Origin of the sequence: Haloterrigena gelatinilytica (genome assembly GCF_013342145.1) — an archaeon.
Lineage (GTDB): Archaea > Halobacteriota > Halobacteria > Halobacteriales > Natrialbaceae > Haloterrigena > Haloterrigena gelatinilytica.
Genome location: NZ_JABUQZ010000001.1, coordinates 1,668,040 through 1,723,697, shown reverse-complemented (window position 1 = coordinate 1,723,697; position 55,658 = coordinate 1,668,040). Strand labels below are relative to the sequence as shown.

Here is a 55,658-nt window from a genome sequence, read left to right as displayed (position 1 = left end):
TCGCTCGAACTGAATTCAACCATAGTTTCGGTAGTAAATATGTAATTGTATATCGGTTTTGGGTGTGGGATCGCGGCGAGCGTAGCGGGCCGGTCGCTTTCCTCCCGCCGCATCGAGTGACAGAGGGCTTAACTGGACGACCGGGCTCTCTTCGAGCATGCAGATCGAGGGAACCGCACTCGTCACCGGCGGATCCGGCGCGGTGGGACGCGCGATCGCGGCGGAACTGGCTCGAGCGGGCGCCGACGTCGCGGTCGGTTACCACAGCGACGAGGCCGGCGCGGAGCGGACCGCCGACGTCGTCGAGTCTCGCGGGCGAACGGCGACGGTCGTCGGCGGAGACGTCGCCGCTATCGACGACGCGAAGGCGCTGGTCGACGGCGCCGCCGAACTCGGTCCGCTGTCGACGGTCGTCAACGCCGCCGGCGTCGTCGCCCCGGGTCCGGCCGAGTCCGCGCCGTCGCGAGTCGGCGACGTCCTCTCGACCAACCTCGAGGGGGCGATCAACGTCGCGGCGGCCGCGGTCGATCCGCTTCGCGAGACCGAGGGAGCGATCGTCAACGTCGGCAGCGTCGCGGCCGAACTCGGGACGGTCGACGTCACGTACGCGGCCTCGAAGGGCGGTCTCGTCGGTGCCACGCGAGCGCTGGCGCGCGAACTCGGACCAGACGGGATCCGCGTGTCGGCGGTCGCGCCCGGCCCCGTCGACACGCCGATGAACGACGAGATCACCGAGTCGCTCGAGGAGCGGCGCTTCCGGGGTCATCACACCGTCGACACGCTCCTCGATCGCTACGAGGCGACGCCGTCCGAGGTTGCGACGGCGGTCCGGTTCCTCGCGGCCCACGAGTTCGTGACGGGCGAGGTGCTCCGCGTCGACGGCGGCATGGCGATCGACTGAGCGGAGCCGGCGGCGCTACGCCGGATCGTAGGTCGTCGTCTCGTAGAGGAACGACGCGAGGTACGTCTCGTGGGTCTCCCGGAGATCGACGTTCGCGGGATAGCCGCCGCCGTAGACCTTTCTGAACGCGGGCGAGCGAACCAGCCGCCGCTCGAGGTCGTCGTCGCCGATCGCGACCGCGAGGTAGGCGCCCTCGAGGCAGCCCGGCAGCGCCGACCGCTCGCGTTCGGCCACGCCGACGAACGGGAACGGGAACTCGGGCACGAGTTCGTCGGTTCGGAGGACGGTCGGCAACAGACCGGCGGCGCCGTCTCGCTCGACGAGGCGCGTCTCGCGGTCGGCCGCGGCGACGTCCGTCCCGTCGATGGCCGCGATCGCGTCGTCGATTCGGACGGCCGCCTCGCGATCGACGAACCCGGGAACGTCGGTGCGGTCGTCGTGAAGCGGGCCCGCGTCGGCACCGGCCAGCCGATCCGCCACTCCCTCGGCGAGGGCGTCGGGATCGCAGTCCCCGGTCGCGACGATCCGGGTGAGGTTGAAGCAGGCCCGTCCGCCGGCACGGCGGACGCCGCGGGCCAGCGCGTCCAGTTCCCGGTCCGTCGGATCGCGGCCGAGGATCGCGACGCTCTCCCCTGGCCCGTACGTCTCGACGGTCGGATCGTCTCGAAACGGCGCGACCGCCTCCGAACCGCCGAACGCGAGGGCGTGGTCGGCCTCCCGGCAGATCGTCTCGCCGACGGACCGATCCCCCGGCAGGACGTGAACCGCCGACGGCGGGATCCCGGCGGCGAGCAGCGCTCGAGCCAATCGGATCGCGGTGAACGGCTCCCGGTCCGAGGGACGGAGGACGATCGGAATCCGCATCCCGAGCGCCAGTGCCGGCCACGCGTAGACAGTGGGGTCGTTGGCCGGCATCGACGCCCCGAGGACCCGCACTCGAGGGGTGAACGCGAGTCTCACGGTCGTCTCCCGCGTGTAGGTCGGGTCGTCGTAGACGTCGAGTCCGCCGGTCGGCGACTGCGCCCGGAGCGACTCGGCGGCGTGTCGGAGCCCGACGGCGAGCCAGTGGGCGCTGGTTCGGACCCAGCCGGCCGGCAGCCCCGTCGCCTCGGTGACGCGTCGGCGGTACGTCTCGAACGGCGCGAGCGGATCGCCGGCGGCCGGCGCGCCCTCGCCGAGGAACAGCGCGCCAGCGGTCGCGAGGCGGTCGAGCAGTTCCGCGATCGGAACGTCCGCGAGGGCGTCGAACCCCGCCGCTCGAGCGGTCGAGATCGCATCGCGGACGCGGACGGTCGGCGCTCGCGCCAGCTCGGCGACGGGGCCGTCGATCCCCGCGACCGTCGTCGATCGGACCGTCTCCCGCTCGCCGTCGGAGACGACCGGGAGCACGTCAGTACACCCCTTCGACGGCGTCCTCGCTGGCCCGCTCGCTCGTGCCCGGTGTGCGGACCCAGTCCCACGGCAGGTCGCCCGCCCCTTCGATCCGGATCGCCGCGTCGCGCTCCGGCAACAGCGGGAGGAAGAACTCCTCCGTCAGGACGGTGAGTCGCACCGTTCCCCGCTCGCCGTAGGGGACGACCTCGCCGTCGTCGTCGACGATCTCCGGGACGAAGTACGGGTAGCAGGGGACGTAGTCGAGGTGGTACGCTCGCTCGGACGGCGCGCGGAGCGACGGCGGCGCCTCCGGGGCGACGCCCATCAGCGTGTTGCCGTACTCGCCGGCGAGGGCGACGTCCGCGTACCACTCCTCGCGGAAGACGCGGTGGGTGTCTCGGTCGAGCGCGGTGCCGCCGTGGACGATCCCCTCGATCGAGGAGTCGGCGACGAGGTCCCGAACGCGCGGGCGCTCGAGCAGGCGCGCCGTCGTGAACAGCACCGCGACCGGCTGGCTCTCGAGGACGCGCTCGGCCTGCTCGAGGAGGTGGTCGACGTACTCGTCGAACTCGCGGTCGGGTCGCTCGGAGAGGCGCTTGGCCCATCGGGGGTCCATCGTCACGTGGTACGGCAGCGCGTCCCACTCGTGGGCGAGGTGCTGGACGAACGTGCCGGCGTTGTTGGCGCCGCCCGGCGGGGCCAGTCCGAGGACGTTCCCGGTCGGGAACTCCCACTCCGCCAGCAGTCGGGCCGTCCAGCGGGCCTGCTCGCGCCAGTAGTCGCGCATGACGACCCGCTTCGGCGCGCCGGTCGTCCCGCCGGTCTCGTAGACGCGCCGGTCGCCCTCGAGCGACTGCGGCGCGAACTCCGCGGCGGGGAGCGTTCGGAGGACGTCTTCGTCGAACGGGTCGAAGACGTCCCGGAGGTCCGCGAACGAGTCGACTCGCTCGCGAACGTCGATCCCGCGGTCGGCCTGCCACTCGAGCCAGTAGGGCGTGCCGTCCTCGGGATCGAAGTGGGTCGCGATGACGTCTCGGACCCACTCGTCGAGCGTTGCATCGGTCGGGGCGTACGGGTTCGTGTAAGTCGTTTCCATCGTGATCGTGATCGTACTCGTACTCGTCTTCGGAATCGTAATTTCGTGACGTGAGGGGGAGTCAGGACCTGTTCGCCGCTACGAGCGCGGTCGTCTTCGACTGCCCCGAAAGCAGCGATCCGACGGCGAGGGCGCCGCAGGCGACGGCCAGCGCGGGGACGAACGGGAGGAACGCGAACGACGGCGCGGGGCCGAACTCCGCCGCGACGAAGTACGCCTGACCGCAACACACCGACGCCAGGGCGCCCCACGCGGAGGCCCGCCGCCAGTACAGCGCGCCGAGGAACGCCGGGAGCAACAGCGCGTTCCCCTGGATGAAGTAGACCGCGAGGTCGATGATCGTCCCCTGCTGGACGAGCGCGATCGCCAGCCCGAAGCCCAACAGGACGACCGCGGTCAGTCGGCCGACCCACGTCTCCCTGCCGCTGCTCGCGTCCGGGTTCAGGTGGGCGCGATACAGGTCCCGGGAGACGATCGACGACAGCGTGAGCACGAGGCTGTCGGCCGTGCTCATCATCGCCGCGAGGGCGCCGCCCATGACGACGCCGAAGATCCACGGCGGCGCGTGCGCCGACAGCAGCGCCGGCAGGATCGCGTCCGGATCCTCGAGGCCGGGCATCGTCGCGGCGCCCCAGACCCCCAGGAAGACGGGGACCAGCGCCGCGACGACGACCATCACGGGCCACCAGACGAGCAGGGACCTGAACGCCCGCTCGTCCTCGGCGGCGAGGAATCGCTGGAACATCTGCGGGTAGGCGACGATCGCCATCGCGTTCATCAACAGGAACGACAGCCACACGCCGGGGGTGAAGAAGCCGAGTTCGCCGGCGGGCGTCAACAGATCGGTCTCGCTCGCTAACTTCGCCGTCGCGGCGGCGGGCTCGAGCGCGGGGAACAGGTAGCCGATCGCACCCCCGAGGAGGACGACGACCGCGACGCCCTGCAGGACGTCGGACCAGGCGACGCTCCGAAGGCCGCCGAGCGTGAGGTAGATCCCGGTGACGACGGTGAGCAGGACCGCGCCCTGCGTGAACGTGATCGCGCCGCCGGTGATGGACTCGAACAGCAGGCCGCCGCCCATCGCCTGGATCGCGAGGTACGGAACCGCCCAGACGAACTGCGCGACGAGGACCGCCAGCTTCACCGCGTCGCTGTCGTAGGCCGCGCCGATCAGTTCCGTCGGCGTGAGAACGCCTCGATCGCGGCCGACCCGCCACACGCGGAGGCCGATCAGCGCGAGCGGGATCCCGGCGACCGCCTCGACGCCGAGGAGCGCGAACCACCCCATCCCGTGCTGGTATCCCCAGCCGGCGCTCCCGAGGAAGATGAAGGCGCTCATCAGCGTCGCGAACATCGTCAGCGGAAAGACGACTCGTCCGAGAGTCCCTCCCGCGAGGAAGTACTCGGCCGGCGTCGCCCCCGTTCGGACGTATCCGTACCAGCCGATCGCCAGCGTCGCGACCAGGTAGAGGCCGACGATGGCGAGGACCGTTCCGTTCATCGTCCCTCACTCGGCCAGCCGTAGCCGATCCCCGCGATCGCGGCGACGACGACGGTCGCGACCATCGCGAGCAACGCCACCGTCGACCAGAGCGGAACCACGCCGACGATCGGTTCGACGGGCGCGTACACCGACGCGGCCATCACCGCAAACAGTCCGCCGAAGACGATCCAGAGACCGCGCTCGAGGCGGCCGTCGGTCGAATTTTTCATAAGTAGGTTGTATAACCGCGTTTGCACGGTTTGAATCTGTTGGACGGGCGTCGATCGATCGTTCCCGCGGAACGGACGTACGGTGGTCGCGGCCGCGAGACCGGCGAATACGCACTGCGCTCTGACCGCGTCACGGTGATACCCCCCGGCGGTAGACATCGGCTCGCGCCGCCGCGCCGCCGGCCCTTCGAAACGGGCAATCCCCGCTCCCTCCGCGGTCGTTTTCCCGTCGCCGTGATTACTACCGCGCCGATGTCAGAGCTGTTCTCTCCGCTTTCGCTGCGCGACCTCGAGATACCTAACCGACTCGCCGTCTCGCCGATGTGCCAGTACTCCTGTGACACCGACGGCCTCCCGACCGAGTGGCACCGCGTCCACCTCGGGAGCCGGGCCGTCGGCGGGGCCGGCATCGTGATGACCGAAGCGACCGCCGTCGAGCCCCGCGGGCGGATCACGCCTCACGACCTCGGCATCTGGAGCGACGAGCACGCCGAGGCGCTCGAGCCGATCACCCGGTTCGTCCGCGAGCAGGGAGGGGTGCCCGGCATCCAGCTCGCCCACGCGGGCCACAAGGCCAGTAAACGGCGCCCGTGGGACGGCAACGTCCCGATCGCGCCGGACGAGACCGACCCCGACGGCGCGGACGGCTGGGAAGTGCTCTCGCCGTCGCCCGACGCCTATCCGCCGTTCGACGGCGATCGGCCGGCGATGCGGAAGGCCGATTACGACGACATTCAGACCGTGATCGACGCCTACCGCGAGGCGGCCGAACGCTCGCTCGCGGCCGGCTTCGAGATCGCCGAAGTCCACGCGGCCCACGGCTACCTGCTCCACGAGTTCCTCTCGCCGGCGACGAACCGCCGCGAGGACGAGTACGGCGGCAGCTTCGAGAACCGTACCCGACTCGTCCGCGAAGTCGTCGAGGCGGTCCGCGAGGTCTGGCCCGACGACAAGCCCGTCTTCGTCCGAATCTCGGGCACCGACTGGCTCGACGACCGCGAGTCGTGGGACATCGACCAGTCCGTCCGGCTGGCCCGGGAGTTCGCCGACCTCGGCGTCGATCTGGTCGACGTCAGTTCCGGCGGGCTCCACCCCGATCAGCGGGTTCCCGGCGGGCCGAACTTCCAGGTTCCCCTGGCGGAAGCCGTCCGCGAGGGAAGCGACGTCGCCGCCGGCGCCGTCGGCGGCGTCACCGAACCCGCACAGGCCGACGCCGTCGTGCGAAACGGGCGCGCGGACCTCGTCCTCGTCGGCCGGCAGTTCCTCCGGGACCCGTACTTCGGCCTGCGCGCGGCCGGCGAACTCGAGGACGACGCCGCCCCGCACTGGCCCGTCCAGTACCGGCGTGCGGTCCGGTAGTCGACCGGTCTGAGAGCCGTCGCGTTCGATCCCCGTCGTACCGCGCCCGAACATAGTCGGCCGTACTCCCGCCCCTCGGGAATATACGTCTCGCTCAATGTCTCTTGGCCGGTACTGTTCGGTGAAGTGACCATGACCGAACACACTCGACGGACCGTGCTGAAGGCCGCCGGCGCATCGACGCTCGCCGTCGCCGTTGCCGGCTGTACGGGCGGTGACGACGACGAGGGGAACGGCGACGAAAACGGCGACGACGCCGACGAGTTCGAGATCGACCCCGATACGAAGATCGTCCTCGAGGGCTACGCGAGCGGCTGGAACGGACTCGAGCCGGAAGCGATCGACGGCGAGACGAACCCGACGCTCGTCCTCGAGGAGGGCGGCGAGTACACGATGGAGTGGGTCAACGGCCAGAGCATGGCTCACGACCTCCAGATCTGGGACGACGCCGACGAGGTCGTCGACGAGCTCTCCACCGAGGAGGTCGGTTCCGAGGGCGAAGGTGCAACCCTCGAGTTCACGGCCAGCTCCGAGATGGTAACGTACGTCTGTAGCCTCCACGCGGGGAACCAGATCGGCGATCTCGTCGTCGAGTGACTGCGACGGCTCGCCGCGGCCGTCCACCACCGAATCAACCGCCTACCGAACCGACGCGCCTTCGAAACCACCGTTTTCCTGCTCCGCGGTCCTCCTTCGACTCGGGTCGGACGTCCGTCAGTCCTCGAGCGGCGAGACCGCGCTCCCGCGATCGATGCCGCCCTCGACCGGGAAACTCTCCTCGCGCGGCGCGTGGACGCGGTGCGGGTAGGGGATGTCGATCCCCTCGCGGTCGAACGCCGTCGTTATCGCCTCGATGACGTCCGTCCGCGCCTGGAGGGTCCGCCGCATCGTCGGATCGGCGATCCAGACGCGACACTCGAGCAGGATCGCCGACTCGCCGAACTCCCTCGCGATCACCTGCGGATTCGGCGCGTTCTTGACCGGCTCGAGGCCCTCGGTCGCGTCGACGACGACCGATCGGGCGCGGTCGATATCGGTGTCGTAGTCGACGCCGACCTCGACGTCGACGCGGAGTTGGTCGTTCTGCGAGTAGTTGACCAGCTGGCTGTCGGTCACCTCGTCGTTCGGAACGAGGACGTGTTTATCGTCGAAGGTCTGGATCTTGGTGGTGAAGATGGTGACGTCGGTGACGATCCCCGAGGTCTCGTTGACCTCGATCCAGTCGCCGACGTAGAACGGCCGCGAGAACAGCAGGATGAAGCCGGCGAGCATCGCCGTCAGCGTCTCCCGGGCCGTCAGCGCGACGACCGCCGTGATCGCCCCCGCGCCGATGAAGATGTTCGTCAGGTCGATCCCCCACAGCGTCAGGATCATCGTGGCGGCGAAGGCGACGATCGCGACGTCAGAGACGTGGTAGGCCACCTCGCTCTGGTGTTTCGTGAGCGCCCGCGTCTGCGCGAGTTTGTCGATCGACCGGTTGACGAACCGGATCGCGAGGTAGGCGCTCAGGGCGATCGCCAGCGTGACCAGTTGCTGGGCGGCCAGCCACCGATCGATCATCATCGTCGAGAGGGTGTACTCGAGAATGTACGTGACCCGCCAGACGACGGTGAAGGCGTAGACGCCGGCGGTGACGAGGCCACCGAGGACGAACACGTAACTCGCCTCGGCGATCTGGCGGCCGTGTCGTCGGCGAGCGACGTCCTGCACCCGGGAAGCAACGCTGATACCGGCGACGAGAAGCACCGCGAGGAGCGCGGTCGCGAGCAGTTGGACCGTCGGCGAGTCGAGATACGCTCGCTGCAGATCGGGGATCGGCTCGGGTCGAAGGGTAAATCCGACGATGAGGAGGACCGAAGCGAACCAGACCATTCGTCGTCGATGATAGGAATGCGAGCGCCCTTAACGAACGCCCGGCAGGCGCAACCCGTCGTCACGGCCGCGTTCGCAACCGTCTAAAGCGGTCGTCCGGTCGAGACGGACGGCCATCAGTCGACACCCCGAGCGGTTATCGGTCGGGATGGGCAATCGATCGAGACGATCAGTCGTCGGTCCACTTGATCGAACAGCCCTGCGACGGCTTCCACTCGATGTCGACCGACTCGTCCGCCACCGCGTCGATGGCTTCCCGGATCTGGAACCGCGTCGGTTCGTCGTCGGGGTTCAGCGCGTCGTCGAGGCGTCCCTGATAGACCAGCTGGAACTCCTCGTCGGCGTCGGACCACGCGAAGAGGAACGGATCCGGCGTACAGACCGCGCCGTACGCTCGAGCGACGGCCTGACTCTCGTCGCGCAGATAGGCGTCGTATCGGATCGTACCATCCTCGACGTACTCCCGCATCTTCTCGAGGGAATCGTCGGGGTACTCCTCGGCGTCGTTGGGGTTGATGCCGACGACGGCGACGTCGTCGTACTCGTCGGCCAGCTCGTTCAGCAGGTCGAACTTCGCCTTCGCGTAGGGACAGTGATTGCAGGTGAAGACGACTAGCAGCGCCTCGTTGTCGGCGAACTCATCGAGCGCGTGCGTCTCGCCGTCGGCGCCCTCGAGTTCGAAGTCGGGGGCCGGATCGCCGGCCTCGAGTTCGGTGTCGGACTCCTTCAGTACCATATCTGATAGCTCGGTTTCCCGGCCCTTAACGGTCCCGTTCGTCGCAATCCGCGGGAGTGGAAGCCCGACGGTGGTCGACAGCCAGTGATCGGCCTCGTCTCGAGGAGCGACCGGGTCGGCGGCCCCTCCGTTCGGCGCGCTCGAGGCGCGAACCGATCACGACGACTTACATATATGTATCCCCGGCCGCATCGACTGCATATGCAAACGCTCGAGGTCACCGACGAACAGTACGCGGTCATCCAGCAGCTTCGCGAGGAAATCTCCGAACAGGTCGTCGGCAAGTACGGCTTCGTCCGCGAACGCGACGCGGTCCAGTTTCTGATCGATAATCTCGAGGGGAACCCGGACCTCGACGTCGATATCGACACGGAACTGGACTCCTCGGCGACCGACGACGTCGCCGCCTCGGTCGGTGCCGCCATCGACGGCGAGTCGGCTTCGGACGACCTCGAGGCGGTCTCCTACATCGAAGACGACTCCGTCGACGACGACGAGTCGGGGTCCGGCACTGCGGCGGACGCGGACGTCGTCGACCCCGATTCTTCGCCCGAAGCGGAGCCCGACGCCGGAGACGAGGACGAGGCGGAGCCCGAACCGACGGACTCGGGCGCCGACGAGGACGCCTCGAGTGAGAGCGACGGCGGCGATGCCGCGGACGCTGGCGATATCGAGGACGACTCGAGTGAGAGCGACGGCGACGGCTCGGCCGACGACGACGACATGTTAGACGAGATGATGAGCCTGCTCGAGACTCACGACGACAAGTGGGCGGAGTCGACCGCCGCGGACTACCGCTACGAGGTCGAACTGCCGGACGGCACGACCGAGCAGGTCCAGACGAAAGACGACGTCCGGGCGCTCCTGTTCAAGAATTACCGCTAGAACTGATACTTCCGGGAGTCTGTCGTCGGCCGTGGCCCTCCGCGATCCGCGTCCCGCCGACGATTGAACTGCGGATCCGCTGTCCCTACTCAGTTCTCGTGACTAACCCGCCGTGCGGATAGTCTCCGTCGCTTACGACGTAACTTATGGTAGTAGTCGGTGTTCGTTCGAACGGATCTCTATGGATCGAGCATACCAGTTTCAGTTGGAGGAGGATATCACCTGTCCCGCTTGCAACCGACGCGTCCCGATGCACTCGCGAATCTGCCCCGAGTGCGAAACCGCGCTCCACTAGTCGCCGATCGAATCGCCGCTCCGGTGAGCGAACAACGTTAGAACTTTACTCGCGGTCGCGCTTCGCGTTGGTATGAGCGAACGCGAGGTGCTCGAGTTGCTTCGTGAGAACGCGCGGTACTCGACGGCCGATATCGCGCGAATGACCGACCTCGAGGAGGACGAGGTCGAAGCAGCCATCGAGGAACTCGAGGCAACGGGCGTCGTCCGCGGCTATCAGGCGGTCGTCGACTGGGACAAACTCGAGGACGAGCGCGTCCGCGCCGAGGTCGAGTTGAACGTGCGCCTCGACCGCGAGACGGGCTACGACGACATCTCCCAGCGCCTCGCACGGTTCCCGCAGGTCAAAGCGCTGCGCTTGGTCAGCGGCGACTACGACTTCGACATGGAGGTCGAAGGTGACTCCATCCGCGAGGTCTCGCAGTTCATCAGCGAGAAGGTCGCGCCCGTCCCCGAGATCACCCAGACGGTCACCCACTACGTGATGACCTCCTACAAGGAGAACGGGATCGAGTTCGGCGACGGCGAAGACGACGAGCGACTCTCGTTCTCACCCTGACCATGACGTTCGAACTGTCCGATCGCGTCCAGACGGTGCCGCCCTCGGGGATTCGGCGGTTCTTCGAGATCGCCGAGGAGCGCGACGACGTCATCTCGCTTGGCGTCGGCGAACCCGACTTCGCGACGCCGTGGGCGGCCCGCGACGCCGCGATCACCTCCTTGGAGCAGGGGAAGACCTCCTACACGGCCAACCGCGGCCGGCGCGACCTCCGGGAGGCGATCGCCGACTACGTCGCCGACCGGTTCGATCTGGGCTACGATCCCGACGAGGAGATCATCGTCACCGCCGGGGCCAGCGAGGCCGTCGATCTGGCCTTCCGATCGTTCGTCGACCCCGGCGACACGGTCGCCATCGCCCAGCCGTCGTACATCTCCTACGAACCCGGCGTGATCTTCGCCGGCGGCGAGGTGCTTCCCGTGCCGACCGACGAGGAGGACGATTTCCGGCTCACCGTCGAGGGGCTCGAGGAAGCGGGCGCCGACGAGGCCGATATGCTCGTCCTCTGTTATCCGAACAACCCGACGGGCGCGATCATGCCCGCGGAAGACCTCGAGCCGATCGCCGAGTTCGCCCGCGAGCACGATCTGACGGTCCTCTCCGACGAGATCTACGCCGAACTGACCTACGACGGCGAACACACGTCGATCGCGAGCTTCGAGGGGATGCGCGAGCGAACCATCGTCTTCAACGGCTTCTCGAAGGCCCACGCGATGACCGGCCTCCGACTCGGCTACGCGCTCGGCCCGGCCGACGCCATCGCCGCGATGAACAAGATCCACCAGTACACGATGCTCTCGGCGCCGACGACGGCCCAGTACGCCGCCCTCGAGGCCTTGGATTCCTGCGAGAACGACGTCCGAGAGATGGTCGCCCAGTACGACCGGCGCCGGCAGTTCGTCCTCTCGCGGTTCCGCGAGATCGGGATGGACGTCTTCGAGGCCAAGGGCGCCTTCTACTGCTTCCCCGAAGTGCCCGAGGGCTTCACCGCCGAGGAGTTCGCCGAAGAGGTCCTCCGCGAACAGGGCGTCGCCGTCGTCCCCGGCGACGTCTTCGGCGCCGGCGGCGACGGCCACCTGCGGATCTCCTACGCGACCGGCCTCGAGGACCTCCGCGAGGCGCTGGCCCGGATCGAGGCGTTCGTCGACGACCACGCCTGAGACGGGCGTCGCCGTTCGATCGCCCGCTGTCGGTCCCGCTCGACGCTCGAGGCCGACACGGTAACCGGCTACCCCGAACTACGCACTCGGTAGATTCTTGCACGCAGACTGGTTAGATACTTACCATGATTCCCTCCTCACGCCACGAAGCGTACCTCTACCACCTTTCGATGGCCATCTGCGGTTGTTCGCTCGGCCTCATCGGCCTCTCCGGACTACGCTCGAGCGGCCTCGGCGTCATCCCCGTCCTCCTGACGATCAGCGGCTTCGGAACGGTCGCCGGGTCGGTCTTCGAGGCGTTCCGGAGGACGCCGGCCGAATCGGTTCCGGATCGACGGGTGCTCTGGCTCACCGTCGGCGGTGCCGCCCTCGCGATCGTCGGTGGCGCGTTGATACTGCTGGGCTGACGGCCGTCGGGTGGAGCGTTCTCGGGTCGGCCTCGCCGGGAATTCGCAATCATGAACAGTTTTCTCGGTCGCCCTCGCTCACGTTCGCATGGTCGACTACCGTCCCATCCCGGACGAACGGGACGTCTTCCACGAGTACCGCAGCTACGCGTTTCAACCGGAGGAGGGCCTCCCGGCGTACGATTCGGACGAACACGAGACGCTGCGGGACACGCTCGGCTCCCGGCGCGGCCTCTACGCGAGCGAGGCGGCCGACGACGCCGATCCCCGCTGCGTCTGTCGGCACTACTGGCTCGAGTCACACGTCCGCGGCGACCGCCACCGGACCGCCGGGCTGGCGTCGGTCTCGACGCCCCCCGAGTACCGCCGGCGCGGTCACGTCCGGCAGTTGCTCGCCCGCTCGTTGGCGGAGTACCGCGACCGCGACGTCCGCTTTTCGGTGCTGTGGCCGTTCCGCTACCGCTTTTATCGGCAGTACGGCTGGGACACCGCCAACCGGGTCCGCACCCACGAGTTCGAGCCGTCGCTACTGTCGGTCGCGACCGGAGAGACGGCCGATGGCGGACGGTTCCGTCGTCTCGAGGCCGACGAGTACGACCGCCTCGAGTCGGTCTACGCGACCCACGCCGAGCGCTACGGGCTGGCCCTCGAGCGCGACCCGGACTGGTGGCGCGCTCGCGTCTTCGGCGGCAGCGACCGCGATCCGTTCGTCTACGCGTACGAACGTGACGGCGACGTCGCGGGGTATCTCGTCTACACGATGGCGGGCGAGCAGGGCGACCGGCGGATGGACGTCTCCGAACTCGTCTTCGCCGACCGCGAGGCCCTGCTCTCGCTGCTGGCGTTTTGCTACAGACACGAGTCGCAGGTCCAGCGCGCCCGCTTCGAACTCCCCGCGGACGTCCCGATTCGCGATCTCGTCCGCGATCCCGACGAGATCGAGACGACGATCTCGGACGGCCCGATGGTCCGCATCGTCGACGTCGCGGAGACGCTGTCCGCGCTGTCCTACCCCGACCGCGACGCCGGCCTGACGATCGCCGTCGAGGACCCGCTGGTCGACTGGAACGACGGGACGTTCGCCCTCAAGGTCGCGGACGGAACGGCCACCTGCGAGCGGACCGACGACGGAACCGACGCGGCCGACGTCCGCCTCGAGATCGGCGCGCTCTCCCAACTCGTCGTCGGCACCCGGTCGGTACGGGATCTCGAGCGAACGGGCCGACTCGAGGCCGGCGATTCGGCGGCCCCCGACGCGTTCGAAACGCTCGAGGCGCTGTTCCCCGAGACCGACGTCTACCTCGGCGAATTCTTCTGAACGGGGACTGCCGCCAGCCGCCGTCGCGTCCACACTGAAGTACTCGAGCGCCGATGCTCGACTATGGTTCGCGTGCTGTCGGACGGCGACGTCGCGTCGGTCCTCGACCTCGAGGAACTGCTGCCGGTCGTGGCCGACGCCTTCGAGAAGCAACGCGCGGGCGACGTCGAGCGGCCCGAGCGACCCCACTACCCGATCGGAACGGGGCTCGACCCGGACGCCCCGGACGACCCCGCCGGAACCGGCCTCTGCATGCCGGCGTACGTCCACGGCGCCGACTACGCCGCGACGAAGCTCGCGACCGTCGTCGAGGACAACCCCGAGCGCGGGCTCCCGACGGTCACCGCGCAGATCGAGGTGATCGACGCCGAGACCGGCCAGTCGGTCGGCTATCTCGCCGGAACGCGGGTCACCAGCGCCCGGACGGGCTGTATCGGTGGACTGGCCGCCCGCGAACTCGCCGTCGACGGCCCGCTCGAGGTGGCCGTCGTCGGCGCCGGCACGCAGGCCCGCTGGCAGATCCGAGCCATCGCCGCCGCGGTCGGCGTCGACCGGATCGAGTCGATCCGGGTCACCTCGCCGAGCGACTCCCGGGTCGACTGCGCACGGGACCTCGAGGCGGAACTGGGCGTCCCGGCGACGCCGGTCGAGAGCCCGCGGGAGGCCGTGACGGACGCCGACGTCGTCGTCACGGCGACGACGAGTACCGCGCCGGTCTTCCCGGGCGAAGCCCTCGCCGACGGAGCGCTCGTGATCGCCGTGGGCGCCTATACGCCCGAGATGCGCGAACTGGACGACGAGACGATCGCCCGCGCGGCTCGCGTCTTCGCCGACGTTCCCGACGAAGCCCGCGAAACGGGCGACCTGCGCGGACGCGAGGGCCTCGAGGTCCGCCCGTTCGGGGACGTGCTGGCCGGCGCCGATGACGGTCGCGAGTCGACGGCGGAGATCGTCGTCCTCGAGAGCGTCGGGACGGCGGTCCTCGACGCCGCTACCGCCGAATTCGTCTTCGACCGAGCCGTCGAGCGCGGCCTCGGAACGACCGTTTCGCTGTACGAGCGGGAGTGACGTGCCGTTGGTCGGCCACGACACTGAAATACGCGGTCCGCAAAGGAAGGGAACAACTGGCTGTCGATGATCGCAACGAGGGTGCGGGCCGATCGGCTCGCTGAGGGGGGTATCGTCGCGCCGTCACCGACCGGGAACGGGGGTGAACAGTCGTGACGCTGCCATCCGTGCCGATCGTCGATCGGGTCACCGACGCCTTCTTCGCGCTCGATACGGACTTTCGCTTCACGTACGTAAACGAGCGCGCCGAGACGCTGCTGAAACGCTCCCGCGAGGAGCTGATCGGGCGGGTCATGTGGGACGAGTTCCCCCAGACCGTCGAGACGCAGTTCCCCGACGGCTTCCACCGCGCGATGGACGAACAGGTCCCCGTCTCCTTCGAGATCTACCACGCGCAACTCGAGACCTGGTTCGAGGCGCGGGCCTACCCCTCCGAGAGCGGCCTCTCGGTCTACATGCGCGACGTCACCGACCGGAAAGTCCAGGAGACCACGCTGGCCCAACACGCCGCCGTCGTCGAGGCCGTCAACGACGCCGTCGTCACCCTCGATCGGACTCGAGAGATCGTCACCGTCAACGACGCCACCGAGACGGCCTTCGGCATCGACCGGTCGGAACTCGTCGGCGAACACGTCGAACGACTCATCGACCGCGCGGGGATCGCCGCCGAGGACGCCGTCGAGATCGGTCGGGCGATCACCGATATCGACATCGGCAGCGCGGTCGAGCGGACCGTCGAGGTGCCGTTTACCGACGCCGACGGCGTCGATCGGATCGGCGAGTTCCGCTTCGTCCCGATCGAAGACGACGTCGCGACCGTCGCCGCCGTGATCCGCGACGTCACCGACCGCCGCGAGTACGAGCGCGTCGTCACGTCGCTTCACGAGGTGACCCGCTGGCTGCTCGAGTCCGACGATCCCGAAGAGATCTGCGCGATCGCGGTTCACTCCGGGAGCGACCTGCTCGAACTGCCGATCAGCGGCGTCTGGCTGTTAGAGGAGGAGAAGGGCTATCTCGAACCCGTCGCCGGGACCGCAGGGGCCCACGACGAGTTCGGCGGTCTCCCCCGATTCAACCCGGGCGAGGGGCTCGTCTGGGACGTCTTCGAGTCCGGCGACGTCGAGCGGTTCGACGACCTCCGGGAGGTCGAGGACATTTACAACCCCGACACGCCGATCCGGTCGGAGATCATCGCGCCGATCGGCACCCACGGCGTCCTCATGACCGGGTCGCTCGAGTCCCACCGGTTCGACGAGACCGACGTCGACCTCATCTCGACGCTCGTCGAGAACACTCGGGCGGCCCTCGACCGGGCCGACCGGGAGCAGGTCCTCCGGGAGCGGACCGCCGAACTCGAGCGCCAGACCGAACGCCTCGAGTCGGTCGCGAACGTCCTCTCGAGCGATCTGAAAGCCCAGCTATCGGCCGTCGCCGACGCCCTCGAGAGCGACGGCGCCGGCGCGGGCGGCGACGGCGGTGAGACTCACGAGGAGTGGGAGTTCCCGCTCGCGGAGAACTCCGTCGAAGCGACGCTCGACCGGGCCGAGGGGCTCGTCGACGACATTCGCGAGTTCGCCCGCAACGCCTCGACCGTCGGCACCCGCAGCCGGATTTCCCTCGAGTCGGCGATCGACGAGGCGCTGGAGCGCTCCCGACTCGATTACGATTCCGTCGTCATCGAGGAGCCGGCGACGCTGCGGGCCGACGCCGACCGGTTCGTCCACCTCCTCGAGACGGCGTTCGACGACGCCGCGGCCCGCGCCGACAGCGAGGTGACGATCCAGGTGGGGCTCGTCGGCTTCGAGAACGGGGAGCGCTCCCGCGGTTTCTTCCTGCTCGACGACGCCGCCGAGATCCCGCCGGCCGCTCACGAGCGGGTCCTCGATCCGACGACCGATCCCGACGACGAGGTCGCGACCGACGGGCTGGGGCTGGCCCTCGTCCGGGCGATCGCCGAAGCTCACGACTGGGAGCTGTCGGTCGACAACGGCGAGAACGGCGGCACGCGACTCGAGGTGCGGGACGTAACGACCCTCGAGCGCGACGGCTGATCGGTCCGACTCCCGAAGACGGGTACTCAGCCCGATTCTTGGAGGATCGAATCCCGCGTGATGTCCTGACAGAGCTGCCGATACCCGTTCTGCTCGAGCAGTTCCTCCATCGTGTCGTTGACCTGGACGCGAAGCACCGCGAGTCGATCCCGGAGCCGCGCGTACTCCTGGCTGGATTTGAGCTCGGCGTCGGTCTTCTGGGCGTCCAACAGCGCCTTCTTCGAGGCGAGCGCGAAGAACTCCTGTAGTTGTTCGTCGTAGCTCGCGCGGAGGGTGAGCTGATCGACGATCCGCCGGAGTTCGTCCTTCGAGACGGGTTTGACCAGGTAATCGTCGAAGCCCATCTCGATGATGTCGAAGTCCGGTTCGACGGCCGTGACCATCGCGACCCGACAGTCGAGCCCGCGGTCGCGGATCGTCGTGAGGATCGTATCGCCGGACAGCCCCGGCATCCGCCGGTCGAGGAGGACGATGTCGACCGTCTCGTCGATGGCGTCGAGCGCGGTCTCGCCGTCGTAGGCCGTCTCGAGGTCGCAGGTGTCGCCGAGCCACGCGGCGTAGAGGTTCGCGAGATCGGGCTCGTCTTCGACGATCAGGACGGACGGGGTATCAGTGGCCATTGACGGGTCCTCCAGTAGCGATTCGTGGAAGCAATTGTACCGGGAGTATATCAAGATACCGGCAGACCGCAGGAACGGAGCGACTTCCGATCGGACCCGACGGGTTCGCTCGAGACGACCCGCTTACTCGAGTTCGCGCTCGATCGTCTCGCGTCGCTCGCGGATCGCGGCCGCGTCGGTCGCGATCGTTCGGTCGCCGACCGTCACCTCGAGGCGGCCGTCGTCGGTCGCCGAGCCGAGTTCGACGACCGGCGCGACGCCGTCGAACGCCTCGCGGACCGCGTCGGGCGAGGTGGTCTGGATCAGGGCGCGCCCGGGCTGTTCGTGGAACAGCGCCGCCGCGGCCGTCTCGTCGGCCGATTCGGGGACGGGGAGCGAGACCTCGAGGCCGGCGCCGTCGCTGACCATCTCCGCGAGGGCGACCGCCAGCCCGCCGTGGCTGACGTCGTGGACCGCGCGAGTGGCGTCGTCGTCGGCCACGTCGGCGAGCGTCTCGATCAGGGCCGCGGGGTCGTCCGGGAGCGCGGGGAACCGATCGCTGCCGTCGAACTGCGCGAGGTACTCGGAGCCGCCCAGTCGGGCCTCGCCCTCGAGGCCGAGGTCGCCGACGAGCAGGAGAGTCGCACCGTCGTCAGCGTCGGCCGTGACCGACAGCGGCGGCGCGTCGTAGCCGTCCTTGGTGCCGACCATCGCGAGCGTCGGCGTCGGCGGGATCGGCCCCGCCACGGAGTCGTTGTACAGCGAGACGTTCCCGCCGACGACCGGCGCCGACAGCGTCCCGCACATCTCCGCGAGGCCGTCGACGATACCCGTGAAGCCGCCGTAGACGTCGGGCTTCTCGGGGTTGCCGCCGTTCAGGCAGTCGACGGCGGCCAGCGGCGTCGCGCCCTTGGCCGCGACGTTCGTCGCGTTCTCGAGGGCCACCGCGCGGGCGCCCTCGTAGGGGGCGGCGTCGGTCCAGTTCGGCGCGGCGCCCGACGAGATCGCGAGCCCTTGCTCGGCCTCTCGAATCGCGATAACGGCCGCGTCGTCGCCCGGTCCGACGCTCGTGCGGACGCCGACCTCGTGGTCGTACTGCCGGTAAACCCACCGCTTCGAGGCCGTGTTCGGACTCGAGACGACGGCGTCGAAGGCCTCCTCGAGGTCGACCTCGGGGAGGTCGGTCTCGGGCCGTTCGGGCTCCTCGCTGGGGAGGTCGTTCATCGGCGCGCCCTCGCCGAGGAAGTGGGCGTCGACGTCGACGACGGTCTCGCCCTCGAACGTGCAGGTGTAGTTGCCGTCGGTGACCTCGCCGATCACGGAGCAGCCGAGATCGAACCGCTCGGCGATTTCGCGCACGCGGTCGACGTTCTCCGGCTCGACCTCGTAGCACATCCGCTCCTGGGACTCGGCGAGCAGGATCTCGAGGGCGTTCATGTTCGGTTCGCGCTGGTGGACCCGCTCGAGTTCGATCTCCGCGCCGAGGCCGCCCTTGGCGACGAGTTCGCTCGAGGCCCCGCCGAGGCCGGCGGCGCCGAGGTCGCGGGCCGATTCGATCAGCCCCTCGTCGACGAGTTGCTCGTTGGCCTCGATGAGCAGCTTCTCGGTGTAGGGGTCGCCGACCTGCACGGCGGGTCGGTCCTCGGTCTCGGCGTCCTCCGCGAGGTCCTCGCTGGCGAAGGAGGCGCCGCCGAGGCCGTCGCGGCCGGTGCCGTTGCCGACGAGGACGAGTTTGTTGCCCGGCTCCTGCGCTTCGGCGGTGACGAGTCGCTCCTCGTTCGTGAGGCCGACGCAGGCGACGTTCACGAGGGGGTTGCCCTCGTAGTCGGGGTGGAAGTCGACGCTGCCCGCGACCGTGGGGACGCCGATGCAGTTCCCGTAGTGGCTGATCCCCTCGACGACACCCTCGAGGAGGTACTTCGAGTGCTCGTCGTCGAACTCGCCGAAGTACAGCGAGTCCGCCAGCGCGATCGGGTAGGCGCCCATCGAGAGCGTGTCCCGGACGATCCCGCCGACGCCGGTCGCGGCGCCGTCGAACGGGTCGACGTAGGAGGGGTGGTTGTGGCTCTCGATACCCATCGTGATGTACGTGCTATCGTCCCCGTCCTCGCTTCCCGGCAGCGCGACGACCGCCGCGTCGTCGCCCGGTCCGATGACGACCTGCTCGCCCTCGCTATCGAAGGCCGAGAGCAGCGGTCTCGAGGAGCGGTACGCGCAGTGTTCGCTCCAGAGGTTCTCGAACAGCGCCGCCTCGGCCGGGGTGGGGTCCCGGTCCAGTTCCTCGACGACGAGTTCGCGGTCCGAATCGGCAAGACTCATTCACGTCAGTGGTGGAAGTCGGGGAGTAAAGGGGTTTCTATATACACGTTTGTGCATCAATTCGACCGCGACGGTGACTGAGGCCGAGCGACCGACGAGCGTCGAATCGCCGCGAGCCGACGAATCGCGCCGCTCGCGGATGGAGAAACCAATTTATGGCTCCCTCGCTACGATTGACGACATGAGCGATTCGGACGGGCAGGTCGAGCCCCGGGACACGCGGGACGTGATCATGGAGGCCACCTTTCGGGCGCTGAGCGAGCACGGCTACTCGGACCTGCGAGTCCGCGATATCGGCGAGGAGATGGACCTCTCCCGGCAGGTGATCCACTACCACTACGACGGGAAGTACGACCTCCTGTCGTCGTTTCTCGAGTACGTCATCGACCAGTACGAGGGGAGCGTCGAGGTCGACGCCGACACGGACCCGCGGTCGGAACTCGAGACGCGGATCGACCGCTGTCTGTTCGGGCCGGAGTTCGACGACTTCACCCACTGGGACCGAATGAAGGTGTACCACGAACTGTACGCCCACGCGCAGAACGACGAGGAACACCGAGAACTGTTCAACGAGCACTACGCCCGGCTCCGCGGGAGTATCGTAACGGTCATCGAAGACGGCATCGAACAGGGCGTGTTCCGGGAGGTGGACGCGGAACTGATGGGACAGCACATCACCGACAGCATTCACGCGGCGCGAGAACGGCGGCTCTCGCTCGGGCACGAGGACGCGCCCGAAGAAGCGCGTCGGGCCATTCGCGAGTTCATCCTCGACTCGCTGTACCTCGAGTCATAGCGGTCGTTGGTGGCGCGATTTTTATTCAGAGAGACGGTTGAAACGGGATTGGACTATCCGGTCCGTAGACGTGCATATTGACCGCCAACGATTCTGCCAACTTCGATAGCCGTTCTTCGCGGCGTGCTGAATACGGGGCGCGTTTCGGTCACGGCACTCACCCGAGGGCGCTGACGAAGACACATCGTGCCCTCAGGGAGATATCGTCGCCACCGCACCGAGCAGCCGTTGATCAACCTGGCTGTTCACTGTCATCCACCAGGGAAGAAACGATGAGTCGTTTGGTCCCACGCCGAAGGAGACCACTGGCTGCGGGTTGGGAGATATCCAGATTAGCGGCGACGTCACTGAGAGTTGCGTTCCGTGGGTCTTCGAAATACCCTATGTCGAGTGCGACGAGGAGTGCCTCTCGTTGGCTATCGGTCAATCCTGCGTCCGTATTGCCTAAACTAGCGTATTCGTTCACGCGCAGTAAATCGATATCAATGTCGTTCTCTTCTGCATAGTCCCATAGAGGGGTCAGATTCGTCCGCTCGGGCATCCATACGGTTAGAATCCAACCGTTTCCGTCGTTCTTCATATCGAGTATGATACCATTCGCGGTCGAAATAATCGGTGAGATGATCTTCGCTTCGTCTGTATACTCGAAGCTATAGATCGCCCTCTCGTCACTGGTTTCAATAACTCGTTCAAAATTGCCAATGGTGTGATCATTCCGTAATCCGTCTTCGAACTGGCGGAAATCAGACGACTGTATGCGATAGAAGAATTTCCCAGATGTGGGGTCAGTTCCTGCCTCTAACACCGATTCGACTTTCGAACTCTGATCGTGAGTGACTGTCTTTGTGAGCACTATACCAGGGTGCTCGACTCGGACGACTGCTTTAATATCGGTCACTACTCTCTAGGGTAGGTATCTTTAATATATGAATATGCATGTCTGGAGGAGCCTTTAGCAGCTATCAGAACCGATTTACTGTATACAGAGGATATAAAAAGTATTGACAGTCCGTTCCGAATCGGCGTCAACGAAACGCTACAGACAGCGCCTGCGTTCAGCAGTCGGGCGCTGTTCTATGGGTCAGTGAAACGGAGACTACCGGGGACAAGATAAGAGAGCGGTCCGGCGGAGTCGGTGGTACACTACTCAGAACGAAGGTGAACGCGCATCGAAGATCTCTCGTGGAGGTCTCTGGGCGATACTCATCCTTTCGCTTGCCCTCGTCGCCCTCACTGCATCCACCGAGCGACCTGCGAAAGCGGTCAGGAACGGCCGGAATCTCCTGGACCCGATATAAATGGATTATTCGATTAAGAGAGAGACCAATGCGGGCACGGTCGGTATGCAGTATGTATGGCACAGCGATACCATGCCGATGACCGAGGCAGCGACGCTGAACCAAAATTCTCTCTCCCCGCCGGGGTCACCCCACCGTTCGATACCAGTCGCTTCGAGCGTCTCTGGGCGTCGCTATTCGACCATTACGTCGAATCACGATAATGGGTTTCCCTGAAATAGATTCGGCTGTGTTCTTTGGTTCGATTACGATGGTCGCGTGGGGAATTTGGGTAGTCTTGGGCAACGCTGCGTCGGAGTCGATCGACCCGAGGACGGCCGCTGCAATCACCTATCTCGTTGCGGGACCCCTTGCACTCGGATACATCCTCGTTTCAGACGCATCGCTCGCCATTACTGCGAGAGGAGGACTGCTCGCTGGCACGGCCGGATTGTTCACCGGAATAGGCCTGATTTCGATGTACATCGGTCTTTCCGGAGGGTCGACAACCATCATCTCTACTCTCGGTGCGATGTACTTCGTCGTCGCGGCTCTCATCGGTATGGTCATCCTCGGAGACGAAGTTACGATAACGAGATGTGCCGGGATAGCGTTCGCAGTTATCGGAATCATCTTGGTTACCCGATAGAGAAGCCCACGCGATTATTGAGCATGGAATCCCTCTCGTCGCTGGATCATCTGTATCTCTCGGCTCTGGTGAATCGCCAGACAGCGTCGAGTTGATCCGTCAGAACTAGGGAGTTGAAGCGGGAAACGGCGGATGATTCATGTCCAAAATCTGCCGCTTCACCGGGAAAGTCGTGACGTTGGCTAAAAGTGCTGTTGGTGGCCGAGGCGAATCCGCCGCCACCCTGCGGGGCGGCGGATTCGTCGACTACGCCGTCGTTTCGCTGCATTGTCTGCGGATTTACTTGGAGAAATCCCACCGCGAAGCGCTCGATCTCTTGAGCGAGATGCCACAAATACTGGCGGAGATCGGCCTTCTGAAGGCCGATCTTCCTGATCACTCGACGCTAGTGAAGGCGTTTGACAGGATCAAGATGGCAGTCTGGCGAGTGCTGCCGCGCCTGTCGGCGCAGCTGCACGAGCCATCTGGTCACGCTGCGATGGACGCGACGTTTTTCGACCGCGAAAACGCTAGTAAACACTACTGCCGACGGACGAATTACCGCGGACTGAGTTAGGATAGAGTCATTATTCCAAACTAAATTCTTAATAAATTCGCCGGGAACGAAGCCCGTGATCCGACGAGTCGGCGGATCGATCAGTAGGCGTCGTCGTGTCCGTGGTCGTCGTCTTCCTCGTGATCATGGTCGTGATCGTGGTCCTCGTCGTCATGATCGTGATCCTCGTCACCGTGCTCGTCGTCATAGTCCGAAGACGCGCCCTCGACCGGGCGCCCATCGATCACGACAATCTCGTTGGGGTCGAAGTCGAACTCGCCGGTGGTGATCACATCGCCCTCGTTCAGATCCACCAGGTGGATCTCCTGGCTGTCCGGGTCAGTGACGTAAAGGAGATCACCATTGGCGCGGATAGCCGGGCGGGGCTCCTGCCACTTCTCGGGCTCAGTCCACTCATCGATCACATCGATGTGCTCGAGGTCCTCGCCCGTCTCCGGGTCGATGATGTGGAGCTGACCGTCTTCGGTGAGCACGAGGGCCTCCCCGTCAGGTCCGCGCTGGAGGTTGCGGAAGTTGTAGGGAGAGCCCACGTCGGTTGTGGTGATCTCGCCGGTCTCAGCGTTGACCAGGGCCACCTCGGTCATCGGCTCCTCGCCCTCCTCGTCCGTGCGGTAGTCGCCCAGGAAGATGGGAGAGCCCTCGGAGGAGAAGAGGTTGCCGATGCGGGAGAACTCCTCACCGGTATCGTGCTTCTCGAAGCCGTCGCCGTCCCAAACCAGGACCCCGTCCTCACAGCCGAATGCAATGATGCCGTCCGGCCCTGCAGCTTCGCCGTGGACGCCGGGGCAGTCCTCGTTGCGGTCCACTTCCTCGCCGTCAGCGTCCAGGAAGCGAGCGCCGGAACGGTCCTCGAGCGTTTCCAATCGCGAACCGTCCTCGAGCACCACAGCGACGCCATGGTGGGCGCCCTCGCTTTCGAAGCGTTCGGTCTCGATGCTGTCGGCCTCGACGTCGAGGTCGGCAAGATCCAGGGAGTGGTACTCACCCGTACCGTCGAAGAACAGGGTGCCGATGCCGTCATGAGAGACCACGTGACCCGGAGTGTCCCCGTCAACCGTCACATCTGAGAGGTATGGGTCGGTGGTGTAGTAGTGGTTGTGGTCACCGTGGGGCTCTCCCCACGTGCCGACGTCCAGGAGGCGGAAGCTGTTGCCCTCCGTGAGGAAGGCGTGCCGGCCATCCCCGGCCTCATTGATGCGGACGAACCCTTCGGCGTCGAACTCATCGAGCACCTCCAGGCTGACGCCGTCAAGCACGGCGACACCGCCGTCATAGGTGACGGCTACGCGCGGCTCGGCTCCTCCGACTTCGTTCTGCTCCCGCTCAGAGGGGTCAATGTCGTCCTCACCCTCGTCCTCGGGTTCGCCCTCGTCGGCCTCCACCTCCTCGCCGCCGTCGGTACAGCCGGCGACCGCCGCGGCGACCATCACTCCCCCACTCAGATTCAACAGTTCTCGGCGTGTGCGTGCCATACCTCCCACAAACGGGAACGGGGACAAAAGCGTTATCATCTGTGCCATAATAATTAATAAAATGTCCTATCGGACTCGTCGGTGTTAATAATCTACGAGGGGCGGTGGCGACCGGGTGCTCCTCGGCGTCCGCGAGGCGTTTCAGCCGCTCGGGATCGATCGGGAACAACGCCTCCGGCGTTCCCGCGGCCGCCCAGACCGTGTCGAACTGCCCTAGAGTGCGGTCGAACAGCACGGGTACGTCGGAATCGTGGCAGATCGGCGGGACGCCGCCGATCGACCAGCCGAGCAGCTCTCTGATCCGGTCAGCGTCGGCCATCCGACCGAGTCGGCACCCATCGCCTCGGCGACCCGGTCCTCGTCGACGCTAATCCAACGCCGTATGGCGATTCACCACGGCCTCTCTCTCAGTCCACGTTGTCTCGTCTGCACTCGTTGCCGTGCTGGATTTTCGCTCTGTCTTCAGCGCGCCGTTCTTGATAGATATGGGAAAGGCCCCGATCCGCAGCGTTCCATCGTTTGTCTCCACTGAACACGTGTTTCGCGACAAACTTTGAATAACGAAACCGTATTCCAACTACAGATAGCGCTGCTGGAGCCGGCCGTCGAAAAGTCGGTGTCCCAGAATCGGTCGCGGCGCCGCCCTACAGTTCCGGCACGTCGGACGGCATGTCGAAGTCGTGGTAGTACTCGCCCTTCTCCGTCGAGAGGATGTCGAGGACGGCGGCGGCGCCGTCGCCGGCCGCGATGACCGCCTGCCACTTCTCCGGACGACTCATCGCGCCGGTCGCGTACGCGTTCTCGACGGAGGTCTCCATGTCGAGATTCACGTCGACGACCTCCTCGTCGGTGAACTCGCAGCCGAGGTCCTCGGCGAGACTCCGGTCGCCGCCGGTCGCGAGGACGACGTACGCCGCGGTGTACTCGTCTTCTTCGGTCCGCACGACGAACCCGTCGTCGGTCTCCTCGACGGCAGTCACTTCGTCCTCGAGAAGCGTCGCGCCGCGGTCGCGGGCCTGGCCGCGGGAGAGCTCGAGATACTCGTCGCCGCTGATGCTGCGAACCGCGGGGTAGTTGAAGAGGTGCGCCTTGTGCATCCACGACTCGTCCGTGTCGAAGACGATCGTCTCGAGGTCGTTCTTCGCTGCGTACAGTGCGGCGCTCAGGCCGGCGGGACCGCCGCCGACGATAGCTACGTCTGCCATATTCGATGACATTCACCGCTCGAAGAAGTATTTTACCATTTAGTAAAATCGAGTCGGAGCCGGCGACTCAGAGGACGAACGGGCCGCGCTGCCGAATCGATTCGCCGTGGGGCTGTCCCGAGACGGCGACGACGCGCAGCGTCTCGTCGCTCCGCAGTTCGACGTCTCGAGCGTCGGTGACCGGGAGCACGTCGCCCTCGGCGAACGCCGCGCCGTCGACCGTTCCCTCGCCGGCGACGCCGTAGAGGAATCCGGACCAGCCGTCGGGGACGGTCCACGTCCACGCGTCGGCGACGGAGACGTCCAGATACTCCATCGGCGTGTGGAGGTCGATCGGCGAACCGTCGCCGACGACCGCCGTGATCGACGTTCCGTCCTCGACTCTCGTCGGGAGTTCGTCTGCCGTCGCGTCGACGTAGTCCGGATCGACGTCCTTCTCGGCTCGGGGCAGATTCACCCAGAGCTGGAGCCCGCTACAGCCCTGCCCGTCCGCGGGGAACTCGGAGTGGCGGACGCCGCCGCCGGCCGTGATGCGCATCGCGTCGTTCTCGGAGGCGGTGTTCGCGACGCCGAGCGAGTCCTCGTGTTCCATCCCGCCGTCGATCATGTACGAGACGATCTCGAACCCGCGGTGGGGGTGCATCGGAAACCCCTCGTCGGGGTCGATGTAGAACCGTTCGAACAACACGAACGGGTCCAGGTTGGACGGGTAGCTGTTCGTCGGGAACGCGCGGTTCGAATTCACGCCCGTCCCGTGGCGGACGGCTTCCCCGGAAATCGGGCCGTCTGGCGTTCCGTGGGACTCGGGTGAGGCCATACCCGCCATTCGTTTACCGACCGGTAAAACCTGTCGGAGGTGGGGGTTCGCTGCGAGCGCACTCGAGTCGCGTCCACTGAGACGGAATCGCTACCAAATCGGTACGGACTCCACTCGCGTACGGAACGGTCTGCACTGTTCAGGGACACGACTCGCGCGATCGGTAGGCTAGTCGGCCGTCGACCGGTCGGCAGAAGTGACGTTCTCGCTCGAGACGCTATCTCAGTCCTCGCACTCCTCGAGCCACGAGCCGGCCCAGCACTCGATCTCGTCGAAGACCGGTTCCAGGGACTCGCCCTTCGGGGTCAGGCTGTAGTAGGTCGCGATCGGGGCGTCCTCTTCGAGGCGGCGTTCGACGAACCCCATCTCGCCTAAGTCGTCGAGCACGCGCGAGAGGGTGCGCGCGTTCGCGCCGGTCGAGCGCTTGAGTTCGTTGAACCGCTGTTCGCCGGAGAGCAGTTCGTGGAGGACCGCCAGCCGCCACTGGGAGCCGATCTGCTCGAGCGATTCGATGACCGGGCAGGCGTTGGGACCGTCGGTCTCGGGCGTCTCGTCGCGGGGTTGGGTCTGGGGCGAAGACATTCGCGTCGCCCTTCGGCGCGGACCGCTTTAGCAGTTCGGGTTCGAACCAGCTAACACAGCGTTAGTGGATTCGGCGAGGACACCGTGACGATCCAGCTGGCGCGATGGACGCGCGCCACCGACCGGATTCGTCTCGTGATCAAACGTAGCGTATTGTAACGGCTTTTTCAGTAGATGTGCGATCGTATCGCTACCGGGAGTCGACCAATGGGTTAACCGTCTGAAGGCCCGTCGTATTGTATGCCCAGCGAAGACGCCGCTTCCAGCTCGTTAGAGGAATTGGGACTGACCGAGTACGAGTCGAAGTGCTTCGTTGCACTCACCCGCATTTCCCAAGGAACTGCGAAAGAGATCAGCCGGATCTCCGATATCCCTCGGTCGCGGGTCTATGATACGGTTGACCGACTCCATCGACAGGGATTGGTAGACATCCAGCAATCCGATCCGCGAGTGTATCGAGCCGTTTCAAAGGATGAGGCGTTCGCCAAATTACTCCAAGACTACAACGCCGCCATCGAAGCAGCAGATACGGCATTAGACCAAATTGAGCCGGCGGAGACACAGGAGGACAAGGGCGTGTGGGCGATTGCGAACGCCGACCACGTGAGCGACCGAGTCGAGACGCTACTTGACGATGCAGAAGACCGCATACATTTCGTCATCGCCGACGAGACGACGCTGAAGCGGCCCTGTCTCGACCGACTGGCGGCAGCCAGCGACCGTGGCGTACAAGTCATCGTAGAAGTGCCGTCAGAATCGGTGCAAGACCGCGTTCACCGGGCCGTTCCAGACGCCCGTGTGAAAGTGGTAACAGAACTACAGGATGCGGAGAAGGTGGTACAAAAGTGGCCGGGTCAACTGATACTGGTTGATCAACAGGCGGTTCTTGCGAGCGGCGTTGAGGACAGCGAACTTCCCGATGTAGAGGAAGAGACTGCGATGTGGAGCCACGGACGCGACCACGGATTTGCCGCGTGGATGCCGGAACTACTCGAGGATAGAATTGCCGGTGAGCCGAGCGACTGAGGACCGAGACGACGGCTGTACGGCGAACGCGGTCGAATGGTCGGTCCCATACCGCCGCGATACGTATCGGGAGGTTCCCAGCAGATTCCGACTACCGATCCGTACGATGATTCATCGAGACGGAACAGATCAGCCGTCCGTTGCTCCGCTCGCGTCCGCCTCGAGCAGTCGGTCCTCGAGTCGCTCGAGCGCGCGCAGACAGACGGGCGCGTAGCCGGTCGCGGTCGGGGGCAGTTCGAAGGCGATCCGACAGCGGTTCGCGCCGAGGTCGTCGACGCGGTGGCCGGCGCCCGGCAGTCCGAGCACGCGCCAGTTCCAGCGCCGTTCGGCGGGGAGGTACGCCGTAACGCGAAACGGGAGCCACGCGCCGGGGATCCGAATTCGGCCGCTCGTGTCGAGTCGGAGTCGGCGCTCGGTCGCCTCGACGCCGGTCACGAGGGGCGACCACTCCGGCCAGCGGGCGGTGTCCACGAGCAGGTCCCACGCCTCGGCCGGGGGTGCGTCGACGACGTGCGAGACCTCGAGTCGCCGGCCGTCGGGCGTTCGCGTTCGCCGGAGACGAGTCATCGTACGCGACGGTACGGCGGCCTCGACAATGGGGGTTTGCCCGGGACCTTCAGGGGCCACTAGACTTTACTGGGGTGGCTCCCTCCCTCGGGTAACGAATGGCGATACTCGAAGTCGACTCCCTCCGCAAAGAGTACGGCGGCTTCACGGCCGTCGAAGGCAGCTCTTTTTCAGTCGAGCGCGGCGAGGTGTTCGGCGTCGTCGGTCCCAACGGCGCGGGCAAGACGACGACGCTGAAGATGCTCGCCGGGCTCATCGAACCGACCGCCGGCGCCGCCGCCGTCGCCGGCCACACCCCCGGCGAACCCGCGATGCAGCGCCGACTCGGCTTTCTCCCCGAGGAGTCTCCGCTCTACGAGGAGATGACCGCGAACGGCTACCTCGAGTTCTTCGCGGACCTCTACGACGTCCCCGCCGAGGCCGCCCGCGAACGGATCGACCGCACGCTCGAGCGCCTCGATCTGGAACACCGGGATCGACGCCTCGGCAACATGTCGAAGGGGATGAAACGCAAGGTCGCGATCGCGCGGGCGCTGGTCAACGACCCCGACGTGCTCATCTTCGACGAACCCGCGTCGGGGCTCGATCCGCTCACGACGAACTACATCATCGAGTTCACGCGCGAACTGAGCGACGAGGGGAAGACGATCGTCTTCAGCGCGCACAACCTCTTTCACGTCGAGAGCGTCTGCGACCGGATCGTCATCATGAACGACGGCCGAATCGTCGCCCGCGGGTCCGTCGACGAGATCCGCGACGCCCACGGCGGCACGAAGTACCGCGTCTACGCGACCGTCGACGCCGGCGGCGACCCCGTCGCGGGCGACCCGGTCGACGACCGTCGCGACGGCGACGCGGCGACCGAGTTCCGCCACGTCGTCGGCGACATGGCCGCCGTCGAGGCCGTCCGCGAGACCGTCGAGGGCGAGGGCGGTCGCGTGACCGACATCCAGACGAAGACGCCCAGCCTGGAGGAGATCTTCCTCGAGGTCGCCAGCGAACCGGCCGATAGCAACGGCGGTCTCGCGAGCGGCCGCTCCGACCGGCGAACCGAAACGGACGCCGCGGAGCGAACGGACGAGGGTGAGCCGACCGAGGACGCGGCGGAGGCGGAGCCGTGAGCGACGACGCGGACCCCGATTCCGATCGTCGATCGCGGCGGCGCCGACTCCGCGGCGCGCTGGCGCGGACGGCCCGGATCTCCCGCTGGGAGGTCTCCCGGAGCGCGGGCACCGTCGATCGGAAGACGGTGCTCGTGCTGGCGGCGCTGGCGCTCGTCGTCGGCCTCGTCGGCGTTTCGGCCGCCGGCGAGGGGCTCGGCCTCGAGGACGAGATCTACGTCGTCGCGGTCGACGAGGACAGCAAGTACCACGACGTCGCCGTCGAGAGCGAGGCGTTCAGACCGATGCCGCTCGACGAACTCGTGGTCGAGAGCGGCGACGAGGCCAACGCCGACGTCGTGGTGACGCGGAACGGCGAGCTCGCCCGCTACGGCCCTCACGGAGCGGCCGCCCACGACGCGTTCGTCGAGGCGATCGACGCGTACAACGAGGAGCGCTTCCGCCGGGAGGCCAACGAGACGGCGGCCTACCCGGTCCACGTCGAACTCGACTACCAGGAGCGCAATTTCGACCGGACGAGCGAACGGGGCGGACGCGACGGGTCGTCGAACGGCGATTCGGACGGCGGGACCGGAACCGATCCGTCCGAGAACGGGACCGGCGACGACTCGACGGCTGACGGAACCGGTGGCGAGGGCTCGAGCGACGACGGCTCCGGCGGCACCGGTGGAGACACCGACGGGGCCGATCGAAACGACGGGGCTGGCGATGACGGAGACGGTCGGCTGCAGGTGCCGAACATCGGTGCCGGCGGTGCAGTCGACGGAACCGTCGGACCGCCGGGATCGATCTCGCCGCCGTTTCCCTTCCAGTCGCTGCTGCTCGCGTTCCTGTTCGTCGTCCCGATGAACTTCGTCATTCAGGCCTACGGGAGCACGATCATGGACGAGCGGGTCAAGCGACGCGGCGAACTGCTGCTCGTCTCGCCGGCCTCGAGACGCGAGATCGTCGCGGGGAAGACGCTGCCGTACCTGCTGGGGCTGGTCGTCGTCGCGGTCGGGATCACCGTCGCGGTCCGGGGCGGTCTCCTCTCGATCGCCGCGGCGATCCCGATCGCGCTGCTGTTCCTCGCGGCGACGTTCGCCGGCGCGATGCTCGCCCGCTCGTACAAGGAGCTGACGTTCGTGACGGTCACGATCAGCGTCTTCCTCACGACGTACACGTTCATCCCGGCGGTCTTTACCGACGTGAACCCGATCGCGCTGATCTCGCCGCTGACGCTGATCGTGACGGATCTGCAGGGCGAGTCGGTCTCCCTCGGCGAGTACGTCTTCTCGACCGCGCCGTTCTACTGCGGCGCCGCGGTCTGTTTCCTGCTCGGGATCGGCGTCTACCGCGAGGAGGACATGTTCGCCCAGAAGGCGCTCCCCGCGAAGGTGCTCGACGCGATCGCGAGCCGACTGCACGGTTACCGGAGCGTCGCCGCCCTGACGACGCTGTTCATCCCCTTCGTCTTCGCGGGCCAGTTGCTCGCCGTGGCCCTGCTGTTCGCCGTTCCCGAGCAACTCGCCGTGCCGCTCGTCATCGTCCTCGCGGCAGCTATCGAGGAGGTCGCCAAGAGCGTTCACGTCTACGCCGGCTTCGTCCGCTCGCGGTTCGAGGCCTCCCTGCGCGTCGCCGCCGTCCTCGGCGTCTGCTCCGGCGCCGGCTTCTTCGTCGGCGAGAAGCTCACGCACGTCGTCCAGTTCGTCGGCCTCCCAGAGCTGACCGTCGGCGTCGCCGCCTTCGGGCCCGAGCTCTCGGGCGATCCGCTGTTGGCCGCGGCGGTCTTCCTCGCGCCGCTGATCTTGCACGTCGTGACGGCCGTGATCTCGGCGATCGGCGCGAGTCGCAGTCGGATCGACTACGCGCTCACCGTCGTTCTGGCGACGCTCGTTCACGCGATCTACAACGTGGGGGTGATCGCCCTTGTCGCGTGATCACGGCGCTGACGCCTCGAGCGACGAGTCGACGCCGATCCGGCGCGGACCGAACCCGCCGGAACCGGCCGGCGACGGCGACTCTCGATTCGCCCTGCCGTTCGGCCCGCGCTGGGCCGTCGCCCGCCGCGAACTCGGGTCGCTGCGCTCCGAGAAGACCATCGTGCTCGCGCTGGCGATCCAGCTGGTCATCGCGGCCTTCTCCTCGTTTCTGGTCGTCGGGCTCGTCTCGCTGTACGATCCGAGCTCCGTCGGCGACTCCGATAACCGGGTCGCTATCACCGGCGCCGACGAAGCCGATATCGAACGGCTCAGCCAGCTCGCCACCGAACAGGACGGCCTCGAGCCGACGGCCGCCGACTCCAGAGCCGACGCGTTCGCGGCCTTCGACGAGGGCCAGGTCGCGGCCGTCCTCGAGGTGACCAGGGACGCGGACGGGCGACTGGTCGTCGACGCGACCGTCCCCGACGGGGGGCTGGAGACGACGCTGCTGATCGTCCAGCTCCAGGAGCTCCTCGAGACCCTCGAGCACGAGGAGCGACTCGCCAACGCCGACGCCCTGGAGGCGCCACCGCTCGACGTCCCCGACGAGGTCGGCGCGAGCCCGTACCTCGAGTTCACCTACACGATCCTCGTTCCGCTGTTGCTGTTCCTGCCGGTGTTCATCAGCGGCTCGATCGTCGTCGACTCGCTGATCGAGGAGCGATCCCGCGGGACGCTGGAACTGCTCCGAGTCAGTCCGCTCTCGCTCGTGGACGTGGCCGACGCGAAGCTCCTGACGATCGCCGCGCTGGCGCCGGTACAGGCGGTCGCCTGGCTGCTGCTGCTCGCGTTCAACGGGACGGTGATCGCCGCGCCGGCGGCGCTGATCGTCCTGGTCGCGGCGCTGGCGCTCGCCGTCACCGCGGCCGGGGCGGGCGTCGCGCTCGTCGCCCCCGATAGGCGGCAGGCCCAACTCGCCTACTCCGGCGGGATCGTCGGCACGCTGGTGCTGGCCACGTTGCTCCCCGAACACCCGGCCAACACCGTCGCCAAGTTCGCCATCGGCAGCGCCACGGCGACGACGTGGCTGTCGCTCGCGACCTACTGTCTCGTCGCGGTCGGCGGCTACCTCGCGGTCAGGATCGGGATCGCGCGGCTCAACAGCGACTCCCTGTAGCGTATTCGCCATCGCTCACGGGATCGGCCGCGTATCTGATTTCGGAGCGCGAAACGAGATTCGAATTCGGATGTCGGCGGTGAACCGCGGCGTGAAACCGCGCGAGGTCTTCACGAGCGAAGCGAGTGAAGGCTTGGAAGACGCTCTGTGTCTTCCAGTGGATGAGCGAGGGAGCGAAACGACCGAGCGAATCGGTTGGGAAGGATGTGGAAATCCCCGTTGCCACGGGAGTAGCGTGATCGAACCGTTTCGGAGCGTCGACGACAGATCCGTCCAGTCACGCGGAACTCGGTCGGAGTCGTCCGCTGACGTGTTCGAAGGCTCGTTCGGTGTTCTGCTACCGTGGCAACGGGGATGGCCATGCCCTCCCCAACCGACTGCGGTCCTCGCCCCTCGCGCGGCTCCGTGCCGCGGTTCACTGGCCCACGGGTCGCTTCGCTCCCCGTTCGCTATCGTTCACCGCGGCCCAGCGCGCGCCACCGTCCGTCGATTGCACGGTTCGGAGCACACCGTCTCGAGACCGTACTGCGCACAGTTCGAGCCACTCGAGTCTTCTCTCGACGACACTCGCTCGTACATCGGTGCGAGAAAAACGGAAAATCGAACGAAACCGATCGATGGCGGCCGGTTCAGTCGCCGCGACTGAATACGCGCTTGATTCGCGAGACGATCCCACTGTCGTCGGTGCGGTTCGCGTCTCGGTCGGTGCGTTCGTCCGCCATAGGCGGGCGGCGGTACGACGCGATCGCACTAAAAAATAACGGGAATCCGACCTGTCGCTCGCGATGGTTGATCGCTCGGCGAGTGTCGGTTGCCCCGTCACGTACTGTTTTTTCGCGGGCGGCCGTCCACCCGGTATGGAGTACACCACGCTCGGTTCGACCGGCATGGAAGTCAGTCGCCTCTGTCTGGGCTGTATGAGCTTCGGCTCGAGCGACTGGCGCGAGTGGGTCTTAGACGACGAGGAGAGCACGGAAATCATCGAGCGGGCGATCGACCTCGGGATCAACTTCTTCGATACCGCGAACATGTACTCGAAGGGCGAGTCCGAACGCATTCTGGGCGAGGCCCTCGAGGGCCACCGCGAGGAGTCGGTCGTCGCGACGAAGGGCTACTTCCGGATGCGCGAGGACGATCCGAACTCGGGCGGGCTCTCCCGGAAGGCGATCGAGCAGGAGCTCGAAGCGAGCCGCGAACGACTCGGGATGGACACGATCGACCTCTACCAGATCCACCGCTGGGACGACGACACCCCGATCGAGACCACGATGCGGGCGTTGGACGACGCCGTCCGCCGGAGGCACGTCCGCTATCTCGGCGCCTCCTCGATGTGGGCCCACCAGTTCGCCGAGTCGCTCCATACGAGCGATCGGCTGGGCCTCGAGCGGTTCGTCACGATGCAGAACCACTACAACCTCGTCTACCGCGAGGAGGAGCGAGAGATGTTGCCGCTCTGCGAGAAGGAAGACGTCGGCGTCGTGCCGTGGTCGCCGCTGGCGCGGGGCTATCTCACCCGGCCCCACGAGGAGATCGACGCGACGACCCGCGGCGAGACGGAGGAGCACCTGTACGACCACCCCTACCGCGAGGGCGGCGGCCGGGAGATCAACGAGCGCGTCGCCGAGATCGCCGCCGAGAAGGGCGCGACGATGGCCCAAATTTCGCTGGCGTGGCTGCTCCACAAGGACTGGGTCGACGCCCCGATCGTCGGGACGACCAGCGTCAAACACCTCGAGCAGGCCGTCGAGGCGCTCGAGATCGATCTCTCCGCGTCCGATATCGCCTACCTCGAGGAACCGTACGAGCCGGTGCCGGTGTCGGGCCACAGCTGAGGCTGTGACTGGGAGGGCGATGCCGTCTCGGGCTCACGGAATCTCCGCGACGGCCTCGCGCAGTTCGTCCTCGGTCCGCCACTCGTACAGCCGTCCCTCGGACTCGAACAACTCGAAGACCCCGTCCTCCATCCAGCCGTAGGGGTGGTCCTCGTCGGCGTCGGGGTACGCCCGCTTCAGGACGTGGGTCTTCTCGAAGTACTCCTCGGTGCCCGCGAGCAACCCCTGTTCGACGAGGAAGCCGCTGGGCTCCTTCTCGGCGACGCCGACGACGTGGCTCACGAGGTCCGCGAGCAGGCAGAACTTCGCGATGCCGTTCTCCCAGTCGCCGCGGACGTCGCTCATGAGGAACGCGTAGGCGTCGTCGCGCCGGTTGAGGCGGTCGACGACGAGATCCAGCCGACCCATCGGTCCGGGATCGTAGTTCCCGAGGACGAAATACGAGCGCTCGGTCTCGTAGATCGGCGTCAGATCGCTCAGCGCGCGGAGCAGTTCCTCGTTGTCCGCGAGCGAGCGCTCCTCGGCCTCGAGGCGCTCCGTCGCGCTCGTGAGCACTGCCTCGGGAACGGGCGGCGACTCGTCGGTCATACCCCACGGTTCAAAGGAGACGACAATAGGGTTTGCTCCACGGTTTCCGTTTCCGAAACGCGGCCGGCCCCTGGAGAGTCTACGCGGGTAAATTACCCCAGAGTAATTTACTCCAGGGTAAACTACTTGGTGGAGGGGTCCGTAGGGCCTCGCATGAGTACCGACGTGGGCGCGGCCGACGGGGCAGCGGGGCGCGAACTCCTCCACTTCGTCACCCAGGAGACCCGGTTCGCGATCGTCGCCAACATCCTCCAACACCCCGAGGGGCTGCCCTCGATGTACGAACTCGAGGAGCTAAATCCCAGCGTCAGCGACGCGACCGTCTACAAACACGTCCAGAAGCTGATCGACGCCGGGATCGTCGAGGAGGTCGCGCTGCCCGACGACGAGCGCCGGCAGGGCTACCCCTGGAAGTTCTACGGCCTGACCGACGAGGGCCGGGCGTTCCTCGAGCGACACAACCTGCTGCAGGCCGAGGCGACGCTCGAGCGGATCTACGGAACGATTTCCGATAAATCCGAGAAGATGGTCGAATACGAGAACGCGCCGCGGCCCGACCGAAACTGAGTCCGGACTCGAGTTCGAGTCGTTTCTCGCGCTATCCCTCGGCCGCCGCCTCCGCCAGCACGGTTTCCAGCGCGTCGATCTGTTCGGGGAGCCGGTCTCTGTACGCCTCGGCGCGCTCGCGCCCTCGCTCCGCGAACCCCTCGTAGACGTCCGGGTCGTCGAGTTTCTCGATCGCTTCGGCCCAGGCGTCCGAATCGGTGTACTCGTCGACGAGCAGGCCCGCGCCGCCGCAGGCCTCCGGCAGCCCGCCGCGGTGGCTCGCGACGACCGGAATCCGATTCCACATCGCCTCGAGGACGACGCGGCCGAACGTCTCCGCCCAGACGGACGGCACCAGCAACACGCCCGTCTTCGCGTAGACCTCCAGAATTCCCGGCTCGCTCGTGAACGCGACGTTCTCGAGGTCGTCGAACTCCGCGTCGGTCGGGCCGCGCTCCAGGATCTCCGCCTCAGGAACGTCGGACGGGGCGTCGTGGAACGTGCTGCCCTGGAGGTGCAGCGCCTCGACGTCCCAGCTGAAGTCGTCGTTTCGGAAACCGTACCAGCCGCCCTTCGCCAGGAAGTCCCGGTCGGGGAACCGCTCGGCGACCGCTCGGAAGGTGTGTCCGCCCTTCATGTCGATCGGGTTGATCATCGAGATCCGATCCGACGGCCCCTCGGGCGCGGTGTAGAAGTCGAAGTCGATGTGCGGGTAGACGAGCGTCGAGTCGCGCCCCCAGACGCTCGTGATCCACTGCTGGGTGTACCGCGAGTTCGCGACGAACCGCGTCGGCGAGAGCTCGGCGACGACTCCCTCCGTCGCGTGGGTCGTCGTCAGCGAGAGAACGGTCGGGACACCGTGCTCCGCGGCCGCCTCGAGCGCGATATCGGCCCAGAGGTCTTGCACGAGCGCGACGTCGTACTCCCCGTCCGCTAGCCGTGTTGCGATTTCGTCGCGCGGCCGGAAGCCGGCCAGTTCCGTGACCTCGATTCCGTCCACGACGCGCGAGGCGTCCGATTCGCCGCGGCAGATGACGTCGATTTCGACGCCTCGCTCGCGGAGTTCGTCGATCCACTTGCCGGCCGTGTTCGCCGCGCCGCCGATCGAACCAATCGGGTTCGACGCGCTGATGTATGCTATCTTCATGCTGTCGGCGGCCGAAGTAAACGGCGAACGCGAATAGGACGTTCCCTCAGCCGTCCGGCAGTTTATAACCCCTCGGGAGTCCCCTGCCCGAGCGGTCCGTCAACTCATGAACAGTCGCCGCCCCGCGCGCTCGTGGCGCATCCCCATGATCTCGGCCAGCGGTGCGAACGAAACCATCGCTTCCGGCTCGTCGTCGACGTGGCGCTCGCAGACCGCGGTGATCGCGGGCTCGAGGGCCGCGAGCACCGACTGGATATCCGTGTGGCCGAACCGGCCGAGCCGTTGGGCCGCGCCCAGCAACCCCGTCACGAACGAGTGGGCGTGGGCCAGGCAGGCCTCGCGTCGCGAGAGCCCGCGCGCCTGCGCGACGACGCCGAAGGCGACCGGGTAGTGGCCCGGCGTCTCGTCGGCCGCGACGGCATCGACGAAGGCCGACTCGAGGTCGGAGCCGTCGGACTCGGTTTCGTCAGAACCCTCGGCGCCGTTCTTAGTGTCGGTCTCGGCCAGTAGCTCACAGAGCTTCGCCCCGGCTTTCGTCGAACTCTCGCGGAACTCGCGAGGCATGGTTACCGCGTGAAGGCGCTCGTCGACCGCCAGCAGCGCCTCGAGGTCCCCCGCCGCGCTCGCCGCGTGGGCGTTGGCCAGCGCCACGGTCTCGCAGGGACCGACCACGCGCCGGAGGTAGGCCGCGATCAGCTCCCGCAGATCGTCGCCGTCTCCGATCCGGTCCTCGTTGATGTACTGCTCGAGGCCGTAGGAGGCCGTGTACCCGCCGACCGGTAGGAACGAGTCCGAGAGCCGAAGCGCCGAGAGGAACGCGCTCGCGTCTGCACTCGAGTCCGAGACCCGGCCTGAAGCCGGTGTCCGGTCCGAGTCCGCGTTCGGCTCCGGAGGGTCCGGTTCCGCGTCCCGTTCAGTGGTCATGGTCGTGTTCGTGAGAGTGGTCGTGACCGTGGCCGTGTTCGGCGTGGTCGTGGCCCTGTCCGTCGTGCCCGTGCGCGTGTCCGCCGTGTTCGTGGGTGTGGCCGTGGTCGTGATCCCCCTCGTGGCCGTGGTCGTGATCGACGCCGCGAGCGCCGGCGTCGTCGATATCCGTCACGAACAGGTCCGCCTCGACGGTCGTCTCCCGAACCTCCGAGCCCGGGACGACGTCGGCGACGACGCGCTCGACGATGTGGCGGTCGGCCTCGAGCGGGACGTAGACGACTCCGTCCTCGACCGCCAGATCCCAGTGCTGGTTGCCGATGCGATGGCCGAGTTCGACCGCGGCCGCGAGCGCCTCGTCGGTCGCATCGGGCAGCGAGACGGCCAGCGCGTCCCGCGGTTCGAAGGCGACGACGATCATCCGGTCGGCCTCGACCAGCAGCACGTCGCCGGCCGAGACCGCGGCCGTGTCGACGATAACGCCGACGTCCGTTCCGGCGTCGGTCGTCGCGCGGAACCGCGAACGCCGGCGGTTGTCCGCGTCGATGACGACGCGCTCGAGGGTCCCGCGTTCCTCGTGTTCCGCCCGTAACGCGGCCAGTTCGTCGTCGGCGTGGACGTTGCCGACGATGCCATCGATTCGCTCCATCAGTATCGCCGGTCGGCTGGTGCGCCGACCCCTAGTAGCCGCCGTCTGGTTTCGTCCCACGCGGCCCGCAGCGTCTCGGTCACGTCGGCCTCGCGGTCGCCGAGGATGCGAACGATCGCGCCGGCCTCGTGCGGAAGCGTGGAGACGCCCGCTTCGACGTCGTCGCGGTCCGAGAGCCGCTCGTGGATCCCCTCGACCAGGGACTCGAGGGTGGCCGGTTCCGCGTCGGTCTCCGGAGCGGCAGCCGCCGCCCCCGATATCTCGGCGCTCGAGGCGGGCGCGAAGACGTACAGCGAGCCGACGACGCCGTACTCGCCGACGCTGGCCGGATCGCGCGGCTCGCGCTCGCTCGGCCGGAGGTCGACGGCGTCGGCACAGACCAGTCGGCCGTCGTGCTCGGCCTCGACGCGCGCGTGGTAGTGGTCGAACCCGAACGGCTCGTGGTCGGTCAACCCGTCCGGGACCAGCACGTCCGCGACGACGACGCAGGCGTCGTCGGCGAGGTCGACGTCGATCGTCTGGAGACAGCGCGCGTCCTCGTTGACGATCGTCGGACCCGGCACGTACTCGAGGTAACTCCCCGACTCCGCTCGGAGCGAGGCGTCGAGGTGGGCGTAGTTGGCGTCCATGCCGTGGACCTTCGTCGCGCTCTGGGTCGTCGCGTGCGCGCGAGCCCCCTCGCGAGTCTCGATCCGCAGACGGTGCCGGTCGCCCTGCGCCACGCCGCCGGTGGGCTCCTGCGCGACGAGGGTCGTCAGTCCCGGCGCCGGATCGGTCTCGAGGGTGCCCGTCAGGTGGTAGGGAACCTTCACGCGATCGCGGACCATCCGCGTCGGGCCGTCGCCCCGTCGGGCGAACGTCGCCTCGAGCAGCCCGTTCTTCCCCGGGCCGCCGGCCGGCGCCTGCGCGAGCGACTCGTCGGCGTAGCCCTCGAAGGCCGGCGGCAGGGCCGTCCCCTCGTCCGCCGACGAAGAGCGCCCCGCGCTCACGCGAACAGCACCTCCCGCTCGACGTGCTCGAGCACGTCGCCGATCCCTTCGCCGGCCTTGCAGTCGGTGAAGACGAACGGATCGTCGCCGCGCACCTCGCTGGCGTCCGCTTCGATCACGTCCAGATCGGCGTCGACGTGGGGCGCGAGGTCCGTCTTGTTCACCACCAGCAGGTCGGCCTGCGTGACGCCGGGCCCGCGCTTGCGCGGGATGTCCTCGCCCTCCGCGACCGAGATGACGAACAGGAAGTAGTCGGCTAGCTCGGGGTTGAAGGTCGCGGCGAGGTTGTCGCCGCCGCTCTCGATCAGGACGACGTCCAATTCGGGGTGGCGCTCGGTGAACTCGTCGACGGCCGCGAGGTTCATCGAGGGGTCCTCGCGGATGCCGGTGTGCGGACAGGCACCGGTTTCGACCCCTTCGACGAGATCCGCGGGCAGCAGGTCGGCGAACGTCTCCCGGAAGACGTCGGCGTCCTCCTGGGTCATGATGTCGTTGGCGATGACGCCGACCTCGTAGTCGCGCTCGACGAGTTCCGGCACGAGTCGCTTGACCAGGGCCGTCTTCCCGGAGCCGACGGGACCGCCGAGGCCGACCTTCGCGACGTCTCGGTACCCCATTACTCCACCTCCCCCTCGAGGTCCTCTCCGGGCCCCGGATCGACCGTCTCGAGTTGCTCGGGGCCGTCGGCCCGGATCGGGTCGTGGATCGTCACGAGCTTGGTCCCGTCGGGGAAGACGGGTTCGATCTGGATCATGTCGACCATCTCGGGGACGCCGTCCATCACGTCCTCGCGGGTGAGTAGCTGGGTCGCCTCCGAGCGGATCTGCGAGACGGACTTGCCCTCGCGGGCGGCCTCGCAGGCCCAGTCGGAGATGTAGGCGACCGTCTCGGGGTGGTTGAGCTTCACGCCGCGGTCCTTGCGTCGCCGGGCGAGTTCCGCGGCCATGAAGACGGTCAGGCGCTCCATCTCCTTCGGCGAGAGGTTCATTCCCATCGAATCACCTCCGTCGTGTGGCTCGAGGCCGCTGTCGGCTGACTCGAGGCCGGACGCGTCGGTTGAGATTGCGGTTGCGTCGCCGGTACGGTCGGAATCGTCGTCGGAGTCGAGGCTGTGTCTTCGGAATCCATATTCAGAGCAGGTATCGCTGCGCGAGCGGCACTTCCGCGGCCGGGTCGCAGGCGACGTGTTCGCCATCGACCTCGACCTCGAACGTCTGGGCGTCGATCGCGATGTCGTCCGGACAGTGGTCGTTGTGGACCATGTCCGATTTTCGGACCTCTCGGGTGCCGCTGACCGGACGGATCGGCGTCCGCAGATCGTAGGCGTCGCCGACCTCGTTCTCGGAGGCGGCCTCGCTGACGAACGTCACCGAGAGACCGTGTTTCGCCCGGCCCTGGGCGCCGGCGCGTTCGCGGCCGATCACCGGTTCGCAGGTCATCAGCGAGCCGTTGGCCTCGCCCATCTGAGACCAGACCGGGAAGCCGCCCTTGATCACGGCCTTCGGCTTGACGCCGAAGAAGGCCGGATCCCACAGCGCGATGTCCGCCAGCTTGCCGGGCTCGAGCGAGCCGACGTAGTCGTCGATCCCCGCCGTGATCGCCGGGTTGATCGTGTACTTGGCGACGTAGCGTTCGATGCGGGCGTTGTCGGCGTCGGTCCCCTCGTCGGCGGAGAGCGGGCCGCGCTGGGCCTTCATCTTGTGGGCGGTCTGCCACGTCCGGCTGATCAGTTCGGCCATCCGGCCCATCGCCTGCGAGTCGGTGGTCATCATCGAGATGGCGCCCGTGTCGTGAAGCACGTCTTCGGCGCCGATCGTCTCCGCGCGGATCCGCGACTCGGCGAACGCGACGTCCTCAGGGACGTCCGGGTTGAGGTGGTGACAGACCATCACCATGTCCAGGTGCTCGTCGAACGTGTTCTCGGTGTAGGGCATCGAGGGGTTCGTCGACGAGGGGAGCATGTGCTCGTGGCCGATCAACTCGAGCACGTCCGGCGCGTGGCCGCCGCCGGCGCCCTCGATGTGGAAGGTGTGAATCGCCCGCCCGTCGATGGCGTCGAAGGTGTGCTCGACGAACCCCGACTCGTTCAGCGTGTCCGTGTGGATGCAGACCTGGACGTCCTCCTCGTCGGCCACCTCGAGGCAAGTGTCGATCGCGGCGGGCGTCGACCCCCAGTCCTCGTGGAGCTTCATGCCGCAGGCGCCGGCCTCGATCTGTTCGATCAGCGCCTCGGGCCGGCTGCTGTTGCCCTTCGCGTAGAAGCCGACGTTGACCGGCCAGTCCTCGGCGGCTTGGAGGAATCGCTGGATGTTGCGGGGACCGGGGGTACAGGTCGTCGCGCCACCCCCGAAGCCGCCGCCGAGCATCGTCGTGACGCCGGAGCCGAGCGCGTGGTCGATCAGTTGCGGGCTGTTGAAGTGAACGTGGATGTCCAGCGCGCCGGGGGTCGCGATCAGCCCGTCGGCGGGGACGGTGTCGGTGCTCGGCCCGATCACCATGTCGACGCCGTCCATCGTGTCGGGGTTGCCGGCCTTCCCGACGCCGACGATCGTCCCGTCGCGGACGCCGATGTCGCCCTTGCAGATCCCCAGCACGGGATCGATGATCACGACGTTCGTGAAGGCCCAGTCGAGGGTCCCCTCGGCCTGAGTCGCTCCCGACCGCATCCCCATCCCGTCGCGCATCGTCTTCCCGCCGCCGAAGACGGCCTCTTCGCCGGGAACGCCGTAGTCGGTCTCGATCTCCGCGAAGAGGTTCGTGTCGCCGAGTCGGAGGCGATCGCCCTCGGTCGCACCGAACAGTTCCGCGTACTCCTCGCGGGGGAGGTCGCGGCTCATTCGTCGCCCTCCGTCAGGTATCCCCGCTCTCGAGCGCGCTCCATCGCGCGCGTTTTCACGGCGTCGTCGTCGAGGTCGCCCTCGACGAGGCCGCCCATGCCGTAGACGGTGCGGTCGCCGCCGATCGCGACGAGATCGACCTCGCGCTCGCAGCCGGGTTCGAACCGGACCGCGGTTCCCGCCGGAATGTCGAGTCGCATCCCGTAGGCGATTTCACGATCGAACGCGAGCCCGGGGTTGACCTCGAAGAAGTGAAAGTGCGAGCCGACCTGAACGGGTCGATCGCCGGTGTTCTCGACGGTCACCGTCGCCGTCTCGCGGCCCTCGTTGAGCCGAACCGGCTCCGCGGCCGGGCGCAGCTCGCCCGGAACGAACTCGCTCATCGGTCGATCACGTCGGTCGTCGAACCGACAGCCGTGCGAAAACGATAGCTCATCACGACGCGAGATAGACGGACGAACAACGTAAATAGGTCCGTGGATGACAATACTTGCCCAATTATTTCCGAGATTCTAGCAGAAGGTGCACGAAACCGGATTATACAAACTTCGGTTGATAAATGACCGACGAGGACCGGATATTCGTTCGATTATTCGCTCGCCGACGCGGATCGACATCCGCTTTCGGCGTCGCCCGCGGCGCGCAGGCCGATCCGGCGTTCGCGGTGTCGGACTGCGACCATCGCCGAGCCGACTCCTCACTCCCGACCGCCAAACGGCCGCTCGAGTCGTCGTCCCCGATGATCCGCTCCGAACTTGACGATTCGGAGAAATAATACGGGATTGCGAATCGAATCCAGCATCCTCATTCTCGAACGGTATCGACGGTCGCGAACGGACGACGCGACGCGGCGACTCGAGGTCGGTGCCCATTCGTCGAGCAATACCGCTATAATGGACCGTTCACAAACATCCTTTCGGAAGGAGTTGTTGCTTTCTATACCGTTCCGAACGTGTGCGTTTGCCAAATTAGTGTGTAGAGGCGGAGTATCGCGGAATATTCCCGAGGTATCGGAAATATCCGAGGGAAGAATAGTCCGTGTTGACAGATGCGTGTTGTCGCAATATCCCCGATAGCGGCTGTCTACGGGGAACTCAGTAGGATTCACCGTTCGTCAATCCACGGAATATCGCTCTTCGATACCGTTGTTCGACGAATTCGTCGAACGTTTGCAGCTATATACGGAAGAAATCAGATATTCGTCCGAACTACTAGGGACTACAGTCCCATTTCGGATGGTTACCCAGTACCCGAGACAACTATAGCGATTGTACTCCCTTGAGATAACCCTTTTATATCCACTCTATTTTCAAGCACTCAGGGATATGATCGGACAATCGTGGCCCATATATCGAGATACGTTCTGGAAGGGCGAAGGAATGCGACCGACGGTTGACGGAGGAAAACTGAGATGATTGCGCCGACCGATCCGACAGGTGCGACCGGCGCCGGTGATCGCGCGTGACCGGGCCTCGGTGCTCCCGACGCGACGTTCTCGCCGGGGGCTCCGCGAGCGCCCTCGCCGGACTCGCCGGCTGCGTCGCGGACGGCGGCCTCGTCGGTCTCGGCGACGGCTCGAGCGGCCCGACGGTCGCCATTCTCGAGGACCGCTCCGGGACGTTCGCGCTGACGGGGACGGCCAAGTACCGGACGACGAAGCTGGCTATCGAGGAGATCAACCGCGACGGCGGAATCTTGGGCGAGGAGATCGACGTCTTCTCCCCGGACCCGCAGTCGGACAACATGCGCTACCAGGACCTCACTCGGTACGCGATCTATCGGGAGAACGTCGACGTCATGTGGGCCGGCTACTCGAGCGCGACCCGGGAGGCGATCCGGCCGATCGTCAACGAACACGAGCAGCTGTACTTCTACACGACCCAGTACGAGGGCGGCGTCTGCGATAAGACGGTGTTCCCGCTGGGCGCGACGGCCCGCCAGCAACTCGGCGCCGTCGTTCCCTACATGATCGAGGAGTACGGCGACGAGATCTACACGATCGCCGCGGACTACAACTTCGGGCAGCTGTCGGGCGACTGGGTGAAGATCATCGCCGAGGAACACGGCGCCGAGGTCGTCGGCGAGGAGTACATCCCGTTGGACGAGTCCCAGTTCGGCTCGACGATCAACGACATTCGGTCGGCCGATCCCGACTTCGTGATGTCGATGCTCGTCGGTCAGGACCACTCCTCGTTCTACGAACAGCGGCTGGCCAGCGGGCTCACCGACGTCCCGATCGGGACGTCGACGAACATGGCACAGGAGCGCGAACACCTCCGGATCGATCCGCCCGCGCTGGAGGACGTCTACGCCGGCGTCAGCTACATGGAGGAGTTACCGACCGAGCGCAACGAGGCGTTCGTCGAGCGCTACGACGACCGCTGGGACGACGCCGAGTACATCAACCAGGAGGCCCAGAACAACTACTTCTCCGTCTACCTCTACAAGGAGGCGGTCGAACGCGCGGGCACGTTCGATCAGGCGGCGGTGATCGAAGAACTCGAGAGCGGAATCGAAGTCGAAGCGCCGGAGGGCGACGTCGCGCTCGATCCGGCGACCCACCACGTCGAACACAACATGCGAGTCGCACACGCCGACGAGAACCACGAGATCACCTTCGACGACGAGCGGACGATCGAACCGTCGTTCCTGCACGACGTCGGCTGTGATCTCACGAGCGACGCCGAACAGACGCAGTACGAACCGGCGGACTACTACGAGGTGATCTGATCGTGGCGACACCGGAACTCCTGAACCTCGGCTTCGAGTTCGTCGAGATCTTCGCCTTCATCGTCCTCGCGACGGTGGGACTGGCGGTGATCTTCGGCATGATGGGTATCATCAACCTCGCCCACGGCGAGTTCATCCTCGTCGGCGCCTACACGACCTCCTTCGCCGTCGCCGCCGGGCTGCCGCTCGCGGCCGCGATGGCCGTCGGCGTCCTCGCGACGGCCGCCTTCGGGCTCGTCCTCGAGCGGCTGATCATCCGCCGACTCTACGGACGGCTGCTCGACTCGATGGTCGTCACGTGGGGGATCAGCCTCGTGATGATCCAGCTCACCCGGATCGCCTTCGGTAACACCGCGCCCGGCGTGGGGATCCCGTTCGGCCAACTCCCGGTCGTCGACGGGCCGGTCTACTACCTCGTGCTCGCCGTCGTCGCGGTCGGCGTGCTCGGCGGGCTGTACGCGCTATTCATGTGGACCGACTTCGGCGTCCGAGCACGCGCGACGATGCAAGACGAGGCGACCGCCCGCAGCATGGGCGTCGACACCGACCGGATGTACACGGCGACGTTCGCCATCGGCTCCGGACTCGCCGGACTGGCCGGCGCGCTGTACGCGCCCGTGATGACCGTCACGCCCGAGTACGGGACCAGCTTCCTCGTCGAGGCGTTCGTCGCCGTCGTCGTCGGCGGCTCCTCGGTCCTCCTCGGGACGATCCTGGCCAGCGGCTTCCTCGGTACGGTCAACGCCGCGTTCACGAACCTCGCCGGGACGTTCATGGGACAGGTCGCGATGCTGGTCGCCGCCATCGTCGCCATCCGCCTGATGCCAGACGGGATCACCGGGCTGCTGTCCGATCTCCGCGAGAAGTGGGGTGAGAGCGAATGAGCGTCGACTCGAGCGACGGGCCGCTGGCCGGCCTCCGTCGGCCGTTCGAAGGGCCGAACACGATGGGGAACACGCCGGCGTTCTGGCTCGGCTTCGCCGTCGCCGTGACCGTCCTCGCGGCGCTGCCGGTCCTCTTCGGTTACTACGCCGCCGAGATCGGCGCCGTGTTCCTCGCGTACGCCCTGCTGGGCGTCAGCCTCGCCTTTATCTGGGGCTACTGCGGCATCCTGAGCTTCGGCCAGGTGGCGTTCTTCGGTATCGGCGGCTACGCGTTCGGCGTCGTCGCGATCAACGTGCCGACGCTGACCGGGGCGACGCTGGGGCTGCTGGCCGCGGTCGCCGTCTCGACGCTCGCGGCCGCCGCGCTGGGCTACTTCATGTTCTACGGCGGCGTCCGGGACGTCTACGTGACGATCCTGACGCTCGTCGTCGCGCTGGTCCTCTACACGTTCACGGGCCAGACCGCCGGCGGCGAGTGGGCGATCGGCGACGCCCGCCTCGGCGGGTTCAACGGCATGAGCGGCGTCCCCGACCTCGCCATCGGAATCGGCTCGGCCGGTCTCGAGATCGGGATCGTCGCCCACTACTACGTGACCTTGGGCGCGCTCGCGGCGACCTACCTCGGGCTGCGCGCGCTGGTCAACAGCCGGTTCGGGTACGCGATGGTCGCGACCCGCGAGGACGAGAGCCGGACCGAGATGTTCGGCTACGACACGACGTTCATCAAGTTCGCCGCGTTCACGATCGGCGGCGCGATCGCCGGCCTCAGCGGCGTCCTGTTCGCGACGCAGAACAACTACATCGACCCGAGCGTGTTCGGGATCACCGCCGCCGCCCTGCCGGTCGTCTGGGCCAGCGTCGGCGGCCGGACCTCGCTTCTGGGCACCGTCGGCGCCGCGCTCGCGATCCAGTTCGTCGACTACCAGCTCGCGCTCTCGGGCAGCGAGTGGGCGCTGGTGATCATCGGCTCGCTGCTGGTGTTCGTCGTCCTCGTGATGCCCGAAGGGGTCGCGCCGCGGCTCCGGGATCTCGTCGTCGACTACCGCTCGTCCGACCCGACGCCGGCGGACGCGCCGGCCGGCGCCGAGGAGGTGAGCGACTGATGGGGGCCAGCGATCCGACCGTCATGACGACGCGGGCCGTCGACGAGACCGGCGAGGGCTCCTCGCGGATCCTCCAGACGCGGGATCTGCGCAAGGAGTTCGGCGGCCTCACCGCGACCGACGACGTCGACTTCAGTCTGGAGGAAGGGGAACTGCGCTGTCTCATCGGTCCCAACGGCGCGGGGAAGAGCACCTTCCTCGACCTGCTGACGGGGCGACTCGAGCCCACGGCCGGGAAGATCTACTACGACGGTCACGACATCACCGACCTGCCCTCGTACGAGCGGGTCGACCGCGGTATCAGCATGAAGTTCCAGGTGCCGAGCATCTACGAGGGGCTGACGGTCGCAGGGAACCTGCGGATCCCGCTCCAGCAGGTCGTCGACGGCGACGAATTCGAGGCGCGAACGCGCGAGATCCTCGAGCGCTTCGATCTGCTCGCCGAGTACGGCACCGTCGCGTCGAACCTCTCCCACGGCCAACAGCAGCGACTGGAGATCGGGATGGCGATGGCCCTCGAGCCGAACCTCATGTTGCTGGACGAACCGGTCGCCGGGCTCTCGGTCGAGGAGACCGCCGAAATCGCCGATCTGTTGCGGGAGATCTCGGACGACGACGGCGTCGCGCTGATCGTCATCGAACACGACATCGACTTCGTCGAATCGATCGCGGATCGCGTCACCGTCCTCGATCAGGGCTCGATCTTCCGCGAGGGCACCGTCGAGGAGGTCACGAACGATCCCGAAGTCAAGCGGATTTACCTGGGGGAAGATCACTGATGCTCGAACTCACGAACCTGCGCGCGTCGTACGGCAAGACACCGATCCTCCGCGGCGTCGACGTCGCCGTCGACGAGGGGGAGATCGTCGGCATCATGGGGAAGAACGGCGTCGGGAAGACGACGCTGATCGAGGCCGTCATGGGCCTGCTCGAGGCCGACGAGGGAACCGTCGTCTTCGACGGCGAGGACGTCACCGAGGAACCGGCCGACGTCCGCGCCCGCCGCGGGATGGGCTACATCCCGCAGGGCCGGGACGTCTTCCCCGAGTTGACCGTCGAGGAGAACCTGCGGATGGGCGAGACGATCAACGAGGGCGACGACCGCCTGCAGTACGAGGCCGTCTACGACTACTTCCCGATCCTCGAGGAACGCCGCGACCAGGAGGCGGGGACGATGAGCGGCGGCCAACAACAGATGCTCGCGATCGGGCGCGCGCTGATCGGCAACCCCGAGCTGCTCCTGCTCGACGAGCCCTCCGAGGGCGTCCAGCCGTCGATCGTCCAGGACATCACGCGGGACCTGCAAAGCGTCAACGAGGAGCTCGGGACGACGATCTGTTTCGTCGAGCAGAACCTCCACGTCGTCCAGAACCTCGCGGAGCGCTGCTACGCCATCGACAAGGGAGAAATCGTCGACGAACTCGGTCCAGACCGCCTCGCCTCGCGCGACGCGGTGACGGAGTATCTCGCAGTGTGAGCCGCGACCTCGAGCGTCGACGAGGGGAACCGCCAGCTCGAGGCCTGACCGACTAGGAGAACCGCGACGCGATGTCGGCCTCGGTGATGATCCCGACCGTCTCGCCGGCCTCGGTGATCATCACGGCCTTGTAGTGTTCGAGCAAGTTGCTGATCTCGTCTAGCGTCGCGTCCTTCGACACCGTCGGGAAGCTCTCGCTCATGTGCTCCTCGACGGGTTCGTCGCGGGCCTCCGAATCGAGGTGGACGAGGTCGCCCTGGCTGATCGAGCCGACCGGAATGCCGTCCTGGATGACGGCGAGCTGGGAGTAGGCCTCCTCCTCCATCTTCCGGGCGGCTTCCTTGACGGCGTCGTCGGGAGCGACGTTGACGACGGCCTCGTTCATCAGGTCCTCGGCGCGGACGACGTCGCTCTCGGCCTTCTCTAAGGCGTTGACGATGCGGCGCAGCGTCGAGAGCCGCGGGTCGACGTCCCCGCCCTCGATTCGCGCGATCAGCGGTTGGGAAACGTCGGCCGTCTCCGCGAGTTCGCTCTGGGTCAGCCCGAGTTCGGTGCGGCGCTGGCGCAGATCCGCGGGCGTCGGAAGTTCCATACGGGTCAATAACTACGGGTTATCAAAAATACTTTGCGTTGGGAGACTGTCCGAAGTAGGATGGGTGCAGAGTTCACGCATAATATCCTAAAATGAAATTAGAGAATATTGGGGATATAATCGATTTGGAGCGGGTAACGATCGCTATCCTTTTAACAACCACTACAGCTATTTTCAACTATATTGGCATATTTGGGGTAGAACGGCAGATCTTTTCCGTGACGGATCTCGTAATATGGCTCTTAGTCGGAACTCTTAGTACGTATATACTTCTCCCAGTCGTAATCTCGTGCAGTACATCTATCATAGAGCGCTTTGTAAGCATTTCACGATAATTCTACTAGGCTATCCCTTTCGTATGGGATACAGACGCCTGCCGGTGGGTTTTTGCGGTATTGGACCGTGTTGTGCGCCTTCTATCGTTTTCTGAAGGATGGGTCTACACCAGTGGCTCACTCGAGGCAGAGAAAATCAAAGATACGTGTGAGATACTCCGGGTATGATTGGTGATTCACACGCGCAGACTCATCAGGTGAGACGGGTTCGCGTTTACCCTCGAGCACGGGTCTATTTCTTCATCAAGTAGCCGGACAAACCCGGTCCGACAACGGTATTTCTTCTCCTTTCAGCCGTTTATAATCGGGCCATTCTGGACGTGGAATTTAGACACTCGTAAAAGCGGAACAGTCGCCGCCGTGGTGATGACCGGCCGACGCCGTCGATTGACGGCGGCAGTCAGCAGCCAAGGCGCGCTCAGTCCTCTTCTTCCGTCTCGATGATGTCGACGACCGAGAGGGGAACGTCACGCAGCGCGCCGCCGACTTCGCTCTTGGCGATTCGGGAGGCGTGTTCCTCGCTGTCGGCGTTGTACACTTCCATCTCGAGGGCCAGCCCCACGAGCGCCGTGTCGGCGGCGATGAAGGCCGAGTCGAAGGGTTCCCCGCAGGCGGGACAGCCCGTCGCGCCGACCTCGACCTCGACGTAGTCCATGTCTTCGCTGTTGAGTCGTTTCCCGGCTTCGCTGACGGCGACGCCGATCGCGTCGTCGATCTCTTCGACGTCACGAACGAGCCATGCGGCTTCCATCGCGACGAGATAATTGCCCATACGTGGTGGTCGTTCCGGGGGGTTTCCTGTCTTGCGGTTCGTCGCCGGCAGACGACCGCGTTCTCGAGTCCGGTTCGTTCTCGACGGATTCGCGACGAGCGCCGGGTGCGGGGCGTCCGCAGTGGCGCGCGACCGCCGCGCACCGGGTGCGCACGTGAGCCGAATCGTTCCCATAAGTTACGAGAATTGACCGGGTCAATTGCCGCCTGCATAGCCGTACATCGACTCGAGTGCGCCTGGAGTGGTCCGAACTACAACTGCAGTTGAATCGCAAGACGGCGTCGACCCGGTAGCTGGTTATAGATCGTTATAGTTACTGGAGCACAAGAAAGTTTATATATACCCATCGTCTGGCCATGGCTGAACGTCGATGATATCCCGCGTGTACCACGCGACCCTGTTCGCCCTGTACCAACTGTGCATCCTGATCGGCATCGTCGCGATGCCGCTCGCGATCGCCGCCCGCCAGGCCGGCGTCACGCTACCGATCCATCGCGTCCTCGCGAACGTCGAGGACGCCCTCGAGGCCCGCCAATCCGAGGAGTAATCGAATCCGACCGAACTGACGACGAATCGCCGTTTCTGTAGGGCTCTCGACTCGAGAGCCACCGGTCCGAAAAGCGGAAACCCCCGAGGTGACCGCCGGTGTTTTATACCGTGCCGGTCGTAACGTTTCGTCAATGCGAGCACCTCAGCATAATTCGGACTTCTCTCGTACCGTCGACCAGTTGGCCGACGATCCGAACCCCTACGAGCCCGAAATCGGGTCGATGCCCCAGAACGACCTGACGCGGGCCGACCTCGACAACGTCAACAAGACCGGGACGACGACGATCGGCATCTCGACGGCCGACGGCGTCGTCATCGCGACGGACATGCGCGCCAGCCTCGGCGGGCGGTTCGTCTCGAACAAGAACGTCCAGAAGGTCGAGCAGATCCACCCGACCGGCGCGCTGACGCTCGTCGGCTCGGTCGGCGGCGCCCAGTCGTTCATCTCGAGTCTCCGCGCCGAGGTCAACCTCTACGAGTCCCGCCGCGGCGAGCAGATGAGCATCGACGCGCTCGCGACGCTTGCAGGTAACTTCGCCCGCGGCGGCCCGTTCTTCGCCATCCACCCGATCCTGGGCGGCGTCGACGAGGAGGGCAGCCACGTCTACAGCATCGACCCCGCCGGCGGGGTCATGGAGGACGACTACACCGTCACCGGCTCCGGGATGCAACTCGCCTACGGGCATCTAGAGCAGGCCTACGAGGAGGACATGTCCAACGAGGAGGCCGTCTCGGTCGCGGCCCACGGCATCAAGTCCGCCGTCGAGCGCGACACCGGCTCCGGCAACGGCGTCTTCCTCTGTGAGATCACCGACGAGGGCGTCGACATCCACGGCCACCACGACTTCGACGAAGTCCTGTAAGTCGGCTCGAGGCGAGCGTATTCCGATTTTTCGCTGTTACAGTGGACGGAGCCGCGGCTCCGTTCGCCGTGGTAACCGTTCGGTATCGATCGTCGCAGAACGGAGAGAAAATCCAGAGCCGAGACTGACGTTACGCAGTTACTCGAGCCGAGTCGCTTGCTCGAGCTGGAACTCCGAGACCTGGGGTTCGGCGAGCTCGGTCGCGCGTCCCGTCTCGCTCGAGCGGTAGATCGCGTCGATGACCCGCTGGACGGTCAGGGCCTCCTCGACGGTGTTCGTCTCGGGCGCCGCGCCCGTGGCGATCGCCGCGAGGAACTGTTCGTCCTGTTCCGCGTAGCCGGTCACCGACTCGTCGCCGGTCATCGTCACGTCGGCGTAGTGATCGCCGCCGGCGGTGCCGGCCTCAAGGATGTTGAGGGTGGTGTCGCCGATGTCGAACTGCGCGCCGGCCTCCGTGCCGCGCACGCGGAAGTCCATGCTCTCCTCGCGGTTGGTCGCCCAGGCGGCCTCGAGCGAGATCGTCTGGCCCTCCGCGGTGCGGATGAAGGCGCTGACGGAGTCGTCGACCTCGTAGGTCTCCGCTTCGGCGTCCCAGTTGTCGCCGAAGCCGTCGGGATCGGCGTACTCCGCGTCGGTGCCGAAGGTCGTCCGGGTGACCCCCGACACTTCGGTGATCTCCGGGAAGTCGAGCGCGTAGAGAGCGAGGTCGAGCGCGTGGACGCCGATGTCGAGGAGGGCGCCGCCGCCGGCGAGTTCTGAGTCCGTAAACCACGAGCCGGGACCGGGAACGCCTCGCCGTCGAACGTAGTTGGCCTCGACGTGGGTGAGGTCGCCGAAGCGGCCGCGGGCGTGTTGTTCGTCGAACATGGCCATCGACGCGGCGTGACGGTTGTGGAAGCCGACCATACAGATCCCGTCGGCGCGCGCGGCGGCGCGTGCGACTCGCTCGGCGCTCTCTATCGTGTGGGCCAGCGGCTTCTCGACGAGCACGTGACAGCCGGCCTCAAGGGCGTCGACGGCGATCGGTTCGTGAAACCGGTTGGGCGTCGTCACGATGACGGCGTCGACGTCGTCCTCGGTGACCATCTCTTCGTGGGTCTCGTAGGTCCGCGCGCCGAACTCGTCGGAGAAGCGCTGACGTTGGGCCTCGACGAGGTCGGCGCCGGCGACGACCTCGGCACCGAGATCGGAGATGCTACGCGCGTGCAGGTGCCCCATCCCGCCCAGACCGACGATCCCGACGCCGATACCGTCGCCGATCATCGCGAAACCTCCGATTGATGAAGCGTCCAGGAGGAGATGGTAGCGGAAACGGGCGATTTCGATGGCGTTTGCATGCGGTCCCAGTCCATAGAGAGAAGCGGTGGGCGATCGAAATAAGGGTTGTGACCGATTAATCTGTGCAATTGTTCTGTAGTTCAGAAATAATTATACGAGCGATGCCTGACACCGGGAAAGAGGTCCGAATAATCGTATCGTTAAACCGGACCGTCACGAGCCGGTATCGCCTCAGCTAAGGGTGTTCGCGACGACGGCCGTCCGATGGCCGACGTTACGATCTGGAACGAGTACCGGCACGAGCGCGAGGACGACGAGATCGCGGCCGTCTATCCGGACGGGATCCACGCGACGATCGCCGACGCGCTCACCGACGGCGACGGACGAGACGAGGCGCCCGATCACAGTATCCGCACCGCGACGCTGGACGACCCCGAACACGGCCTTCCGGCGGACGTCCTCGAGGAGACCGACGTGTTGCTGTGGTGGGGCCACGAGGCCCACGACGAGGTCTCAGGGGCGGTCGTCGACCGCGTCCAGGAGCGGGTCCTCGAGGGGATGGGCCTGATCGTCCTCCACTCGGGCCACTACTCGAAGGTCTTCAAGCGGCTCATGGGCACGACCTGTAGCCTGCAGTACCGCGAGGACGGCGGGACCGAACGGCTCTGGGTCGTCGACCCCGGCCACCCGATCGCCGACGGGCTCGACGAATCGATCGAACTCCCCAGAACGGAGATGTACGGCGAGCCGTTCGACGTGCCCGAGCCCGACCGGCTGGTGTTCACCAGCTGGTTCGAGGGCGGGGAGGTGTTCCGCAGCGGCTGTTGTTACCGGCGGGGCAGCGGCCGGATCTTCTACTTCCGGCCGGGCCACGAAGAGTATCCGATCTACGAGGACGACGACGTTCGACGCGTGCTCCGCAACGCCGTCGACTGGGCGACGCCGACGGAGGGGGCGCCGCGGACGTTCGGCGAACGCGACTGAATTCGGGCGAATCCCGATCGAACGGGCGCCACTCGGTTAGAACGTCTGTCGACCCTCGTCGGTGACGACGCTCTCGAGTAACTCGATCGGCGTCGCGTCGTAATTGGGGTTTTCGACGGTAAAGCCCTCCGCGGGTTCCGGCATCACCTCGCTGCCCGGCCGGAACTCGTTTTCGAAGACGAAGCCCTCGCTGACGATCTTCGACGCCGAGCCGAGGACGGTGACGGGGACGTCCAGTCGCGCGGCCGTCGACGCGAGCGGAAACGTACCGACGCGGTTGTACAGCGTGTCCTCGACGATGCAGTCCATGCCGACGACGACGCGGTCGCACTCCTCGAGGTAGACCCCGTGGGCGCTGTCGGTGATCAGCGTCGTCTCGACGCCGTCGAGGTCCGCGAGCGCCCGCGCCGTTTTGCGCCCGATGAAGCGGGGCCGGGCCTCGGTGACGTAGATCTCGAAGCTCTTGCCCGCGTCGGTCGCCCGCTCGAGGGCCTCCAGGACCGTCGAGGAGTAATCGTGAGTCAGCAGCGTCGCGCCGTCCTCGAGGAGGTTGGCGGCGTTCTCGGCCGCGAGTTCCTTCCCGGACTCGACGCGGGAGACGACCGCGTCGATCTTGTCCCGGGTGTACTGCTTCGCCTCCTCGACGCTGTCGTGATCGGCGTCGGAAACGTCGTCGACGACTTCCCGGACCGCGTTCTGCAGCGAGGCGTGAGAGGGATTCGCTCGTCGGAGCACCGAGCCGTTGCGCTCGAGGGCGCGCGTGTACTCCTCGACGGTAGCGAACTCCCGTTCGAGCAACTCCTCTAGGGCCCGCGTCGCGCGGACGGCTACCACCGAGGAGCTGTGGGTCTGCATCTCCTGGATCTGCTCGACCGTCTCGTCGATCATACCTGCACGAATTCCCGTCAGGGAGAAAGGTGTTCGGGTGTCGGTAGCGGCCGCGGCCGGTCAGTCTGCGGATTCGAAGCCGAAGATGCGCCGTAACTCCGCTTCGATTCTCGTGACGAGTTCCTCGAGGACGGTGTCGAACCGCTCGGGTTCGCCGACGGCGCTTCGCACCTCTTCGACGCGCTCGTCGGGCAACTCGATCCGGAACTCGCCGTCTCCTTCGTAAAACGGCTCGCTCTCGCTCAGAACGTTCCGATCGATCGCTTTGAGGATCTCGGAGTCGTAGCGACCGTGCAGCTGGTTGTACGCGTTGGAGTAGGCCTCCTGGAGCTCCTCGAAGTAGTGGACGTACTTGTCCTCGAACTTCTCGGGGTCGAACTCGGTCATGGTCGGTTGTGGGCCAGCAGGCGGGTAAACAATTCGGGACGACCTTGAATCGCTTGAGCCGTCGACGAGCGACGTACTCGAGTTCGACCGAACTCGTCTCTCTGCTATCGTGGCGGCAGGATTTCCACGCCCTCCCCAACCGATTAGCTCACTCGCTTCGCTCGTTCACTCGTCCCTCGCACGAGTCGTTGATCGCTCCTCGCTGTCGCCCGGACCGATCGACAGCGCGCGCCACCGTCCGTCGGATGCGCTCTCTGCGACCGCAGACTTACGTCCTCGAGCCCCTTAGGACCCGCCGATGACCGTCACCGTTCGCTACACCTGTCCCCACTGCAACGCAGTCGTCAGCCTCGAGCGGCCGCCGGATCTGGCGGATCGGTCGGTCACGAAGCGCCCGCAGCCGGGGTGGGAGTACGCCGACCCGGACGATTCGGACCGCGAGTCGGC

At 66.4% G+C, this 55,658-nt stretch carries 56 protein-coding genes and 2 pseudogenes (2 of these 58 only partly in view); 28 read left to right on the top strand and 30 right to left on the bottom strand.

Going from position 1 to position 55,658, the window contains the following annotated elements; all coding sequences use genetic code 11:
* Positions 1–23: the start of a 5,6-dimethylbenzimidazole synthase gene (bluB, locus tag HTZ84_RS08695; RefSeq protein WP_174680310.1), read on the bottom strand. It extends 673 nt beyond the left edge of the window; the window shows 23 of its 696 coding nt (coding positions 1–23); its start codon is at positions 21–23; its stop codon lies off the left edge, out of view.
* Positions 24–157: 134 nt separating this feature from the next.
* Here bluB and HTZ84_RS08690 point away from each other — a divergent pair, with 134 nt between their 5' ends.
* The gene (locus tag HTZ84_RS08690; RefSeq protein ID WP_174680309.1) at positions 158–901 is read left to right on the top strand and encodes an SDR family NAD(P)-dependent oxidoreductase; all 744 of its coding nucleotides are present in this window, start codon (positions 158–160) and stop codon (positions 899–901) included.
* A gap of 15 nt (positions 902–916) precedes the next feature.
* Here the strand turns inward: HTZ84_RS08690 and HTZ84_RS08685 are convergent, their stop codons facing one another.
* The 4 genes from HTZ84_RS08685 to HTZ84_RS08670 all read right to left on the bottom strand — a co-directional run bounded on the left by HTZ84_RS08685 (position 917) and on the right by HTZ84_RS08670 (position 5,084).
* A complete protein-coding gene (locus tag HTZ84_RS08685; protein ID WP_174680308.1) occupies positions 917–2,290 on the bottom strand; it encodes an aldehyde dehydrogenase family protein in 1,374 nt (457 codons plus the stop codon).
* A gap of 1 nt (position 2,291) precedes the next feature.
* The gene (locus tag HTZ84_RS08680) at positions 2,292–3,371 is read right to left on the bottom strand and encodes a phenylacetate--CoA ligase family protein (protein WP_174680307.1); all 1,080 of its coding nucleotides are present in this window, start codon (positions 3,369–3,371) and stop codon (positions 2,292–2,294) included.
* A 61-nt stretch (positions 3,372–3,432) separates the two neighbouring features.
* Positions 3,433–4,872, bottom strand: coding sequence for a sodium:solute symporter family protein (locus HTZ84_RS08675; protein ID WP_174680306.1), 1,440 nt, complete (start codon positions 4,870–4,872; stop codon positions 3,433–3,435).
* Positions 4,869–5,084 carry a hypothetical protein gene (locus tag HTZ84_RS08670; protein ID WP_174680305.1) on the bottom strand — a complete coding sequence of 72 codons (216 nt, stop codon included), beginning with the start codon at positions 5,082–5,084 and terminating at the stop codon, positions 4,869–4,871. Before HTZ84_RS08670 ends, HTZ84_RS08675 begins: the two co-directional genes overlap by 4 nt.
* Positions 5,085–5,336: 252 nt before the next feature.
* On the opposite strand from HTZ84_RS08670, the gene HTZ84_RS08665 reads away from it, so the two are divergent.
* Together HTZ84_RS08665 and HTZ84_RS08660 are read left to right on the top strand one after the other, a co-directional pair.
* Positions 5,337–6,443, top strand: coding sequence for an NADH:flavin oxidoreductase/NADH oxidase (locus HTZ84_RS08665; RefSeq protein WP_174680304.1), 1,107 nt, complete (start codon positions 5,337–5,339; stop codon positions 6,441–6,443).
* A 132-nt stretch (positions 6,444–6,575) separates the two neighbouring features.
* Positions 6,576–7,040, top strand: coding sequence for a twin-arginine translocation signal domain-containing protein (locus tag HTZ84_RS08660; protein WP_174680303.1), 465 nt, complete (start codon positions 6,576–6,578; stop codon positions 7,038–7,040).
* Between the two features lie 117 nt (positions 7,041–7,157).
* Here HTZ84_RS08660 and HTZ84_RS08655 read toward each other — a convergent pair whose 3' ends face one another.
* Together HTZ84_RS08655 and HTZ84_RS08650 are read right to left on the bottom strand one after the other, a co-directional pair.
* A complete protein-coding gene (locus HTZ84_RS08655) occupies positions 7,158–8,315 on the bottom strand; it encodes a mechanosensitive ion channel family protein (RefSeq protein WP_174680302.1) in 1,158 nt (385 codons plus the stop codon).
* A gap of 169 nt (positions 8,316–8,484) precedes the next feature.
* Positions 8,485–9,051, bottom strand: a complete 567-nt coding sequence (locus HTZ84_RS08650; RefSeq protein WP_174680301.1) for a thioredoxin family protein — start codon at positions 9,049–9,051, stop codon at positions 8,485–8,487.
* Positions 9,052–9,252: 201 nt separating this feature from the next.
* On the opposite strand from HTZ84_RS08650, the gene HTZ84_RS08645 reads away from it, so the two are divergent.
* The 7 genes from HTZ84_RS08645 to HTZ84_RS08615 all read left to right on the top strand — a co-directional run bounded on the left by HTZ84_RS08645 (position 9,253) and on the right by HTZ84_RS08615 (position 16,793).
* Positions 9,253–9,936, top strand: a complete 684-nt coding sequence (locus HTZ84_RS08645; protein WP_174680300.1) for a hypothetical protein — start codon at positions 9,253–9,255, stop codon at positions 9,934–9,936.
* Positions 9,937–10,303: 367 nt separating this feature from the next.
* Complete coding sequence (locus HTZ84_RS08640; RefSeq protein ID WP_012942718.1) at positions 10,304–10,789, top strand: Lrp/AsnC family transcriptional regulator; 486 nt, start codon at positions 10,304–10,306, stop codon at positions 10,787–10,789.
* Between the two features lie 2 nt (positions 10,790–10,791).
* Positions 10,792–11,949: a pyridoxal phosphate-dependent aminotransferase gene (locus HTZ84_RS08635; protein WP_174680299.1), complete on the top strand. Its 1,158-nt coding sequence runs from the start codon at positions 10,792–10,794 to the stop codon at positions 11,947–11,949.
* Between the two features lie 125 nt (positions 11,950–12,074).
* Positions 12,075–12,356 carry a hypothetical protein gene (locus tag HTZ84_RS08630; protein WP_174680298.1) on the top strand — a complete coding sequence of 94 codons (282 nt, stop codon included), beginning with the start codon at positions 12,075–12,077 and terminating at the stop codon, positions 12,354–12,356.
* A gap of 88 nt (positions 12,357–12,444) precedes the next feature.
* A complete protein-coding gene (locus HTZ84_RS08625) occupies positions 12,445–13,674 on the top strand; it encodes a GNAT family N-acetyltransferase (RefSeq protein ID WP_174680297.1) in 1,230 nt (409 codons plus the stop codon).
* A 63-nt stretch (positions 13,675–13,737) separates the two neighbouring features.
* Positions 13,738–14,742 (top strand): ornithine cyclodeaminase family protein, encoded by a 1,005-nt coding sequence (locus HTZ84_RS08620; RefSeq protein ID WP_174680296.1) that lies wholly within the window; start codon positions 13,738–13,740, stop codon positions 14,740–14,742.
* Positions 14,743–14,894: 152 nt separating this feature from the next.
* A complete protein-coding gene (locus tag HTZ84_RS08615; protein ID WP_174680295.1) occupies positions 14,895–16,793 on the top strand; it encodes a PAS domain-containing protein in 1,899 nt (632 codons plus the stop codon).
* 26 nt (positions 16,794–16,819) lie between these two features.
* Here the strand turns inward: HTZ84_RS08615 and HTZ84_RS08610 are convergent, their stop codons facing one another.
* Positions 16,820–17,413, bottom strand: a complete 594-nt coding sequence (locus HTZ84_RS08610; protein WP_174680294.1) for a HalX domain-containing protein — start codon at positions 17,411–17,413, stop codon at positions 16,820–16,822.
* Between the two features lie 123 nt (positions 17,414–17,536).
* Complete coding sequence (gene purL, locus HTZ84_RS08605) at positions 17,537–19,711, bottom strand: phosphoribosylformylglycinamidine synthase subunit PurL (RefSeq protein ID WP_174680293.1); 2,175 nt, start codon at positions 19,709–19,711, stop codon at positions 17,537–17,539.
* A gap of 181 nt (positions 19,712–19,892) precedes the next feature.
* Here purL and HTZ84_RS08600 point away from each other — a divergent pair, with 181 nt between their 5' ends.
* Positions 19,893–20,507 (top strand): TetR/AcrR family transcriptional regulator, encoded by a 615-nt coding sequence (locus HTZ84_RS08600; RefSeq protein WP_174680292.1) that lies wholly within the window; start codon positions 19,893–19,895, stop codon positions 20,505–20,507.
* 232 nt (positions 20,508–20,739) lie between these two features.
* On the opposite strand, the gene HTZ84_RS23105 is transcribed toward HTZ84_RS08600, so the two are convergent.
* Complete coding sequence (locus HTZ84_RS23105) at positions 20,740–21,405, bottom strand: helix-turn-helix domain-containing protein (protein WP_174680291.1); 666 nt, start codon at positions 21,403–21,405, stop codon at positions 20,740–20,742.
* Positions 21,406–22,007: 602 nt separating this feature from the next.
* Between HTZ84_RS23105 and HTZ84_RS08590 the strand changes: the two genes are divergently transcribed.
* Positions 22,008–22,433, top strand: coding sequence for an EamA family transporter (locus HTZ84_RS08590; protein ID WP_174680290.1), 426 nt, complete (start codon positions 22,008–22,010; stop codon positions 22,431–22,433).
* 139 nt (positions 22,434–22,572) lie between these two features.
* A pseudogene (locus tag HTZ84_RS08585) lies at positions 22,573–22,977 on the top strand (IS5/IS1182 family transposase); the annotation flags it as partial.
* A 92-nt stretch (positions 22,978–23,069) separates the two neighbouring features.
* On the opposite strand, the gene HTZ84_RS08580 reads toward HTZ84_RS08585, so the two are convergent.
* The 5 genes and pseudogenes from HTZ84_RS08580 to HTZ84_RS08560 all read right to left on the bottom strand — a co-directional run bounded on the left by HTZ84_RS08580 (position 23,070) and on the right by HTZ84_RS08560 (position 27,065).
* A complete protein-coding gene (locus tag HTZ84_RS08580) occupies positions 23,070–24,461 on the bottom strand; it encodes a hypothetical protein (protein ID WP_174680289.1) in 1,392 nt (463 codons plus the stop codon).
* A 106-nt stretch (positions 24,462–24,567) separates the two neighbouring features.
* A pseudogene (locus tag HTZ84_RS08575) lies at positions 24,568–24,780 on the bottom strand (YbaK/EbsC family protein); the annotation flags it as partial.
* Positions 24,781–25,105: 325 nt separating this feature from the next.
* Entirely contained in the window at positions 25,106–25,666 is a 561-nt protein-coding gene (locus HTZ84_RS08570) for an NAD(P)/FAD-dependent oxidoreductase (RefSeq protein ID WP_174680288.1), read from the bottom strand.
* A 67-nt stretch (positions 25,667–25,733) separates the two neighbouring features.
* Complete coding sequence (locus tag HTZ84_RS08565) at positions 25,734–26,483, bottom strand: pirin family protein (RefSeq protein WP_174680287.1); 750 nt, start codon at positions 26,481–26,483, stop codon at positions 25,734–25,736.
* A 222-nt stretch (positions 26,484–26,705) separates the two neighbouring features.
* Positions 26,706–27,065, bottom strand: a complete 360-nt coding sequence (locus tag HTZ84_RS08560; RefSeq protein ID WP_008896802.1) for a winged helix-turn-helix transcriptional regulator — start codon at positions 27,063–27,065, stop codon at positions 26,706–26,708.
* Between the two features lie 240 nt (positions 27,066–27,305).
* Between HTZ84_RS08560 and HTZ84_RS08555 the strand changes: the two genes are divergently transcribed.
* Complete coding sequence (locus HTZ84_RS08555) at positions 27,306–28,091, top strand: TrmB family transcriptional regulator (protein WP_174680286.1); 786 nt, start codon at positions 27,306–27,308, stop codon at positions 28,089–28,091.
* A gap of 129 nt (positions 28,092–28,220) precedes the next feature.
* Here the strand turns inward: HTZ84_RS08555 and HTZ84_RS08550 are convergent, their stop codons facing one another.
* Positions 28,221–28,658 (bottom strand): SRPBCC family protein, encoded by a 438-nt coding sequence (locus tag HTZ84_RS08550; RefSeq protein ID WP_174680285.1) that lies wholly within the window; start codon positions 28,656–28,658, stop codon positions 28,221–28,223.
* Positions 28,659–28,756: 98 nt separating this feature from the next.
* On the opposite strand from HTZ84_RS08550, the gene HTZ84_RS08545 reads away from it, so the two are divergent.
* The 4 genes from HTZ84_RS08545 to HTZ84_RS08530 all read left to right on the top strand — a co-directional run bounded on the left by HTZ84_RS08545 (position 28,757) and on the right by HTZ84_RS08530 (position 34,689).
* Entirely contained in the window at positions 28,757–29,779 is a 1,023-nt protein-coding gene (locus HTZ84_RS08545) for an ABC transporter ATP-binding protein (RefSeq protein ID WP_174680284.1), read from the top strand.
* The gene (locus HTZ84_RS08540; RefSeq protein ID WP_174680283.1) at positions 29,776–31,698 is read left to right on the top strand and encodes an ABC transporter permease family protein; all 1,923 of its coding nucleotides are present in this window, start codon (positions 29,776–29,778) and stop codon (positions 31,696–31,698) included. The genes HTZ84_RS08545 and HTZ84_RS08540 overlap by 4 nt, the downstream gene beginning before the upstream one ends.
* Positions 31,688–32,857: an ABC transporter permease gene (locus tag HTZ84_RS08535; RefSeq protein WP_174680282.1), complete on the top strand. Its 1,170-nt coding sequence runs from the start codon at positions 31,688–31,690 to the stop codon at positions 32,855–32,857. The genes HTZ84_RS08540 and HTZ84_RS08535 overlap by 11 nt, the downstream gene beginning before the upstream one ends.
* 857 nt (positions 32,858–33,714) lie before the next feature.
* The gene (locus HTZ84_RS08530) at positions 33,715–34,689 is read left to right on the top strand and encodes an aldo/keto reductase (RefSeq protein ID WP_174680281.1); all 975 of its coding nucleotides are present in this window, start codon (positions 33,715–33,717) and stop codon (positions 34,687–34,689) included.
* 33 nt (positions 34,690–34,722) lie between these two features.
* Here HTZ84_RS08530 and HTZ84_RS08525 read toward each other — a convergent pair whose 3' ends face one another.
* Entirely contained in the window at positions 34,723–35,277 is a 555-nt protein-coding gene (locus HTZ84_RS08525; RefSeq protein ID WP_174680280.1) for a hypothetical protein, read from the bottom strand.
* Between the two features lie 153 nt (positions 35,278–35,430).
* Here HTZ84_RS08525 and HTZ84_RS08520 point away from each other — a divergent pair, with 153 nt between their 5' ends.
* Positions 35,431–35,844: a MarR family winged helix-turn-helix transcriptional regulator gene (locus HTZ84_RS08520; protein WP_174680279.1), complete on the top strand. Its 414-nt coding sequence runs from the start codon at positions 35,431–35,433 to the stop codon at positions 35,842–35,844.
* Between the two features lie 31 nt (positions 35,845–35,875).
* Here the strand turns inward: HTZ84_RS08520 and HTZ84_RS08515 are convergent, their stop codons facing one another.
* The 8 genes from HTZ84_RS08515 to HTZ84_RS08480 all read right to left on the bottom strand — a co-directional run bounded on the left by HTZ84_RS08515 (position 35,876) and on the right by HTZ84_RS08480 (position 42,752).
* Positions 35,876–36,970, bottom strand: a complete 1,095-nt coding sequence (locus HTZ84_RS08515) for a glycosyltransferase family 4 protein (RefSeq protein ID WP_174680278.1) — start codon at positions 36,968–36,970, stop codon at positions 35,876–35,878.
* 99 nt (positions 36,971–37,069) lie between these two features.
* A complete protein-coding gene (locus HTZ84_RS08510) occupies positions 37,070–37,894 on the bottom strand; it encodes an urease accessory protein UreF (RefSeq protein ID WP_174680277.1) in 825 nt (274 codons plus the stop codon).
* Positions 37,884–38,543 (bottom strand): urease accessory protein UreE, encoded by a 660-nt coding sequence (gene ureE / locus HTZ84_RS08505; protein WP_174680276.1) that lies wholly within the window; start codon positions 38,541–38,543, stop codon positions 37,884–37,886. The genes HTZ84_RS08510 and ureE overlap by 11 nt, the downstream gene beginning before the upstream one ends.
* Entirely contained in the window at positions 38,543–39,532 is a 990-nt protein-coding gene (locus HTZ84_RS08500; protein WP_174680275.1) for an urease accessory protein UreD, read from the bottom strand. Before HTZ84_RS08500 ends, ureE begins: the two co-directional genes overlap by 1 nt.
* Complete coding sequence (gene ureG / locus HTZ84_RS08495; RefSeq protein ID WP_174680274.1) at positions 39,529–40,149, bottom strand: urease accessory protein UreG; 621 nt, start codon at positions 40,147–40,149, stop codon at positions 39,529–39,531. The genes HTZ84_RS08500 and ureG overlap by 4 nt, the downstream gene beginning before the upstream one ends.
* Positions 40,149–40,526: an urease subunit gamma gene (locus tag HTZ84_RS08490; protein ID WP_254611723.1), complete on the bottom strand. Its 378-nt coding sequence runs from the start codon at positions 40,524–40,526 to the stop codon at positions 40,149–40,151. The genes ureG and HTZ84_RS08490 overlap by 1 nt, the downstream gene beginning before the upstream one ends.
* 136 nt (positions 40,527–40,662) lie before the next feature.
* Positions 40,663–42,369 carry an urease subunit alpha gene (gene ureC, locus HTZ84_RS08485; protein WP_174680273.1) on the bottom strand — a complete coding sequence of 569 codons (1,707 nt, stop codon included), beginning with the start codon at positions 42,367–42,369 and terminating at the stop codon, positions 40,663–40,665.
* Complete coding sequence (locus HTZ84_RS08480) at positions 42,366–42,752, bottom strand: urease subunit beta (protein ID WP_174680272.1); 387 nt, start codon at positions 42,750–42,752, stop codon at positions 42,366–42,368. Before HTZ84_RS08480 ends, ureC begins: the two co-directional genes overlap by 4 nt.
* Before the next feature lie 1,078 nt (positions 42,753–43,830).
* Between HTZ84_RS08480 and HTZ84_RS08475 the strand changes: the two genes are divergently transcribed.
* Genes HTZ84_RS08475 through HTZ84_RS08455 form a run of 5 tightly spaced genes read left to right on the top strand, consistent with a single transcriptional unit; the run spans position 43,831 to position 48,563 of the window.
* Positions 43,831–45,099 (top strand): urea ABC transporter substrate-binding protein, encoded by a 1,269-nt coding sequence (locus HTZ84_RS08475; protein ID WP_174680271.1) that lies wholly within the window; start codon positions 43,831–43,833, stop codon positions 45,097–45,099.
* 2 nt (positions 45,100–45,101) lie between these two features.
* Positions 45,102–45,983: an urea ABC transporter, permease protein UrtB gene (gene urtB, locus HTZ84_RS08470; protein WP_174680270.1), complete on the top strand. Its 882-nt coding sequence runs from the start codon at positions 45,102–45,104 to the stop codon at positions 45,981–45,983.
* On the top strand, positions 45,980–47,086 hold the full coding sequence (locus tag HTZ84_RS08465; protein WP_174680269.1) for an ABC transporter permease subunit: 1,107 nt from the start codon (positions 45,980–45,982) through the stop codon (positions 47,084–47,086). The genes urtB and HTZ84_RS08465 overlap by 4 nt, the downstream gene beginning before the upstream one ends.
* Entirely contained in the window at positions 47,086–47,865 is a 780-nt protein-coding gene (locus HTZ84_RS08460) for an ABC transporter ATP-binding protein (RefSeq protein WP_174680268.1), read from the top strand. The genes HTZ84_RS08465 and HTZ84_RS08460 overlap by 1 nt, the downstream gene beginning before the upstream one ends.
* Positions 47,865–48,563, top strand: a complete 699-nt coding sequence (locus HTZ84_RS08455; RefSeq protein WP_174680267.1) for an ABC transporter ATP-binding protein — start codon at positions 47,865–47,867, stop codon at positions 48,561–48,563. Before HTZ84_RS08460 ends, HTZ84_RS08455 begins: the two co-directional genes overlap by 1 nt.
* A gap of 52 nt (positions 48,564–48,615) precedes the next feature.
* On the opposite strand, the gene HTZ84_RS08450 is transcribed toward HTZ84_RS08455, so the two are convergent.
* Both HTZ84_RS08450 and HTZ84_RS08445 read right to left on the bottom strand, forming a co-directional pair.
* Positions 48,616–49,155, bottom strand: a complete 540-nt coding sequence (locus tag HTZ84_RS08450) for a CBS domain-containing protein (RefSeq protein WP_008896826.1) — start codon at positions 49,153–49,155, stop codon at positions 48,616–48,618.
* Positions 49,156–49,908: 753 nt separating this feature from the next.
* A complete protein-coding gene (locus HTZ84_RS08445; protein WP_008896827.1) occupies positions 49,909–50,262 on the bottom strand; it encodes a DUF555 domain-containing protein in 354 nt (117 codons plus the stop codon).
* 370 nt (positions 50,263–50,632) lie between these two features.
* Here HTZ84_RS08445 and HTZ84_RS08440 point away from each other — a divergent pair, with 370 nt between their 5' ends.
* Together HTZ84_RS08440 and psmB are read left to right on the top strand one after the other, a co-directional pair.
* Complete coding sequence (locus tag HTZ84_RS08440; protein WP_012942751.1) at positions 50,633–50,809, top strand: hypothetical protein; 177 nt, start codon at positions 50,633–50,635, stop codon at positions 50,807–50,809.
* A gap of 133 nt (positions 50,810–50,942) precedes the next feature.
* Complete coding sequence (gene psmB / locus HTZ84_RS08435; RefSeq protein WP_012942752.1) at positions 50,943–51,674, top strand: archaeal proteasome endopeptidase complex subunit beta; 732 nt, start codon at positions 50,943–50,945, stop codon at positions 51,672–51,674.
* 138 nt (positions 51,675–51,812) lie between these two features.
* On the opposite strand, the gene HTZ84_RS08430 is transcribed toward psmB, so the two are convergent.
* Complete coding sequence (locus tag HTZ84_RS08430; protein ID WP_174680266.1) at positions 51,813–52,937, bottom strand: Gfo/Idh/MocA family protein; 1,125 nt, start codon at positions 52,935–52,937, stop codon at positions 51,813–51,815.
* Positions 52,938–53,216: 279 nt separating this feature from the next.
* Between HTZ84_RS08430 and HTZ84_RS08425 the strand changes: the two genes are divergently transcribed.
* Positions 53,217–53,936 (top strand): ThuA domain-containing protein, encoded by a 720-nt coding sequence (locus tag HTZ84_RS08425; RefSeq protein ID WP_174680265.1) that lies wholly within the window; start codon positions 53,217–53,219, stop codon positions 53,934–53,936.
* Between the two features lie 36 nt (positions 53,937–53,972).
* Here the strand turns inward: HTZ84_RS08425 and HTZ84_RS08420 are convergent, their stop codons facing one another.
* The gene (locus tag HTZ84_RS08420) at positions 53,973–54,824 is read right to left on the bottom strand and encodes a translation initiation factor eIF-2B (protein ID WP_174680264.1); all 852 of its coding nucleotides are present in this window, start codon (positions 54,822–54,824) and stop codon (positions 53,973–53,975) included.
* Positions 54,825–54,884: 60 nt separating this feature from the next.
* Complete coding sequence (locus HTZ84_RS08415; RefSeq protein WP_174680263.1) at positions 54,885–55,211, bottom strand: DUF5783 family protein; 327 nt, start codon at positions 55,209–55,211, stop codon at positions 54,885–54,887.
* A gap of 298 nt (positions 55,212–55,509) precedes the next feature.
* On the opposite strand from HTZ84_RS08415, the gene HTZ84_RS08410 reads away from it, so the two are divergent.
* A protein-coding gene (locus tag HTZ84_RS08410; RefSeq protein ID WP_174680262.1) for a hypothetical protein crosses the window boundary here: on the top strand, positions 55,510–55,658 show its 5' end (the start). The gene runs 175 nt beyond the window's last position; 149 of the gene's 324 nt are visible here — the first part of the coding sequence; the start codon lies at positions 55,510–55,512; its stop codon lies beyond the right edge, outside the window.

Coding starts and splice junctions, on each gene's coding strand:
- HTZ84_RS08690 (WP_174680309.1), top strand. CDS start 158: ATGCAGATCGAGGGAACCGCACTCGTCACCGGCGGATCCGGCGCGGTG.
- HTZ84_RS08680 (WP_174680307.1), bottom strand. CDS start 3,371: ATGGAAACGACTTACACGAACCCGTACGCCCCGACCGATGCAACGCTC.
- HTZ84_RS08675 (WP_174680306.1), bottom strand. CDS start 4,872: ATGAACGGAACGGTCCTCGCCATCGTCGGCCTCTACCTGGTCGCGACG.
- HTZ84_RS08670 (WP_174680305.1), bottom strand. CDS start 5,084: ATGAAAAATTCGACCGACGGCCGCCTCGAGCGCGGTCTCTGGATCGTC.
- HTZ84_RS08665 (WP_174680304.1), top strand. CDS start 5,337: ATGTCAGAGCTGTTCTCTCCGCTTTCGCTGCGCGACCTCGAGATACCT.
- HTZ84_RS08660 (WP_174680303.1), top strand. CDS start 6,576: ATGACCGAACACACTCGACGGACCGTGCTGAAGGCCGCCGGCGCATCG.
- HTZ84_RS08655 (WP_174680302.1), bottom strand. CDS start 8,315: ATGGTCTGGTTCGCTTCGGTCCTCCTCATCGTCGGATTTACCCTTCGA.
- HTZ84_RS08650 (WP_174680301.1), bottom strand. CDS start 9,051: ATGGTACTGAAGGAGTCCGACACCGAACTCGAGGCCGGCGATCCGGCC.
- HTZ84_RS08645 (WP_174680300.1), top strand. CDS start 9,253: ATGCAAACGCTCGAGGTCACCGACGAACAGTACGCGGTCATCCAGCAG.
- HTZ84_RS08640 (WP_012942718.1), top strand. CDS start 10,304: ATGAGCGAACGCGAGGTGCTCGAGTTGCTTCGTGAGAACGCGCGGTAC.
- HTZ84_RS08635 (WP_174680299.1), top strand. CDS start 10,792: ATGACGTTCGAACTGTCCGATCGCGTCCAGACGGTGCCGCCCTCGGGG.
- HTZ84_RS08630 (WP_174680298.1), top strand. CDS start 12,075: ATGATTCCCTCCTCACGCCACGAAGCGTACCTCTACCACCTTTCGATG.
- HTZ84_RS08625 (WP_174680297.1), top strand. CDS start 12,445: ATGGTCGACTACCGTCCCATCCCGGACGAACGGGACGTCTTCCACGAG.
- HTZ84_RS08620 (WP_174680296.1), top strand. CDS start 13,738: ATGGTTCGCGTGCTGTCGGACGGCGACGTCGCGTCGGTCCTCGACCTC.
- HTZ84_RS08610 (WP_174680294.1), bottom strand. CDS start 17,413: ATGGCCACTGATACCCCGTCCGTCCTGATCGTCGAAGACGAGCCCGAT.
- purL (WP_174680293.1), bottom strand. CDS start 19,711: ATGAGTCTTGCCGATTCGGACCGCGAACTCGTCGTCGAGGAACTGGAC.
- HTZ84_RS08600 (WP_174680292.1), top strand. CDS start 19,893: ATGAGCGATTCGGACGGGCAGGTCGAGCCCCGGGACACGCGGGACGTG.
- HTZ84_RS08590 (WP_174680290.1), top strand. CDS start 22,008: ATGGGTTTCCCTGAAATAGATTCGGCTGTGTTCTTTGGTTCGATTACG.
- HTZ84_RS08580 (WP_174680289.1), bottom strand. CDS start 24,461: ATGGCACGCACACGCCGAGAACTGTTGAATCTGAGTGGGGGAGTGATG.
- HTZ84_RS08570 (WP_174680288.1), bottom strand. CDS start 25,666: ATGGCAGACGTAGCTATCGTCGGCGGCGGTCCCGCCGGCCTGAGCGCC.
- HTZ84_RS08565 (WP_174680287.1), bottom strand. CDS start 26,483: ATGGCCTCACCCGAGTCCCACGGAACGCCAGACGGCCCGATTTCCGGG.
- HTZ84_RS08560 (WP_008896802.1), bottom strand. CDS start 27,065: ATGTCTTCGCCCCAGACCCAACCCCGCGACGAGACGCCCGAGACCGAC.
- HTZ84_RS08555 (WP_174680286.1), top strand. CDS start 27,306: ATGCCCAGCGAAGACGCCGCTTCCAGCTCGTTAGAGGAATTGGGACTG.
- HTZ84_RS08550 (WP_174680285.1), bottom strand. CDS start 28,658: ATGACTCGTCTCCGGCGAACGCGAACGCCCGACGGCCGGCGACTCGAG.
- HTZ84_RS08545 (WP_174680284.1), top strand. CDS start 28,757: ATGGCGATACTCGAAGTCGACTCCCTCCGCAAAGAGTACGGCGGCTTC.
- HTZ84_RS08530 (WP_174680281.1), top strand. CDS start 33,715: ATGGAGTACACCACGCTCGGTTCGACCGGCATGGAAGTCAGTCGCCTC.
- HTZ84_RS08525 (WP_174680280.1), bottom strand. CDS start 35,277: ATGACCGACGAGTCGCCGCCCGTTCCCGAGGCAGTGCTCACGAGCGCG.
- HTZ84_RS08520 (WP_174680279.1), top strand. CDS start 35,431: ATGAGTACCGACGTGGGCGCGGCCGACGGGGCAGCGGGGCGCGAACTC.
- HTZ84_RS08515 (WP_174680278.1), bottom strand. CDS start 36,970: ATGAAGATAGCATACATCAGCGCGTCGAACCCGATTGGTTCGATCGGC.
- HTZ84_RS08510 (WP_174680277.1), bottom strand. CDS start 37,894: ATGACCACTGAACGGGACGCGGAACCGGACCCTCCGGAGCCGAACGCG.
- ureE (WP_174680276.1), bottom strand. CDS start 38,543: ATGGAGCGAATCGATGGCATCGTCGGCAACGTCCACGCCGACGACGAA.
- ureG (WP_174680274.1), bottom strand. CDS start 40,149: ATGGGGTACCGAGACGTCGCGAAGGTCGGCCTCGGCGGTCCCGTCGGC.
- HTZ84_RS08490 (WP_254611723.1), bottom strand. CDS start 40,526: ATGGGAATGAACCTCTCGCCGAAGGAGATGGAGCGCCTGACCGTCTTC.
- ureC (WP_174680273.1), bottom strand. CDS start 42,369: ATGAGCCGCGACCTCCCCCGCGAGGAGTACGCGGAACTGTTCGGTGCG.
- HTZ84_RS08480 (WP_174680272.1), bottom strand. CDS start 42,752: ATGAGCGAGTTCGTTCCGGGCGAGCTGCGCCCGGCCGCGGAGCCGGTT.
- HTZ84_RS08465 (WP_174680269.1), top strand. CDS start 45,980: ATGAGCGTCGACTCGAGCGACGGGCCGCTGGCCGGCCTCCGTCGGCCG.
- HTZ84_RS08460 (WP_174680268.1), top strand. CDS start 47,086: ATGGGGGCCAGCGATCCGACCGTCATGACGACGCGGGCCGTCGACGAG.
- HTZ84_RS08455 (WP_174680267.1), top strand. CDS start 47,865: ATGCTCGAACTCACGAACCTGCGCGCGTCGTACGGCAAGACACCGATC.
- HTZ84_RS08450 (WP_008896826.1), bottom strand. CDS start 49,155: ATGGAACTTCCGACGCCCGCGGATCTGCGCCAGCGCCGCACCGAACTC.
- HTZ84_RS08445 (WP_008896827.1), bottom strand. CDS start 50,262: ATGGGCAATTATCTCGTCGCGATGGAAGCCGCATGGCTCGTTCGTGAC.
- HTZ84_RS08440 (WP_012942751.1), top strand. CDS start 50,633: ATGATATCCCGCGTGTACCACGCGACCCTGTTCGCCCTGTACCAACTG.
- psmB (WP_012942752.1), top strand. CDS start 50,943: ATGCGAGCACCTCAGCATAATTCGGACTTCTCTCGTACCGTCGACCAG.
- HTZ84_RS08430 (WP_174680266.1), bottom strand. CDS start 52,937: ATGATCGGCGACGGTATCGGCGTCGGGATCGTCGGTCTGGGCGGGATG.
- HTZ84_RS08425 (WP_174680265.1), top strand. CDS start 53,217: ATGGCCGACGTTACGATCTGGAACGAGTACCGGCACGAGCGCGAGGAC.
- HTZ84_RS08420 (WP_174680264.1), bottom strand. CDS start 54,824: ATGATCGACGAGACGGTCGAGCAGATCCAGGAGATGCAGACCCACAGC.
- HTZ84_RS08415 (WP_174680263.1), bottom strand. CDS start 55,211: ATGACCGAGTTCGACCCCGAGAAGTTCGAGGACAAGTACGTCCACTAC.